This window comes from Kitasatospora sp. NPDC059462 (assembly GCF_042749955.1).
Taxonomy (GTDB): Bacteria; Actinomycetota; Actinomycetes; order Streptomycetales; family Streptomycetaceae; genus Kitasatospora.
In genome coordinates this window covers 57,672-110,891 of record NZ_JBHYUU010000005.1, presented here as the reverse complement: position 1 = coordinate 110,891, position 53,220 = coordinate 57,672, and the positions used below count along the sequence as shown (strand labels likewise).

General features: G+C 70.5%; 32 protein-coding genes (1 of these 32 cut by a window edge). 9 read left to right on the top strand and 23 right to left on the bottom strand.

Annotated features, from left to right (window positions below; genetic code table 11):
- Window positions 1-43: 43 nt before the first annotated feature.
- Both ACFXAM_RS02915 and ACFXAM_RS02910 read right to left on the bottom strand, forming a co-directional pair.
- A complete protein-coding gene (locus tag ACFXAM_RS02915; protein WP_380287217.1) occupies window positions 44-967 on the bottom strand; it encodes a DUF5655 domain-containing protein in 924 nt (307 codons plus the stop codon).
- Between the two features lie 171 nt (window positions 968-1,138).
- A complete protein-coding gene (locus ACFXAM_RS02910; protein WP_380287216.1) occupies window positions 1,139-2,347 on the bottom strand; it encodes a hypothetical protein in 1,209 nt (402 codons plus the stop codon).
- A 627-nt stretch (window positions 2,348-2,974) separates the two neighbouring features.
- Here ACFXAM_RS02910 and ACFXAM_RS02905 point away from each other — a divergent pair.
- Window positions 2,975-3,832 (top strand): methyltransferase domain-containing protein, encoded by an 858-nt coding sequence (locus ACFXAM_RS02905; RefSeq protein ID WP_380287215.1) that lies wholly within the window; start codon window positions 2,975-2,977, stop codon window positions 3,830-3,832.
- 8 nt (window positions 3,833-3,840) lie between these two features.
- Here the strand turns inward: ACFXAM_RS02905 and ACFXAM_RS02900 are convergent, their stop codons facing one another.
- From ACFXAM_RS02900 to ACFXAM_RS02865, 8 genes are read right to left on the bottom strand one after another with little or no spacing between them, the layout of a single operon-like run.
- Window positions 3,841-4,374 (bottom strand): adenylyl-sulfate kinase, encoded by a 534-nt coding sequence (locus ACFXAM_RS02900; protein WP_380287214.1) that lies wholly within the window; start codon window positions 4,372-4,374, stop codon window positions 3,841-3,843.
- Window positions 4,371-5,105: a sulfotransferase family protein gene (locus ACFXAM_RS02895; RefSeq protein WP_380287213.1), complete on the bottom strand. Its 735-nt coding sequence runs from the start codon at window positions 5,103-5,105 to the stop codon at window positions 4,371-4,373. Before ACFXAM_RS02895 ends, ACFXAM_RS02900 begins: the two co-directional genes overlap by 4 nt.
- Window positions 5,098-5,895: a hypothetical protein gene (locus ACFXAM_RS02890; protein ID WP_380287212.1), complete on the bottom strand. Its 798-nt coding sequence runs from the start codon at window positions 5,893-5,895 to the stop codon at window positions 5,098-5,100. The genes ACFXAM_RS02895 and ACFXAM_RS02890 overlap by 8 nt, the downstream gene beginning before the upstream one ends.
- A gap of 5 nt (window positions 5,896-5,900) precedes the next feature.
- Window positions 5,901-7,553, bottom strand: coding sequence for a pyridoxal phosphate-dependent decarboxylase family protein (locus ACFXAM_RS02885; RefSeq protein WP_380287211.1), 1,653 nt, complete (start codon window positions 7,551-7,553; stop codon window positions 5,901-5,903).
- Entirely contained in the window at window positions 7,546-8,589 is a 1,044-nt protein-coding gene (locus ACFXAM_RS02880) for a radical SAM/SPASM domain-containing protein (protein ID WP_380287210.1), read from the bottom strand. The genes ACFXAM_RS02885 and ACFXAM_RS02880 overlap by 8 nt, the downstream gene beginning before the upstream one ends.
- Window positions 8,589-9,788 (bottom strand): glycosyltransferase, encoded by a 1,200-nt coding sequence (locus ACFXAM_RS02875; RefSeq protein ID WP_380287209.1) that lies wholly within the window; start codon window positions 9,786-9,788, stop codon window positions 8,589-8,591. Before ACFXAM_RS02875 ends, ACFXAM_RS02880 begins: the two co-directional genes overlap by 1 nt.
- A gap of 11 nt (window positions 9,789-9,799) precedes the next feature.
- A complete protein-coding gene (locus ACFXAM_RS02870) occupies window positions 9,800-11,812 on the bottom strand; it encodes a radical SAM protein (protein WP_380287208.1) in 2,013 nt (670 codons plus the stop codon).
- A gap of 46 nt (window positions 11,813-11,858) precedes the next feature.
- Window positions 11,859-13,697, bottom strand: a complete 1,839-nt coding sequence (locus ACFXAM_RS02865) for a hypothetical protein (protein ID WP_380287207.1) — start codon at window positions 13,695-13,697, stop codon at window positions 11,859-11,861.
- 302 nt (window positions 13,698-13,999) lie between these two features.
- On the opposite strand from ACFXAM_RS02865, the gene argS reads away from it, so the two are divergent.
- Window positions 14,000-15,760 carry an arginine--tRNA ligase gene (gene argS, locus ACFXAM_RS02860; RefSeq protein ID WP_380287206.1) on the top strand — a complete coding sequence of 587 codons (1,761 nt, stop codon included), beginning with the start codon at window positions 14,000-14,002 and terminating at the stop codon, window positions 15,758-15,760.
- A 115-nt stretch (window positions 15,761-15,875) separates the two neighbouring features.
- Here the strand turns inward: argS and ACFXAM_RS02855 are convergent, their stop codons facing one another.
- Window positions 15,876-17,183, bottom strand: a complete 1,308-nt coding sequence (locus ACFXAM_RS02855; protein ID WP_380287205.1) for a PQQ-binding-like beta-propeller repeat protein — start codon at window positions 17,181-17,183, stop codon at window positions 15,876-15,878.
- 244 nt (window positions 17,184-17,427) lie between these two features.
- On the opposite strand from ACFXAM_RS02855, the gene pglW reads away from it, so the two are divergent.
- The 6 genes from pglW (at window position 17,428) to ACFXAM_RS02825 (ending at window position 35,990) form a co-directional block, all read left to right on the top strand.
- Window positions 17,428-21,855 carry a BREX system serine/threonine kinase PglW gene (gene pglW, locus ACFXAM_RS02850; protein WP_380287204.1) on the top strand — a complete coding sequence of 1,476 codons (4,428 nt, stop codon included), beginning with the start codon at window positions 17,428-17,430 and terminating at the stop codon, window positions 21,853-21,855.
- Between the two features lie 141 nt (window positions 21,856-21,996).
- Window positions 21,997-25,704, top strand: coding sequence for a BREX-2 system adenine-specific DNA-methyltransferase PglX (gene pglX / locus ACFXAM_RS02845; protein ID WP_380287203.1), 3,708 nt, complete (start codon window positions 21,997-21,999; stop codon window positions 25,702-25,704).
- Between the two features lie 62 nt (window positions 25,705-25,766).
- Window positions 25,767-29,705, top strand: coding sequence for a PglY protein (locus tag ACFXAM_RS02840; RefSeq protein WP_380287202.1), 3,939 nt, complete (start codon window positions 25,767-25,769; stop codon window positions 29,703-29,705).
- A complete protein-coding gene (pglZ, locus tag ACFXAM_RS02835; RefSeq protein WP_380287201.1) occupies window positions 29,705-32,479 on the top strand; it encodes a BREX-2 system phosphatase PglZ in 2,775 nt (924 codons plus the stop codon). The genes ACFXAM_RS02840 and pglZ overlap by 1 nt, the downstream gene beginning before the upstream one ends.
- Window positions 32,479-33,825 carry a BREX system ATP-binding protein BrxD gene (gene brxD / locus ACFXAM_RS02830; RefSeq protein ID WP_380287200.1) on the top strand — a complete coding sequence of 449 codons (1,347 nt, stop codon included), beginning with the start codon at window positions 32,479-32,481 and terminating at the stop codon, window positions 33,823-33,825. Before pglZ ends, brxD begins: the two co-directional genes overlap by 1 nt.
- Complete coding sequence (locus ACFXAM_RS02825; protein ID WP_380287199.1) at window positions 33,822-35,990, top strand: DEAD/DEAH box helicase; 2,169 nt, start codon at window positions 33,822-33,824, stop codon at window positions 35,988-35,990. The genes brxD and ACFXAM_RS02825 overlap by 4 nt, the downstream gene beginning before the upstream one ends.
- An 851-nt stretch (window positions 35,991-36,841) precedes the next feature.
- On the opposite strand, the gene ACFXAM_RS02820 is transcribed toward ACFXAM_RS02825, so the two are convergent.
- From ACFXAM_RS02820 to ACFXAM_RS02765, 12 genes are all read right to left on the bottom strand, one after another.
- Window positions 36,842-38,335, bottom strand: a complete 1,494-nt coding sequence (locus ACFXAM_RS02820) for a restriction endonuclease (RefSeq protein WP_380287198.1) — start codon at window positions 38,333-38,335, stop codon at window positions 36,842-36,844.
- Between the two features lie 372 nt (window positions 38,336-38,707).
- A complete protein-coding gene (locus ACFXAM_RS02815; protein ID WP_380287197.1) occupies window positions 38,708-40,150 on the bottom strand; it encodes a class II 3-deoxy-7-phosphoheptulonate synthase in 1,443 nt (480 codons plus the stop codon).
- Window positions 40,147-42,438, bottom strand: coding sequence for an anthranilate synthase component I (locus tag ACFXAM_RS02810; RefSeq protein ID WP_380287196.1), 2,292 nt, complete (start codon window positions 42,436-42,438; stop codon window positions 40,147-40,149). The genes ACFXAM_RS02815 and ACFXAM_RS02810 overlap by 4 nt, the downstream gene beginning before the upstream one ends.
- Before the next feature lie 194 nt (window positions 42,439-42,632).
- The gene (locus tag ACFXAM_RS02805; RefSeq protein ID WP_380287195.1) at window positions 42,633-44,618 is read right to left on the bottom strand and encodes an FAD/NAD(P)-binding protein; all 1,986 of its coding nucleotides are present in this window, start codon (window positions 44,616-44,618) and stop codon (window positions 42,633-42,635) included.
- A gap of 43 nt (window positions 44,619-44,661) precedes the next feature.
- Entirely contained in the window at window positions 44,662-45,144 is a 483-nt protein-coding gene (locus ACFXAM_RS02800) for a PaaI family thioesterase (protein WP_380287194.1), read from the bottom strand.
- Between the two features lie 70 nt (window positions 45,145-45,214).
- Window positions 45,215-46,327, bottom strand: coding sequence for a ferritin-like domain-containing protein (locus tag ACFXAM_RS02795; protein ID WP_380287193.1), 1,113 nt, complete (start codon window positions 46,325-46,327; stop codon window positions 45,215-45,217).
- Window positions 46,324-47,844, bottom strand: a complete 1,521-nt coding sequence (locus ACFXAM_RS02790) for a class I adenylate-forming enzyme family protein (protein WP_380287192.1) — start codon at window positions 47,842-47,844, stop codon at window positions 46,324-46,326. The genes ACFXAM_RS02795 and ACFXAM_RS02790 overlap by 4 nt, the downstream gene beginning before the upstream one ends.
- 1 nt (window position 47,845) lies before the next feature.
- Window positions 47,846-48,079: an acyl carrier protein gene (locus tag ACFXAM_RS02785; RefSeq protein WP_380287191.1), complete on the bottom strand. Its 234-nt coding sequence runs from the start codon at window positions 48,077-48,079 to the stop codon at window positions 47,846-47,848.
- Complete coding sequence (locus ACFXAM_RS02780; protein WP_380287190.1) at window positions 48,076-49,092, bottom strand: hypothetical protein; 1,017 nt, start codon at window positions 49,090-49,092, stop codon at window positions 48,076-48,078. The genes ACFXAM_RS02785 and ACFXAM_RS02780 overlap by 4 nt, the downstream gene beginning before the upstream one ends.
- The gene (locus tag ACFXAM_RS02775; protein WP_380287189.1) at window positions 49,089-49,376 is read right to left on the bottom strand and encodes an acyl carrier protein; all 288 of its coding nucleotides are present in this window, start codon (window positions 49,374-49,376) and stop codon (window positions 49,089-49,091) included. The genes ACFXAM_RS02780 and ACFXAM_RS02775 overlap by 4 nt, the downstream gene beginning before the upstream one ends.
- Window positions 49,373-51,058 carry an AMP-binding protein gene (locus tag ACFXAM_RS02770; RefSeq protein ID WP_380287188.1) on the bottom strand — a complete coding sequence of 562 codons (1,686 nt, stop codon included), beginning with the start codon at window positions 51,056-51,058 and terminating at the stop codon, window positions 49,373-49,375. The genes ACFXAM_RS02775 and ACFXAM_RS02770 overlap by 4 nt, the downstream gene beginning before the upstream one ends.
- Window positions 51,059-51,063: 5 nt before the next feature.
- Window positions 51,064-52,659 (bottom strand): class I adenylate-forming enzyme family protein, encoded by a 1,596-nt coding sequence (locus ACFXAM_RS02765; RefSeq protein WP_380287187.1) that lies wholly within the window; start codon window positions 52,657-52,659, stop codon window positions 51,064-51,066.
- Between the two features lie 241 nt (window positions 52,660-52,900).
- On the opposite strand from ACFXAM_RS02765, the gene ACFXAM_RS02760 reads away from it, so the two are divergent.
- Window positions 52,901-53,220 carry the 5' portion of an RNA polymerase sigma factor gene (locus tag ACFXAM_RS02760; RefSeq protein ID WP_380287186.1) on the top strand. The gene runs 229 nt beyond the window's last position, so only the first 320 of its 549 coding nucleotides appear in the window; it begins with the start codon at window positions 52,901-52,903; its stop codon lies off the right edge, out of view.

Here is a 53,220-nt window from a genome sequence, read left to right as displayed (position 1 = left end):
GCCGCGCACCCTTCAAGGGTGCGCGGCCCGTTGCCGTGCCTGATCAGGCTGCCGCGGCGTAACTCTTCCGGAGCAGCGGCATCGACCGGTCGAGATCCTCAACCGAAGCGATCCGGACCTCCAGCTCGCCGGTCCCGAGGTGCCCGATCTGCCGGACGTCCCGCGTAAAGCCCGGCAGGAGCCGCACCGTCGTCGGGTCGACGCGCAGGAAGACGACCAGCGCCTGCGCCTGCGCCAAGACGCGGACACAGGCGAAGTTCTGCCGGCGCCGGTAGGCGACGTAGTGCTGCAGCTCCACCGAGTGGCCCTCGCCGAGGTCGAGCAGACGGGCGTCCAACTCGCCGTACAGCTCCCGCACCTGATCGCTCGCCTGTGCCAGCACGTCGCTGACCGTCCGGCGCACCGGTGAAGCCGGCCGCGTCCGCTCCGACCGGCCACCCAATGATGAGCCGCAGCCGCTGGCGACCGACGCAGCAAGCTCCAGCGTCACCAGGTCGTCCTCGTAACGCCGGTAGACCACCATGTCGATGCGATGGTGGGACATGCCCGCCGCCACCAGGTCGTAGCGTGTGAAGTCGGCGGCGATGCACACCACTCGCGGGTTGCTCCAGTCCACCTGCCCGGCGGCACCAGTGCCGAGCCGCTGCTCGACTAGGGCCTCGAACTCACCGCGGTTCTCGATCAGCCATGAGAGGTAGAAGAGGCCCTGCGCGAGGACCGACTCGCTGCTCGTACGCTTGTACTCGACCAGCACCGGGCTGCCGTCCTCGTCCAAGCCGAGGCTGTCGATTCGGCCCCGGTGCACCGGGCCGGTGGAGTACTCGCTCGCCAGGAAGCGGACGCCGCCCAGCATCTCCTCCATGTTCGCCTCGACGAGAGTCTGGAGGTGACGCTCAAGCTCCACAGTGGCACCCTCGACACGACGAACATCCCCATCAGAAACGCGGAACACCTGCAGACCCGCCACGTACCCCCCCCAGCACACCATCCGCCAGACCTCCCGGCGATGGACGGGACACCATACATGCCGGAAACCAGACAATCTAGGGCGTGTTGCATTTATCGCACTTCGTGCCAGTGGGGAATAGAGGGAGAGCTGCAGGTGGGTTGCCGCTGTCGACGCGACGGTCGTCACCGCCTACCAGTTTGCCGCAGGGCCCAGCTGCGCGAGCAGATCGTCGACGGGCAGTCCTGTCTCTTCGGTATCGAGCACAGTGACCGGCATAGCGATATCGGTGCCAGAAGTGAGCCGCTCGGCGATCAGCTGCGGGACGAGTAGGGCCACCGTCCCAGCCGGCCAGTTCGCGGCCACCTGGTATGACGCGAGGACCCCAACTTCCCATTGGCTCAGCGGATCTCGGGAGCGACGGTGGTAGCTGTCGAACGACGTGGGCGGTACCGACACAGCGAGCAGTCGCCGCGGCGCCTCCCGGTGCCTGGCGACCACGGAGCGGGCTTGCCCGCACCAGGACGTGACTAGCTCATTTAGCGCGGCATATGCCTCGTCGCGGCCCTTTCGGCGTTGGCCGAAAGCGTCGTGCAGGACCAGCGACGCGGACGGGCGGTCCTCCTCGGGTGCCAGCCACGAGCGGGCCGTGTCCGCGGCCCAGTCGGCCCAGGCCCCGCGCAGCACCGACGCCGCTTGATCTCCTAGGCCGGTGAAGCCTTCCTCCGACGCGAGGTCGCGGGGTGGCTCAAGTTGGGTGACGGCAGCGGTATCGAGCAGGGCGGCAGGGCGAAGCAGCCCGGCGAAGGCGCGCCGCTCGGATTCGATCACGGCTGCGAGTGCGTCGAGGGTCGGCTCCGCCCATGTTGAGAGCCAAGGGCAGGCTGCTACGGCAGAGGTGCTCTCCAGCATGGAGTTGTGGAGGTGGCGCCAGTGTCCGTAATGACGCTCGCGGATGAAACGGGCGCGTGCGTACCGGTCTGACTCCGCCTCGTCACCCTCCTCGCTTGGGGGGCGGTCGCCGTGGGCGAGCGCGGCGGCGGCATCGGCTTCCTCAGACGGGGCGAAGTCCACGTCCGGCGAAGGATCCGGGCCGGTATACGACGCCGCGTTCAGTACGTCTCGGACCGCATTGGTGAACGTGACCAGCGGATCATCGGAAGACATCCGCCAAGAGCAGGTGCTGCACAGCCGCCCTGCTGCTTCTTCTAGTTTCACCGTCACTGCTTGGATGGTCCGGGAGGAACGGAGCGAGCCGCAGGTCTCCTCCCCGTGGAGCTTTCCGGTCCGGGAGGAAGCCGTGAAGCAGCTCAGCGTGGCGCGTGCCAAGGGGCCGAGCGGCACGTCGACGCTGAGGACCCGGCCGAGGTCCAGGCGGTAGTTGCGTGGATCGAGGGGCATGGCTGCAGGCTAGCGAACGGTGCCTGCCAGGGTGGCCTCGGACTTATGCGGGTTGCGCTCCTCGCGCACGCCTCGGTACTCGGCAGTCAGCCCCGGTCCATCTCCTTCGCGGCCTCCGCTCGTGTCGCGAAGCCGCCCTGCCACCGAGTCCTGCACTGGCCGTCCGCTTGCGCCAGGTTTGCAGCATCGGCCCGCGGTCGGCCGTTACCCGGGAGGGTGCAGGTTGTTGGATGCATCGGATTTCTGGCGAGCAGCAGTCATGCGGCCTGCCGGACCCTTGGGGTGCTTTTCGCGCCTACCGACCAGCCGGTGGGACGGGAATGCGCTGCGGCGGCCTTCGGCCGCGCCGGGGTGCCGGACTGGGAGCTGCCGGACGGCTGCACGGGATGGCTCTGGGGGCAGTGAAGCGCTTGCGGCGCGCGCCGGACGCGGCCCCCGGCGCAGCTGGAATGCTCGTTCCGGCCCCAGTGCTGGGGCCAGCGTGGACGGTGGCTCGAAGGGGCGGTCCACGGGTGGTGGGTTCCCTTCTCGGGATGAGACATCCCGGACTCTGTCATATGGTGCAAACCCGAACTATTGGTGCCGCCATCTCGGGCTCTGGCGCGGACAGGGGAGGAGGGCAGTGCCGTGTCCGACAGTGCTGAGCCGATCCACGCGCGCCTTGCGGAGCTTGCTGGCCCTCAGGATCCCGACCAGGTTGTTGTTGATCTCGGTTGTGGTACGGGACCGACGCTGCGGGCTGTCAGCCGGATAGCGCCGCAGGCTTCCCTCGTAGGGATCGACCGTTCGGCGGAGTCGCTGCACAAGGTCCACGCGGCTTTGGCAGGCCACAAGGGGTCGACGGCGACGATCGTCGCTGATCTGCGTGATCCTCTCCCGTGCTCCGACGCGAGCGTGGACACCGTCCTGTCGTACAACACCGTCGAGTGCCTGCCGAACCCGCAGGAGATGCTGGCCGAGGTGGCGCGAGTTCTTCGGCCTGGTGGGCGGGCGGTCATTGCGCACGTCGACTTCGACTCGATGGTCATCGCGGGCGCGGACGCCGATCTCGACCGGCGGGTGTGCCACGCGTTCGCGGACGATGCGCAGAGCTGGATGGATCACGCGGACGGCAGGATCGGCCGCAAGCTCGGGCTGCTCCTCGCCCGCAGCCCGCTGGACCTCGTCGGGGTCGAGCCGCTGCTGGCGTGGTCGACCGCGTTCACGGGGCACGCGAAGGATCGGGTTGACCAGGTCCGGAAGGCTCTGCTGTCCGCCGCAAGGCACGGTCGTGGTGCGGTCGCTCCTGAAGAGATCGAGGCTTGGTACACCTCGGTGCGCGAGGCGGACCAGCTGGGCGGTTTCTTCTTCTCCGAGCTGGCGTTCATCGCGGTGGCGGAGAAGGCGAGGAGCGATCGCAGCGGGCATGGGGCCGCCTCGCACCACGGCCGGCAGACGGCCCACGTGCGAGCCGGATCGATGCCGCATCTCCCGACTGCCGCTTGACCCGACGCCTACGGGGAAGCGGCGTTCGCGAGGGCGGTGACGGCGAAGGCGCACAGGGCGGTCACGGTGGTGCTGAGCGGGGCCGTGGTGTCTAGCGCCAGCGCGGCCTGTTCGGAATCGGACCAGGACAGCTCCGGCGCGTCCGGCGCCGGGTTGATCCGGTAGGCGCGGGCGGCGCGTAGGGCGTCGCGGGCGTGGCGCACCGGTTCTGGCGCGTGGACGTGGATCAGGTGGAGCCGTTCTCCGAGGAGGTCCGCGGCGAGCTGCCGCTCCGACTCGGTGGAGGTCACCAGGGTGACGATGCCGACCTGGTGCCGGCCGGCGGCGTGCGCGAGGGCGTGGATCGTGGCGATGCGATCGGAGGGTGACCAGCCGAGATCTCGCAGGACGCCGGTGGCGCGTTCGACATCCGCGTCGTAGAGCCCGCAGTCGGCGCCGTGCTCGGAGCGGAGGTGGTCGAGGAGGTGGCGGGCGAGGGTGCTCTTGCCGGAGGCCGGCAGCCCGAACAACCAGAAGACGGTTGATGATCGCGGCTGGTTCACGGGGCATAGCCCCACTTCTGGCACCAGAAGTTGAGCAGCGGCGGGACGTCTGCCTCCGCAGGCGGTGGGGTGGCGGCCTGGATGCGGCCGGAGGCGATCTGGGGCGACCAGTCGCCGATGCCGTAGACGAACGGTCCGTGGTTGTGGCGGCCGTAGTCGAGCATGCTCGGATCCCAGGGGATGCCGATGTGCCCGCACAGGGCCTTGCAGGTGGCTTCCGGGTCGGCGGTGAGCTGCTCGTACGTGACGTGGACGGCGCCCGGCAGGTTGGCGGCGGCTTCGTCGAGGGCGGCGGCGAACTTGTCGACGGTGACGGCCGCTTCGGCGAGGTCGTTGGCGTCGCCAGCGCGGCGGATGGAGTCGGCGATGGCGACCGGGTGCCGGCGCAGGACGATGTAGCGGGCCTGGGGCCAGCAAGCGGCGAGACGTTGCCAGATGAACACGTTGCCCGGGGACTTCTCGACGAGCACGCTCTTGCCGGCCTCGGTGAGCTGGTGGTGCAGCAGGCGGTCCCAGAGCAGGTGCTCGAGGTCGGTGCGGTCGAAGTTGAGGGTGCGCATGGACAGGTCGGTGAACTCGTCGTCGACGGCCACGGTGTAGCCGGCCAGGTGGAGTTCGTGCGGGGCGTGGACGTCGGGGTGGGATCCGAGCAGGCAGCGCAGCAGAGTCGATCCGGAGCGGATCGGGGAGAGGAGGAACACGGGCGAGGGGACAAGACGGTGGTCAGGCACCGAGTTCCTCCTTCACGGCGCGCTCGCGTTCGGCGAAGACACGCAGGCGGGTGGCGATGTCACGGCGGTAGTGGGCGGAACCGGGCTCGGTCTTCTCGTCGCAGTGGAAGACCCGGAGCGGGAGGCGGTGCAGGTAGCCGATGCCGGGGCCGGCAGGCTGGGCGAAGGTGTGGGAGAGCCAGTCCTCGTAGTTCATCCAGCGCCGGCCGTCGTCGTGGAACCGGTCGCCGGGGACGCCGCCGGCCGCGGCCATGACGGGGCGGGCCCGCTGGGTGTCGTAGATCAGGAAGTGGGAGGAGACGCGGTTGACCGAGCGGGCCCGGTCGCTCAGCGGCGGGCCGACCTCTTCGAGCTTCCACTGCCAGCAGTCATGGTCGTCGATGCGCTGGGCGAGCGCGAGCTGAGGGCACTGGTCGAACGTCTCGGCGATCTCGGCGAGGACATCGGTGGTGTTCGGGTCGCGGAAGGCGACGACATCGCCTTCGATCGTGATCAGGAAGCGGCTCTTGTCGCTGACGAAGTGGGTGTGGATGTTGTTCGCCTGGTCGCCGGAGGCCCGGTGGCGGGTGCGCCAGCGCAGCCGCACTTCGTCGAAGCCCCAGGTGCTGTGGGCGAGTTCGACGATCTCGTCGGCCGGGGCGCTTTCTGCCCCGTCTACGACGAGCACCAGGTCGTACGGGTGGCGGGTGCTGCGGGTCAGGGCGTCCAGGGTGCTGGGGATGGTGCGGCGCAGGAGTTCGACGTCGCTGTGGACGAGGTAGGCGATCGTGAACGCGGGTGGATAGGTCACGGCGGTCACCATCCCGCCGGTCCGGTCACGTCCGGCCCCGGGGTGCTGGCGATCGGGTCCGTGGACGTGAGCAGGGCGCCGAGGTCTTCCAGCATGCGGCCGGTGAGGTCGCGTGCCGCTTCGGTGATGTCCTGCTCGATTCCGTGCTCGATCTCGTCGGGGATGTGCGGGTGGCCCACGCACATCCCCATGACCTGGTACTTGGCACCGCTGCCGAGGCCGATGCGGTCGGCGAGGTCCTGCAGCGCGAAGAGATCGAAGACGACCGTGCCGGCGCGGTACAGGCGGTCGGCGAAGGCGGCGGTGTAGTGGGAGATGAGGTCGCGCACCGTACCGTGGTGCGCGGCTGGCAGGGTGGCCAGTTCGAGGGCTTCGGCGACCGGGGTGGGGAGGAAGACGAAGGCGCACCGGTAGAAGTCGGAGGTGCCGAGCATTCGGAAGCAGCCGGTGCGTTCGAGCAGGTCGACCATCTTCTGGAAGGTGGCCTGACGGTCTTCGACGAGTCGGCCGATGCCGTCGACGCCTTGATGCTTGATCAGTGCCCAGAGCTTGAGCGATTCGAAGCCGCGGGAGCCGTAGAACGGGGTGATCAGGCCGAGGTCGAGGCAGTCGGGGTCGTCGGCGCGGTCCGGGTAGCGGGCGAAGCGGCCGAGTGCGGCAGGGGCGCGGAAGAGGACGTAGCTGGAGGGGTAGCTGACGAACAGGCCCTTGTGCGGGTCGAGGGCGACCGAGTCGGCGTGCTCGATGCCGGCGAGCCGGACCTTGAGCTTCTCGGAGAACAGCAGGCTGCCGCCGTGGCAGGCGTCCACGTGGAACCACACGTTGTGCTGCTCACTCAGCTCGGCGAGGGCCTGCAGGTCGTCGATGCCGGTAGTGCGGCAGTTGCCGGCGACGCCGACGACCATGAAGATCCGCTTTCCCGGAGGCGACGAGGCCAGCAGGCGGGCGACGGAGGCGGGGTCGCTGGTGAACTCCGGGGTGGCGTCCGCCCAGAGCAGTCCGTCGGTGCCCAAGCCGAGGGCCTGTGCGGCGGCGAGGTAGGAGAAGTGCTCGACTCCGCCAGCCAGCAGGATCACTGGCTGCTCGGGCAGTGCCCGCAGGCCGGTGGTGCGGATCTCGGGGTAGGTGTGGGCGAGGGCGGCGGCGATGGCGATGTGGTTGCTCATGTTGCCGCCGGAGGTCCACATGCCGCCGAGCGATGCCAGTCCTTGGTAGTCGGCCAGAGCTGTGACCGGGTAGCCGATGAGTTCCCGGAGCCAGGTGATCAGCTGGGCCTCGATCACGCTGGCGGCGGGAGCGCTGCGGTCGTAGGCGATCAGGTTCTGGTTGAGGAAGGACGCGACGATGTCGGCCGCGAGCGCGGCGATGCTGTCGCCGGTGTCGGGGAACGCGAGGTAGCGCGGGTCCGCCTGGGAGATCGACCACCTGGCGATCTCGGTCAGGGCCTCGAAGAACTGCTCGGCGTTTCCGCCGTCCTGGGGGAGCGGGCTGGCGAAGCGGTCGATGAGCTCGCTGACGGTCGCGTGCCGCAGGACGAGGTCGTCGCGTAAGGCTCCGGAGGCGAAGTCGAGGCCGAGGTCGACCGCCCGGTGCAGCAGCCGCCGACTGTCCTCGGTCGGGCGGTTGCCCAGGAGGGCGGGCGGATGGGTATCAGACACGTCCGAACTCCATTCGGTAGACGCAGCCTTCGCACGAGGACCAGGCAGGGGCCTGGGAGACGAAGGAGTCCCGCAGAGCCCCGTACGGCTTCGAGGTCCAGATCTCGGCCATCGGCGACTGGTGGATGTTGCCGAGCACGTTGTGGGGTGAGGACTCCATGTGGATGCAGCACGGCGTGACGTCGCCGTCCTTGGTGATGTAGCTGGCGTCCCACGGCCAAGGGCACACGGCCCGCGCGGCGGCCGGGGAGGCCAGCCGGGAGTAGTCGAAGATCGACAGCTGCAGCCCCAGCTCGTCGGCGCGGGCGAGGCCGGCCTCCAGGTGCCGCACGACCTGCGAGGGCGCAGCGGCGAACAGGGACTCGGTATTGAGGGTCTTGTCCTCGCCCCAGTGATGCAGACTCTCCACACTGATCCGCGTGACGCCGTGGTCCGCGACGAAATCGACGATCGCGGGAAACTGGTCGATGTTGGAGGTGGAGAGCGTCACCGCGGCCGACAGCGCGGTGTCGCGGTGTCGCGTCATCTCCGCAGCTTCCCGCAGCGCGGTGGACAGCTGGGATCGGCGAAGGCCGGAGCGCATCCGCCCGAGCGTGGCATCGTCTGCGCCGTCGACGCTGATGGCGAGCAGGCCCAGTCCGGCGTCGAGGACCGGCTGGAGACGACGGCGCACGAGCAGGCCGTTGGTGTTCGTCGAGGCGAACACGGACCGGTCGGTGCACGCCTGGACGTAGGCGGCGAAGTCGCGGACGATCAGCGCCTCACCGGCTCCGACGAAGGAGACGTGGCCGAGATCGGGCAGCTGCTCGAGCAGCGCGACGAAGGCGGCCAGGGCCAGGTGCCCGCCGCTGCTGTTGTGTACCGCCCGCACGCACCCGGCGCAGGCGAGGTTGCACAGGTCGGTGAGTTCCACCTGCAGGTACTGGGGAGTTGGTGTCGGCCGGCCCGGTTCGAGCCCGTAGCGGTCGAAGTCGTCGGTGACGAGGAACTTCCGAAAGCGCTCCGGCACCTCAATCGGCCGCACCTGCTCGGGCATCACCTGGTCACCTCCTTCCTGTAGACGGAGACCATCTCGTCGACGAACGCCTCGAACGCCGACGTCCGGCGGCCGAACGACGGCATCCGCGGCTCCTGAGATCCGGTCGCGGCATCGATCGCCTGCCTCCACGAACCCGGGTCGGCGTACTGCTCGACGAGGTGGACGCCCTCGTCGTCCGCAAGGTGGCGCATGGACGGCACCGCCGAGGACCACACCGGCACGCCCAGGGCCCGGGCCTCGTGCGCCACGATCGGATGGTTCTCCCACCACTGCGAGGGCACCAGCAGCGCCCGCGCGCCGGCCAGCACCGGCCCGACGTCGGAGCGGGCGAGCGGAGGAAGCCAGCGCACCCGCGGATCGGCGGCGGCGACCAGGCGCATCCGCTCCTCGTACGCGGCGTCGTCCGGCACCGTTGCGACCAGCAGAGGCAGCGTGGTCGGGCTTTCCGCGAGGGCGTTAAGGAGGACGCGGAGGCCCTTCTCAGGTGAGCAACGGCCCAGGAACAGCAGGTACTCACCGCCTCCACTGCTCTCGACCAACGACTGCCAACTGCCGGGCAGCCCGTAGCAAGCTTGGTCCCGGACCATCATGTCCACCGCTACGCCGGCCTTCGCGAGCTCCACCGCCTGGTGCGGCGTCTGCGTCCACAGCGCCCGCACCCGCTCGTTCAGCCATGCGACATTGCGCGCTCGCCACGACTCCACGTCCCCAGCCGCCGCGGCCGGCGCACCCAGACATCCCACGCAGCCGGTCGAGGGCGCGGTGCTGGTGCACTGGCCACCGGTGGAGCGCACGAGGAGCTGGTGGTCGGGACAGACGGCGGTGTAGTCGGTCAGCGTCGCGACGACCGGCACGTTCCGCAGCGGCACGGTGTCGAGGAACGCCAGGCCGACGCGGCTGAAGTGCAGCACGTGGACGAGGTCGACGGCGGGTCGCGAGGCGAGCAACTGGTCGATGCGCGCCGCCTGCTGGGCTTCCTGCTCGCGCCAGCCGACCGGGTAGTCGCGTGCGAAGAGCGCGGGCACGCTGATGTACTCGGCCGCGGAGTGTCGCTGCGGCGACGGCGGGTCGCCGGCCGCCAGCCACACGACGTCCAAGCCTCGCGCCGTGAGGGCCCGGGCGAGGTCGTCGGCCAGGATCTCCGTCCCGCCGGCCTCCTCGCCAGCGAACCGGTGGGTGACCAGAAGAATGCGCATCTCGCCTCCCGTCAGCAGGTGTTGCCCTGGAGCCCGGCCCAGCGACCGAGCGGCGTGAGCTCAACGGGTATGCGGCCGTTGACTCCATCCGCGGTCGGTCGCCCGGGTGCTTCCGGGCCGGACAGGTGAAGCGGACCCTTCGCGTTCGGGTCCAGGACCGCGAACGGCTCGTGCAGCGTCAAGGCCGTCCACCCGCCGTCCGTGAAGTCCGCGAACACGTTCACACCAAGCCCCTCGCCGGAAGCAAGCGGTTCGGGAAGCGGCAGCAGCAGCTCCAGGTGATCGGCCTCCCAGGAGAGGCGGACGTCGTGGGCGTTCTCCCAGACGGGATCGGGATGCGGAACACGGCGGAATCGCGCGTCGGGTGTTGAGAGCCACCGGGCGCCGTCGCGGGTGCACCGCAGGTACCGCTCGCCGGGCCACTGCCCGGCAGCCAGATCATGAAGGGTGAACTCGCCTTCGCCCAACGGCTGCAGGCGGACGCGGACCGCTTGGACGGCGTCGGGCGAATCGCCCAACGCCAGTCGCACCGCGAGTCCTTCGGCACCTCGGGCGAGCGCGACGGCAAGTCCCGCAGGGCTGGCCAATCCGCCCCGCATCCTGCCCGGACCGGCGAGCGGGACAGGCGCCGGTCCGCGGTCGGCAGCGGCATCGAGGCGGGCCGCAGGCCAGTAGGCGGCTTCGGGGGACGAGGCGAGCGCCTCGGCGGTGAGCCCGTATGGCGAAGGCAGGGCGTCCAGCACCTCCGGGTGCTGCTCGCGCAGGGTGACGACGAGGCGGACCGACAGGTCGGTCAGGAACCGGATCAGGTCGCACTTCACGCCGTCGGGCTTGGTGATGTCACCGTTCGCGAGGACCGCCTGGTAGTAGCAGCCGCCGCCGCACACGTACCGCGACGGGCACGAGGAGCACTCGTCCCGCTGGTCGACGACCAGGTCGAGGTACTTGCGGCGCTCGGAGTCCTCGACACCGGTGGAGGCGTGGCCGATGTGCCAGCCGGACTTGCCGATGAAGTGCGCGCACGGGTACAGGTTGCCGTTGGTGTCCAGGTAGGTGCCGCTCTTGCCGGCGCCGCACCGGTAGACCTGTGCCGCGCGGTCCTTCACGCGGTAGAAGAACCGCATGAAGAAGTCCTCGGAGTTCAGCGCGAGTAGCCGGGCGAGGATGCCCTCCGGGGGCTGGGCGAGGATGTGCTCGACGAGGTCGGCGTAGCCCTGGCGGAAGGCCGGCAGGGTCTCGGCGTTGAGCGCGTATTCGTTGTCGTGGGTGGCGTTGACCGGCTTCATGTAGATGTTGCGGGCACCGACGTCCTCGAAGAGGTGGCGGAAGATCGCCACGAAGTCGGTGCAGTATGCGGTCAGGACGGCCGAGACCCCCATGTCGGGGTGGCGGGCCAGCACCTGGTCGAGCACGGAACGCACGTGATCGTACGTGCCGCCGCGGCCACCGGTGTAGAAGCGCACCCGGTCGTGGACGTCCCTGGGCCCGTCCAGGCTGATGTCCTGGGGCGGGCCGAGCTGCTCGGCGAGCTCCGTCGTCATCGACAGCGTCGCGTTGGTGACCATGGGCCCCGCCCAGACCACGGCGACAGGGGAATCGACGAGGTTCTCGGCGACCAAGTCCTGGACTGTGTCGTGCATGTGGCGCACGAGCATGGTCTCTCCCGCCAAGCCGAAGTCGATCCGGCTGTAGCGCGCGCCCTCCTCGACCAGCCGCTCGCGGTGGGCGCGAAGACCCTGCACCACAGTCTCCAGCGGGATCGTGACGGGCTTGCCATCGGCGTGCACCCGGTCCCGGAACGAGCAGTACGTGCAGCCCATGTTGCAGACGTCGGTCAACGACAACTGGGCCTGCGGGTACGCCTCACGGTAGGAGGTGATCTGATGGACCGGCTCCAGGCCGCCGCACGGACACGGCTGGCCCGGGGCGGTGATCTGGCCGCCGCGGACATGGAAGGTGTAGCCGTCCGCGAAGGAGACGTGCGAAGCATCGCTGGTGGACAGTGGAATCGCGTCGCTGATCACGGTTGACCTCTCGGGTTGAGATGGCGCGGATCGGGGCGGAACGGGATTACAGGTTGAGCGGGCCAGGCAGACCGAGGCGGCGACGCAGCACGTCCAGCCGGCCGGCCAACTGCTCCACCTCCGTGTCCGGGCCGGTGGCCGGCGGCGCGGGATCGGCCGTCTCCCGCAGGGCGAACGCCTGGCGCACCAGGGCTTCCACCTCGGCGGCTTTGTCAGCCGGAACGAGCTCGTGCAGGAGCGACAGCTGGGGGACCAGCTTCACCGGGGGCGGCGTAACTGCGGCACGGGTGAACACGAGCCGGGCCAGCAGCGCCCGGGACTCGAACCACAGGTACTTGGCGGTGAGTTCGCGGCCCTGCTGCTCGTACTCGCTTGGCCGGCTGATGACGGTGGTCGACGGGGCGGCGATGGCGGTGGCGACCCAGCCAGGGGAGTGATGGTCCGTGCCGGGCCGGCGCAGCTCGAACCACTCGTGGAGGTCGCGGCTGAACTTCCCGTTCGCGCTGACGACATCGCGCTCGGTCGGTCGGGCGGCGGAGCCCTCGGCGGCGAGGCCCAGGCAGGCGAGCGCCTCGATCACGAGGTCCTCAAGCGCCCGATGCCCGTTGGGGTGGTTGGGTGAGCTCAGTTCGAAGTCGACGTCGCTGCCGTGTCCGAGGACTCCCTGCGCGCACGAGCCGCGCAAGATGAGCTCCAACCCCTCCAGTCCCAGGATGGCTTGAGCAGTCCGGGCAATGCGGGTGGTGACTTCCTCGGCGACCTCGGCGCGCTGACATGCCGGATTCCACCCGCCGGTGCCACGGAGCTCCTTCAGACGTGCGGCCAGCTGTTCGAGCGATCGGAGGCCAGTGGCCAACGGGCGCTCGGCCGTGGAGAACATCGCGAGGACCCACGGTCGGCGTAACCGCTCCAGGCGACGGCTGCCACCGCTACCGGCGCATTCGGTGAGGGCATCCAGCCGGTGAAGGAGATCCGCATAGGCGTCCTCGCCCTGGTCTGCTCGCAGCCGCGAGGTCAGCACCGTGTGGAAGACACCGAGGCCGGGCGGTAGGACGTCCTCGGCGAGATGCCCCAGACGGGCAGCGCTTGCGGACTTCGGCCCCGCGGCGGGCAGTTCGCTCGCGAGCGTCAACTCGATGCCGCGACGACGCACCTCCTGCGCAGCCAGTCCGGCCGGCAGCCAGGCAGCGAGTACGGACTCGAAACCGTCCAGCGTCGGCTCGTCGACGCTCCCCGCCGTGATGCGCCTTCTGAGTCCCAGATCGCGGCCGAACAGGTCAGACCACGCGATGTCCCATTTCATCACGGTCAGCGCACCGGGGGCGTCGGTGCCCACCGGGACGAGCAGCGCGTCCTCCCAGTCGATCAGGACCGTTCGGCCGCTCTGTCGGAACATGTTCCGCGGAATGCACCCGGACGCCTCCACACCGCGCCCCAGTGCCGCCAGGAGGAGATTCTCGATCTCCTCCGTCGACAAGCCGGCCAGGCCGTCCGTTGAGGCGGAGAGCGGGATCCCGAGGTAGGGCGACACCAGAGCCGCCGTACGGTCATCCAGTGAAACCAGGTCGGGAACGCACACCTCGATATGCCCGAACCCGTCCACCGCGAGCGCACCCAGACGACGCGCCGCCTCCGCCGCGAGCGCGTGCTCCGTGTGCGCCGCCGCCCGTGACCGGAGCTTCGCCACAAGCTCCCGCCCTTCGTAGCGCAGCCGCCGCAACGCACCAGTGACGTCACCGAACCCCGGATCGTCGAGCACACGCTCCCCACCGTCATCGGCGAACACCGCCCGGATCGCCGCGGCGACGCCCGGCGAACCACCCGCACCCCCAGACAGCCTGCTCACCCCACACCCCTCCCGAGTGCCGCACAGCAGGCTTGCCACCGTAGCCGCTCCATCACGCTGTGTTCGATCGAATTTGCGGATTCGACTCAAGGGGGATGCGGAACGCGCGCCTCCCCGGAGGTGGAGGGCTCCACCGTTGGTGCTGATGATCACTCAGGATGATCTACGGTCAAGGGCCTTGGGTGTCTGGTGCCTCGCTCCGCGACGAGGTAATCGGGCCGTTAGCTGTGCGGGGCATGGGATACTCGGCAGACGGCGCCGACCGCTCGACGGGGTGGCGCTGTGCGACTCCCGCGGCCCGTCCGCGGATCCGCCCTCTCACAGAAGTGGTCCTTCGATCTATGCCTACGGTCCTCTCCATCGCCGACGCGCTGCGCGAGCGCTTCGCACAGGCGATCTCCACTGCGTTCCCCGACGCCGCGGACAGCGACCCCCAGCTGCGACGAAGCGACCGCGCCGACTTCCAGGCCAACGGCATCATGAGCCTGGCCAAGCCGCTTCGCGCCAACCCCCGCGAAGTGGCCGCGCGCGTGCTCGAGAACCTCGGCTCTGACCACGTGATCGCGAACCTGGAGGTCTCCGGGCCCGGCTTCATCAACGTCACCGTCACCGACGCCGCCATCCTCGAGCGCCTGGCCGCCCGCGCGGCCGACGCCCGCCTCGGCGTGGGCAGCAACGCCGAGGCCGGCGTCACGGTGATCGACTACAGCCAGCCGAACATCGCCAAGGAGATGCACGTCGGCCACCTGCGCTCCACGATCATCGGGGACGCGCTCGTGCGCGCCCTCGAGTTCACCGGCGAGAAGGTCATCCGGCGCAACCACCTCGGGGACTGGGGCACCCAGTTCGGCATGCTCATCCAGTACCTCATCGAGCACCCCGCCGAGCTCGACGAAGGCACCGAGCCGGACGACTCCGGGCCGTCGATGTCCCGCCTCAACCGCCTCTATAAGGCGTCGCGCGCCAAGTTCGACAGCGACGCCGACTTCGCCGATCGCGCCCGCCGGCGCGTCGTCGAGCTGCAGGCCGGCCACGCCGAGACCGTCGCGTCCTGGCAGGGCATGGTCGACGAGTCGAAGGTCTACTTCGAAGCCGTCTACGCCCGCCTCGGCGTCCTCCTCGAAGACGCCGACGCAGTCGGCGAGAGCTACTACAACCCGATGCTCGCCGACGTGTGCGCCGACCTCGAAGCCTCCGGCGTCGCAGTCCGCTCAGACGGAGCCCTGTGCGTCTTCTTCGACGACATCAAGGGCCCCAACGGAGAACCGACCCCGCTCATCGTCCAGAAGAGCGACGGCGGCTACGGCTACGCCACCACCGACCTCGCCGCCATCCGCGACCGCGTCGGCATGCTCGGCGCCAACCAGCTCCTCTACATCGTCGACAGCCGCCAGGCCCTGCACTTCCAGATGGTCTTCGAGACCGCCCGCCGCGCCGGCTGGCTCCCCGACAACGTCCGCGCCCTGCACCTCGGCTTCGGCACCGTCCTCGGCAAGGACGGCAAGCCCTTCAAAACCCGCTCCGGCGAGACCGTCCGCCTCATGGACCTCCTCGACGAAGCCGTCGACCGGGCCCGCACCGTCGTCGCCGAGAAGAGCCCCCAGCTCGCCACCGAGGAACTCGAAGACCGGGCCAAGCAGGTTGGCATCGGCGCGGTCAAGTACGCCGACCTGTCGACCTCCCGCACCCGCGACTACATCTTCGACGCCGACCGCATGGTCTCCCTCAACGGCGACACCGGCACCTACCTCCAGTACGCCTACGCCCGCATCCAGTCCATCCTGCGCAAAGCCCCCGACGACGTCACCCCGACCGCCCACCAGGACCTCGCCCTGGAAGCGGCCGAACGCGCCCTCGGCCTCCTCCTCGACGAGTTCGGCACCACCATCGACCTCGTCGCCGAGACCTTCGAGCCCCACCGCCTCTGCGCCTACCTGCACAGCCTCGCCGCGGCGTACACCACCTTCTACGAGCACTGCCCCGTCCTCAAGGCCCCCAGCCGCGAGGTCATGGAGACCCGGCTGCTGCTCTGCCAGCTCACCGGCCAGACCCTCCGCCAGGGAATGGACCTCCTCGGCATCGGAACGCCCGAGCGTCTGTAGCTGACGAAGAGCCTTCAAGTGGGCCTGCCATGATCGGCTCACTCGAAGGCTCTTCGTCCAGTGGCGGGCGCGGTCCAATTGCATGGAGTCGGCAGCCTGCCGGCACTGCGTACCGCTACCCCGTGGAGCGCATCAGACTCATGCTGTGGCCTCGGTCCTCGATGCCGACGTAGGCGTTGACGAGGAAGGGAGCCAGCTTCGGGGTTGCCCGGTCGGCACCGGTGCGGGCGTCGAGGATGACATTGCCGTTGGTCGTCCGGCCGTACACCGCTCCATGCCACACGGCGGTGACCACCGGCACGAGTCGTCCTCCCGGCGTCTCTGTGATCGACCAGAGCCATTTCATCGACGTCGTGTCCAAGGCCGCGATCGAGTGCGTCTGGCCGAACAGCTGGTCGTTGCAGAGGATGACGGACGTTCCGTCGAAGTCGCAGTGCCAGGGGTGCACATACGCTCCTGGCCCGGGGTGGGCGCGGATCGCTCCGGTGCGGGCGTCAACGATGACGAACCCATCGGAGGCCGACATCGCGAGCAGGCCGGGGCCAGCAGGGGAGGCGACGGCGTGGCTTTCCGTGTGGACCGCCGACCACCGGGGACTGCCGTCTGATGCGCTGTAGCCCGCGAGCTGACGCTCGCCGTATGTCGGAGCCTCGGCACCGGTCACGATGCCGTCGACAAGCTGCATCGCGTGGAAATCTGCCCTGGTCCATCGAAGCTGCCCGGATCCCGCGTCGACCACATAGGTCGTCTCGTCGTCGGACACGACCACGCTCTGGTCGTCCACGGCCACCACCTGGGCCGCCCTGATGCCGTCGGCGAGCAGCGAGTCGTCGCGGCTCAGAGCCTCCTTGTCCAGAGGCGTTATCACGAGGTCGACCTGAGCGGTCCAGACGGTCTTGCCCGTCGTGGAGTCGGCGGCCAGTACCTCGATCACGTTTCGGCCCCTGCCGGTCCCCGTGCCCGGGATGAAACGGGAGAACGCCACGAGCACGGCGTCAACGCCGTGGAAATGGGCGGGCAGTGGAGCGGCCCTCTCGGACCCGAAGCCGCTCTTCGTAGCGGGGATGGTGCTGCTCGCACTCCAGAGCGTGTTCCTGGTGACGGCGTCGACGGCTTTCACGCCGTCCTCGGTGGTCACGAAGGCGGTCGTGTCCTTCAGCGAGATTGCCGGCCGTTGCCGTGCAGGGCTTGATGTCGAGGGCTGGACGCCCTCGTCGAGTGCGTCCCCCGTGCCGTTGCCGTCGCCGAAGTCGAATGACGTCGGCGGGTCGAATGCCTGGAGATGCCGGGCCGCCGGAGGAACCCCGTCCGCAGACAGGGGGGTGGAACCGCTACAGCCCGACAGCGGGCCAGCCAACGCCACCACCAGGGCGACAGCACCAACCCATCGCCGATGCCGAAAGCGAGCCGCGAAGATCATCATTCCCCCTTTGCTTGATCACCGAAGCAGTGCAGACTGTACCTGACAGTGATCGACCGGTTTCGGAAACGCCGCCTTGGAAGGACCCACGGCACGGCGCAGCGAGAACCAAGGGACCGATTGATCACGGGAAGGACTACACACCCCCACCTGTCGGCCCCGACCGATAGGGTCAAGGCCGTGGAGGGAGGCCGTGGTTCGTCCGCGGCCGGGGTGTAAGGAACAGGGAGGCGCAGGGGTGTCGGCAGTGGGCAAGGACGGCAACTCGGGGGCGCGTCGGCCGAAGCCTGCACCGCCGCGCGTGCAGCGCTGGTTCCAGGAACGCCCCTCCCCGTTCCCGCACGAGCAGGAAGCGCTTGACCACGTCAAGGCACTGATGCCGCAGGCGGAGCCCTTCCGGTCCTGGGCAACCTTCTCGTTCACGGCCTCCTCGGGGCGCGTCAACGAGTGCGACCTGTTCATTCTCGTGCCGCGCGGCCTCTTCCTCGTGGAACTCAAAGCGCACCCGGGGCGTCTCGTCAACAACGGGAGTACCTGGAACTTCCACGGCCCCGACCGACTCCGCACGATCGACAACCCGCTGCACCTGACCGACCTCAAGTCCAAGGAACTGCGGAGCAAGCTCTCCTGGGCCGCCGGGAAGTTCCACACCAGCGTGCGCATCCCGTTCATCTCCCCGGCGGTGTTCCTGTCCGCCCCGAGCTTGCGATCCGAACTCGACGCCGGCCAGCAGACCAACGTCTACGGCCGTGACGACGGCGCCAGCGGCCTGCCCCGTATCTGGCAGGACTTCCTCGGCCTGCCGCCGCAGCGAGACTCAGAGGCCGCCCGGCGCGAGCGATTCGAGCTGGCGCGGGCCCTGCCCGATCTCATGAAGAGGATCGGCGTCAAGGCATCCACCGCCCACCTGAACTTCGGCGACGGCTGGAACCTCGCCGGGCGCCCCCTTGACGGAGGCCCCACCTGGGAGGACCGCCTTGCCATCCGCGAGCAGCCCATCCGCGAGGAAGGCCGCGTCCGCGTCTACCTGGTGAGCCTCCAGGCCACCGCGGAGACCCGAAACTCGGTCGAACGAGCCGCCCGGCGCGAGTACCAGGTCCTCCAGGGCATCAGCCACCGCGGCATCGCCCAGGCCCGGGAGTTCCGCGACCACCAGGGCGGCCCGGCCATCCTCTTCAACCACCGCGCCGCCGACCTGCGCCTGGACGCCTACCTGGCCACCTACAGCGCCTCGTTGACCCACGAGACCCGGCTGGAACTGGTACGCCAGATCGCCGACGCGCTGCGCTACGCCCACCAGCGCTCGCTCTACCACCGCGCGCTCGCGGCCCGATCGGTGTACGTATCCAGCAAGTCCGACGGTTCCAACCCGGTCGTGCGCATCATCGACTGGCAGGTCGCCGCCCGCGACTTCGACAGCACCTCGCACACCTCCCTCGGCACCCCCAGCGCCGGCGGCGATCACGTCGAGAACGCCGCACAGGTCTACCTGGCGCCGGAGTTCGAGATGGAGTTCGCCGACCCGGTCGACCTGGACATCTTCGGCCTCGGAGCCCTCGCCCACCTCATCCTGGCCGGTGAGCCGCCGGCCGAGCGGCGCAGCGCCATGATCGAGCGGCTGACGAACGACGGTGGATTGCGTCCGTCCGCCGTGTCGGACGCTGTGTCGGAAGAACTCGACGGCCTGGTGTTCCAGGCGACCCGGGCGGACGTGGCTGAACGGCTCGACTCGGTGGACCGGTTCCTGGACGAACTCGACCGAATCGAGCACGCAGCCGCCACGGAAGTGTCGGCGCAGGTCGGCGTCGACCCGCTCGCGGCGATGGCAGGGCAGAGCATCGATGCGGAGTGGACCGTCGAGAAGGTCCTCGGCACCGGTGCCACCGCCAGGGCCCTGCTCGTGCGGCGCGAGCTGGAGGATCTCGGGGGCGCGATCCGGGTCGATCGGCGCGTGCTCAAGGTCGCCCTGGACGAGACCCGCGACGACCGCCTGGAATCCGAGGCGGATGTGCTGGCCAAGGTCGGCGGTGGGGCCGTTGTGCGGCTGCTCGACGGTCCGCGCAAGATCCACAACCGGACGGTGCTGGACCTCGAGTACGCCGGCGAGCGCTCACTCGGTGCCCGACTGCGTGGGGACGGGCGCCTGACCTACCACGAGCTGGAGCGCTTCAGCAGCGACCTCTTCACCGCCCTCGACCAGTTGGCGGGCAAGGGCGTGTGGCACCGCGATCTCAAGCCGGACAACTTTGGCGTGCTCCAGCGGGCCGACCGGTCCTGGCAGCTGGTGCTCTTCGACTTCTCTCTCGCCGAGGCATCGGAACGGGACGTGAAAGCCGGCACCCGCGGCTACCTCGACCCGTTCCTCGACACACCGCGCCGGCCGGTCTTCGACAACCACGCCGAGTACTACGCCGCTGCCGTCACCCTGCACGAGATGGCGTCCGGCGAGCGCCCCCGCTGGGGCGACGAGATGACCGATCCCCGCACCACCGACGACGAGTACCCGGTGATCGCGGAGGACGTCTTCGAGCCCGCCCTGAAGGAAGGACTGAAGGCGTTCTTCCGGCGGGCACTCCACCGGGACGCCGATCGCCGCTTCGACACCCTGCGGCAGATGCACGAAGCCTGGCAGTCCGTGTTCGCCAAAGCCGATGCGGTAGCTCCGGACGACGAGGACGACGAGACGGAGGACCTGGAGGCCGCCCGCGACCGCGTCGCCGCGCAGGCCGAAGCGGACACCCTGCTCAAGGACGCCGGCCTTTCGCCGCGCGCGCAGTCGGTGGCCAACTCGTTCGATGCGACCACCGTCGGCGAACTCCTCAACGTACCGCTGCATCAGATCGCCCGGGCCCGGGGCGCCGGTGCGGTGATCCGCAAGGAACTCAACCGTCGGCACAAGCAGTGGACGGCGAAGCTCCGAAAGGCCTCCGCGCCCGCCCCGAAGCCGGCAGGAGGCTCGGGGACCGCGGCCGTGGCCCCGCAGGTGGACCTGGCAGAGCTGCCGGCGGACATTGCAGCCCGTGCCAGCATCGACGAGCTCGCCGCCCACCTCGACCCTGGCCCGGCCAGCAAGGGCTCGCGCAAGCGCGACATCATTCGGCTCACGCTCGGCCTGCCCGGCGCCGACCGGGCGCTCTCCACACCGCCGGGTTGGTGCTCGCAGACGGATATCGCCAAGGCGTTGGACGTCTCGCAGGCGACAGTCTCGCGGAGCCATGTGGCTGCGATCCAGTCCTGGGCGGCAGATCCTGTGCTGGCGACGCTGCGGGAGGAGATCGTCGCCTTCGTCACCGGGGCAGGGCGCGTTGTCACCGCGCAGGAAGCGGCGACCGACCTGCGGATCCGCAAGGGCGTACGGGAAGAGGACTCACAGCGTGCGGAGGCGCTCGCGCTCGCCGTGGTCCGCGCGGCTGTCGAGGCGGAAGCATGGCCGCGAGACAAGGACGATGACGGACAGCCGCGGCTTGCCGTGCTTCGACGCAGCGGCCGGGTCTTCATCGTGTGCGAGTCACTGGCGGGGACCAATGATCCCAGCGCGCCTGAGCTCGCCGACTACGCGCGGTCGCTCGGACAGCAGGCGGACCGGCTCGCGCAGACCGAGCCACTGCCGGACCGTGCCGTCGTGATCCGCGACCTGCGATCCGTGCCAGTGCCGTCGGGCATGACTCCTTTGTCGGACGGTCGGATGGTGGCACTGGCGTCGGCAGCCGCTCAGGACGCCCTGTACTCCCCGCGCCTGGAGCTGTACCCGAGGGGCCTCGGCCTCGCGCAGGCAATCCGAATCTCGCAGGCCGCCGCCGGCGTGCGACGCGATCGGGGCGCGACCGCGGAGGAACTCCTCGCCAAGGTGCGGTTGCGCTTCCCTGATCTGGATCTGGGCCAGCCGACTGCGGTCGAACTGGAGGAGGCCCTGAAGCAGGCGCTCCAGAACGCCGGATTCGTTCTCGAGTATGACTCGGAGACCAAGCGCTTCCGCGCCCCGGTGCCGGAGGGCGTTCGCTCAATGACCGCCTCGGCCACCACGACCACACTGTTCCCGAGCGCGGCAGGCGTGGCCGCAGCCTCGGCGGCAGCCGGCCGAGACCCGAAGGTACTCCTCGGGGCCAAGCTGGACGACGCCCTGCGCCGCGGAGGCTTCCTCGCCCTGACCCTTCGAGGCAAGCACCTTCCCGGAGCAGCAGACCTCATCGCCCAGGCATATGGCGTGGAGCCGGTCTCGCTGGGCGGGCTGTTCCTCCGGGAATTCCGTGCCCTCGCGGCCCAGCACGGCACCGAGTGGGAACGCGTCCTGACCATCGACACCAAGTTCACCGAGTCCGGCGAACTGCCGCGAGGGCTCGCGTCGTACGTCAAGGGCGCATGGTCCCGAGTGAGTGAGCACCTGCGTGAGCGAGTCGAGACAACTGGGTCCACGGACGTGCTCTTCCTCCACGACGCGGGTCTGGTTGCCCGATACCAGGACGCCGGCGGGCGGGAACTGCTGGTCACCCTGCAGAACGCGGCCCGCCGGGAGGCCGACGCCCCGCACGGGCTGTGGCTGCTCTGCCCACAGGAGGCGCCGCACGAGACCCCGCAACTGGACGGAATGATCGTCGAGGTGCTCGGCGAGGCCGAGCGGGCCGTGCTGATCAAGGACTTCCTAGACGAGCTCCGAGCGCGGAGTGCCGCCGCCTGACGATATGCGCCTCTGAGGCGGACCCGAGCTTCGGAACAGCCGATCGTTCGGGTGCACCGAACTGGCAAAATGGGGAACCGCACGGTCCGCCTGGACCGACGGATGAACGGACAAGGGACGGGCACTGTGACGGGTCGGGGAGTGGACCAGAACGAGCTGCTGAAGGACCTGCGCAAGCAGGTGGCGGCTCTGGAAGACGACCTGCGAGAGCGCAGCCAGGACGTATCCGAGTTTGCCCAGACGCTGAACGACGAGTACCAGCAGGCGTGGGAGGCGGGGCGTACAGCGGCACGGTACGAGACCTGGCGCGAGGAGCGGATCACCCAGTCTGCAGTCGCTTGGGTCCTCGGCACGGTGTTCGTCCGCTTCTGCGAGGACAACGGGCTGATCGAGTGGCCATGGATCGCCGGCCCCGGCGAACGGCTGGAGATCGCAGAGGAGCGCCACGAGGCGTACTTCCGCGAGAACCCCGAGCAGAATGACCGCGACTGGCTCGTCGCGGCATTCGATCACATCGCGGCGGCGAACGAGACGGCAGGCGGGCTCTTCGACCGCAACCACAACCCGCTGTGGGGGCTCACACCGAGCTACGAGGCGGCGCGGGCGCTGCTGGCGTTCTGGCGGCGCAGGGGCGAAGACGGGGAAGCAGTCCACCTCTTCGAGAGCGAGGACTGGGACACCCGGTTCCTCGGCGACCTGTACCAGAACCTCAGCGAGCATGCGCGGAAGACGTACGCGCTGCTGCAGACGCCCGAGTTCGTGGAGGAGTTCATCCTCGACCTCACGCTAGAGCCGGCAGTGGAGGAGTTCGGGCTCTGGCCCGAGCTGACCATCCGCGAGAGCGAGTCGCGTCTCGTTGAGCGGCGTGGGCTGCGGACAATCGACCCGGCATGCGGCAGCGGGCACTTCCTGCTGGGCATGTTCCAGCGACTGCTCGTGAAGTACCGGGACGAGGCTGGACCGCGCGTCGACGACTGGGCGAACGTGCGGGCCGCACTTGAGGCGGTGCATGGTTGCGACAAGAACCCGTTCGCGGTGAGCATCGCCCGCTTCCGGCTGCTCGTCGCGGCGCTGAAGGAGGCCGGGGTCGAGCGGCTGGACCAAGCACCGAAGTTCCCGATCAACGTCGCGGTCGGCGACTCACTGCTGCACGGACGGGGCGTGGGCAAGCGTAAGCAGAAGGGCAAGTCGGAGGACGACCTGTTCTCGGCCATGGGGCTGGACGAGGATGGGGACGAGGAGGAGTCGGAGGGGGCGTTCGCGTACTCAACGGAAGACGTGAACGAGTTCGTCCGCAGCTGTGACCTGCTGGGGCGGCACTCCTACCACGTAGTCGTCGGAAATCCGCCCTACATCACGGTCAAGGACAAGCAGGAGAACGAGAACTACCGAGACGCGTATTCGGCTTGCTCGGGGAAGTACGCGCTGTCGGTGCCGTTCGCGCAGCGGATCTTCGAGCTGGCGACGCGCGAGCAGCAGGGTTTCACTGGACAGATCACGTCGAACTCCTTCATGAAGCGGGAGTTCGGGAAGAAGCTCATCGAGGAGTTCTTCCGGACGGTGAAGCTGACGCACATCATCGACACCTCGGGCGCCTACATTCCCGGACACGGCACCCCAACGGTGATCCTCGTTGGGCGAAACACTGAGCGGGGATGGTCGGACCCGGTGCGTGCAATGCTGGGCGTTAAGGGCGAGCCCGGGCAACCAGAGGTGGCACCTGAGGGCAAGGTTTGGCGAGCCATTGTTGAGCAAGTTGTGAAGCCGGGGAGCGACTCGGAGTACATTAGTGCGGCGGAGATAGACCGCGAAGCCTACGCCAAGCATCCGTGGTCGCTGAGTGGTGGTGGTGCTGGCGATCTACTGGAAGCTGTGCAAAATTCTGGCGCGAGAAAGCTTGATGATGTTGCCGACTCTATCGGGATCACTTGCTTCACGCTGGAGGATGACCTATTCTTGCTGCCTCGTCGAAGTGCTGTACGGGCAGGAATAGCTGACGAGTGGCTGCGGGAAATGGTTACCGGCGACCTTCTGCGAGAGTGGGGAGAGGGTGACTTTGATGTGGCCCTGTTTCCGTATTCTGCGGATTTCGTAGCAATTGATGTCGAGCGTGAATCGCCCCTCGGGCGGCGCCTGTGGACGTGTCGGACCACTATCTCAAATAATCTGCTCTTCGGTCGCCAGACCAAGGTGGAGGGTGGATTGAAGTGGTCTGAGTACGGTCGATTGACCGTGAGTAAGCTTCGAACGCCGTTGTCGATTGCGTTCGCGTTTGTGGCTACACACAACCACTTCGTGCTGGACCGGGGCGGGAAGGTATTCAAGCAGTCCGCGCCGGTGATCAAGTTGCCGGAAGGTGCGTCGGAGGATGAGCATCTCGGACTGCTCGGCCTGCTGAACTCGTCGACGGCGTGCTTCTGGTTGAAGCAGGTAAGCCAGGCTAAGGGCGGGGCTGACAACTCTAGTGGTGGGGGCAATCGGTGGACCGCCGAGGCTTGGCTTGAGCGTTATGAGTTCACCGGTACCAAGCTCCAAGAGTTCCCTGTTCCTGCTGTTCTTCCCCGGTCCTTCGGTCGCATGCTCGATAAGCTCGGGCAGGCAGTCGCGGCTCTTGAACCCACGGCCGTGGTTGACCGTCCAGGCACGCCCACTCGTGCTGATCTCATTGCTGCCCGGGCCAGCCATGCCACCATTCGCCGCCAGATGATCGCGCTACAGGAGGAGCTGGACTGGCAGGTCTACGGCTCGTACGGCTTGCTCACAGATGCCGAGACGGCAGCTCTTACTGTTCCTAACCTTGATGACGTTCCCGAGCTTGCTCTTGGCGAGCGCGCCTTCGAGATCGTGCTTGCCCGGAAGGTGGCAGCTGGTGAGGCGCAGACCGTTTGGTTCGACCGGCACGGCTCCACTCCTGTTGCTGAGATCCCTTCACACTGGCCCGTGTGGTATCGCGAGATTGTCCAGCGTCGAATCGACATGATCGGCAGGCGCCGCGACCTCGCGCTCATCGAGCGTCCAGAGTGCAAGCGTCGCTGGTCGTCGCCCACTTGGGAGAGCAAGGAAGCCGAGGCCCTTCGTACCTGGCTGCTCGACCGGTGCGAGCACGAGGACCTCTGGTTCCACACCCGCGACGGCATGCGCCAGCCGCGTACGCTCACGCCTGCGCAGCTTGCGGACCTGTTCACCAACGATGTAGATGTTCACGCCGTTGCCGAGCTCTATGCAGCTGACCACCTCGGCAAGCGCGACCTCAGACTCGCCGACGTCTTGCGCGAGATCCTTGCGGACGAGCACGTCCCCTACCTTGCTTCCCTGCGCTACAAGGATCCCGGGCTCCGCAAGCGTGAGCAGTGGGAGAAGATGTGGGAACAGCAGCGCGAGGAGGACCGGACGGGCGAGCGGCTCGACATTGCGGTCCCGCCGAAATACTCCGGCGCGGACTTCCGGAAGCACTCGTACTGGTCGAACCGGGGCAAGCTCGATGTGCCGAAGGAGCGCTTCATCTCCTACCCGGATGCTGGGCCGGAGGCTGACCCCAAGTTGGTTCTCGGCTGGGCCGGTTGGGATCACCGTGACCAGGCGCAGGCCATCATCAACCTCGTGACCGACCGGGTGGAGCGGGACAACTGGCAGGGTGAACAGCTGACTCCGCTTCTCGCGGGGATGCTGGAGCTACTGCCCTGGCTGAAGCAGTGGCACGGCGGGTTCGATGCCGAGTGGGACGGCAATCCCGCGACCGACTGCCAGGAGTGGCTGGAGGCCCAGCAGCGCGACCACCACATCACCACGGATGCGCTGCTCTCCTGGCGTCCGTCCGCGCCCAAGCGCGGCAGGGTCGCGGCCAAGTAACGTGCAGCCACTGCACGATCGCACCGACATGAATTCCACGACGAAGGGAACCGCGACCCGCGATGTCCAGCACTGAGCTCTTCCTCCGGGACGTCCTGGACATCCCCGATGCGGTCCTCGCAGGCAAGTTCAAGGTCGAGTTGTCCGGCGGGTTCGAGAACACCCAGCGTCTGGTCGACGAGTACGTCGTCACCGATCAGCTGAAGAAAGCCTTCGGCAAGGCGCTCACCCTCGTCCGCAGCTCCGTCCGTGACGGCTCGTCGAACGCCGCGTACCTGCACGGATCGTTCGGCTCCGGTAAGAGCCACTTTATGTCCGTGCTCCACGCAGTGCTCAACAACGATCCGGCCGCCCGATCCAAGCCGCGGCTGCAGGAGGTCATCGCCGAGCACGACGACTGGCTGCGCGACCGCCGGTTCCTCATGGTCCCGTACCACCTCGTCGGCGCCGTCGACCTGGACTCCGCATTGCTCGGCGGCTACGTCCGCGCAATCCGCCGCATAGACCCGAACGCGCCGACGCCGCCGGTCTACCGGGCCGACGCAATGCTGGACGACGCCCGCTACAACCGCAGCATCGAGGGCGACGAGCTGTTCATCCGCAAGCTCGGGGACCGGGCCGTCGGCGGCAGCGCGGTGCACCCCGGCGACGCGGATGAGGACGACCTGGTGCCCCTGGAGGAAGCCGCGGCTCCCTCCACCGGCTGGACCAGCGCGGACCTGGATCGCGCGTTCGCGGCCCCACAGGGCGATCCGCTGCGTGAGGCGCTCGTCTCCGCGCTGCTCAGCGGTCCGATGAAGTCCTACGCTCGCGGCGCCAGCGGCGATGCGAACGCCTTCATCCCGCTCGAGGACGGTCTGTCCGTCATCAGTCGGCACGCCAAGTCGCTCGGCTACGACGGCATCGTGCTATTCCTCGACGAGCTAATCCTCTGGCTCCAGGCCAGGATGAGCGACCAGGACTTCGTGAAGACCGAGGTCGGCAAGCTCGTCAAGATCATCGAGTCGGGGGTGGCGGACCGGCCAGTGCCGATCGTCTCCTTCATCTCTCGGCAGAGGAACCTCTCCCAGCTCGTCGGCGAAGACGTCACGGGCGCCGAGGTCAAGAACCTGGAGTCCCAGGTCGGCTATCTCGCCGAGCGCTTCGACGTGATCAACCTGGAGGACCGGAACCTCCCGGCGATCATCAAGGAGCGCGTGCTCAAGCCCCGCTCCCCGGAGGCCCGGACCGCCCTGAATACGGCCTTCGCCGACTTCGAACAGGCGAACGCGCGGGTCAAGGACGCACTGCTCGACTCCCAGGGCGCGACTCAGGCGGACTGGTCGGACTTCCGCGACGTGTACCCACTGACGCCGGCCCTGCTAAACGTCCTGGTCGCGCTGTCGGGTGCGCTCCAGCGGGAGCGCACCGGTCTGAAGCTGCTCCAGGAGCTGCTGTGGCGGCGCCGGGGGGACATGAAGGTCGGCCAGATCATCCCGCTGGGCGACCTGTGGGACGTCCTCGCCGGAGGCATGGGCGACGCGTTCACGGAGAAGCTCCGCAAGGAGGGCGAGCAGGCCAACCGGTTCTACGAGAAGGTCCGCCTCTGGATGGTGGAGCGCTACCAGGGCGAGGAGAGCGCCGACTTCCAGGCCACCGACCGGCTAGTCAAGACACTCCTGCTGGCCTACCTGACCCCCGAGGTCCCGGCCCTGGCCCGGCTGACCGCGCGCCGACTTGCGGACCTCAACCACGGTTCCGTCAAGCGCACCCGGACGATCACCGACGACAAGGTGGCCCTGGCCCGCCTGGAGGAACTGCAGGGCGAGTTCGGCGGCGAGCTGCGTTCGGACGGCGGCAACGACCCGGTGTTCGCCCTGCACCTGTCCGATCTCGACGTCGAGCCGCTGCTGGACGCCGTCGGCGAGGTCGACCGGGTGAGCGCCCGGCGCGTCTGGATCAAGGAGACCCTCTGGAACGCGCTGGACATCAAGGACACTGAGGGGTTCGTCTGCGAGCACGAGATCGTGTGGCGCGGCACCAAGCGCACCGCCGAGTTCGTCTTCGGCAACGTCCGTGACGCCCAGGAGATCCCGGACGACCACTTCATCCCCTCGGTGGACGGGCGGGTGCGCTTCGTCATCGACTACCCGTTCGACGTTGCCGGCCAGTACCCGAGCAACGACGCCGCGCGGGTCCGTCAGCTGCTGCGGGACGAGCGGCACCACCAGCCCGCCGTGGTGTGGCTTCCGGCGCACCTCTCGCGTCAGCGTGCCGGCCAGCTCGGGCGGCTCCTGAAGATCAACTACGTGCTGGAGCGGGAGCGCCTCGACGACCTCGCGGTCAACTACTCCGCCGAGGACCGCATCCGCATGCGGCACCAGCTCCAGGCGCAGCGGGACAACCTCACCTCCCAGCTCACCGTCACGCTGGGCCAGCTGTACGGCATCAGTCGCCTGGACGAGGCCAACGCCGGTGCACCGGTGGGGGAGGACGGCCACCTGCTGTCGATGCTGCCCGGCCACAAGCCCCGGCTGGAGGCCGCCGCAGGCTTCAAGGGCAACATGCTCCGGATCGCCGACGGTGTCTTCCAGGAGCTGTACCCCAAGCACCCCAACTTCGACCCGTCCGGCAACCGCAAGGCAATCACCCCTGCCGAGCTGAAGACCGTGCTCGGCTGGATCACCAAGGCCATGGAGGACGGCTCCGGGCGCGTGGAACTCGACCGCGGGCAGATGGCCGTCGTCAAGAAGATCGTGCACCCGCTGGAACTTGGGGAGGTCCACGACGGGCCGCTGACCCTGAGCACCGAGTGGCGCCGGCGGATCGACCAGTACGCCGCCCAGCAGCAGATCACGGGCGAGTACAAGGTGGAGGACATCCGCCAGTGGATCGCCAAGCTCGGCTGGACCGGCCTGGACAAGCAGGTCAGCAGTCTGCTGATCGCCACCTACGCCCTGCTGGCAGACCGCTCCTGGGTCTACAACGGCAAGGCCGAGTCGGCGGCGCCGCCCCTGCAGTCGATCGGGGCCGGCCACGTCCTGCGGGCCCAGGAGAAGCCCAGCGAGGCCGAGTTCGCCACCGCGCGGGAGCGTGCGGCGGTGCTGTTCGGCGTCTCCGGAGTGCCGCCGGTGCTGTTCGCCCGCAACGTCGCGAAGCTCGCGGCAGCGGTGCGTGCGAAGGCCGAGGCAGTGGAGCCGGCCGTCGAAGGGGTGCGCAGCTCTCTCGGAAAGCCGCAGCACGCCATCGCGCTGGGCCTTGCCGATTCGCGTGCGCCCCGCCTGCTGGCGGCCCGGCATGCCGCGGACCTCGTCCAGCGGCTGACGCGGCACCAGGACGACACCCCGCTGGTCAAGGAACTCGCCGCAGTCGCGTACGACATCACCGATCAGGAGCTGGGTGCCGCAGTCGGCTCGGCGGAGACCGTCCTCAAGGCGCTCGACCGTACGCAGTGGGATCTGCTGGAGAGCGTGCGCGAGTACACCGGACGGACCGACGGGATCGGTGACCGCGCACAGCGACTGATCGCCGAGGTGGAACGTGCCGCTCACGAGGACGAGTTCGCTCGCCAGCTCGCACCCGTCCTGGACAAGATCCAGCCGCAGTCCCTGGCGCTGATCCGGGACGCGGCCCGGCTGGCCGCTGTCGCCGCACCGGCGGCACCCCCCGCAGCGCCGGTGTCGTCGCCCACGCCGGAGGAGCCGCCGACCGAGGCCGGCCAGGTCAGCCTGACCTTCCACGGCCAGCCGCCCCTGCCCACCTCCCCCACTGAGCCGAGCGCGCCCGCCGCTCCCGCTGGAACCACCACTGCAGCTGGTCCTGCGGCAGCCGCGCCGCGCCGCTCCACCCGCAGGGTGGCAGCCCGGGCCGGAGAAACCGCGTTCGAACGAGCCCTGGCGGATCTGCTGGGCGAGATCCGGGAGTTCGCCGCCACCAACCCCGATACCGAGATCGAGATCGGCTGGAAGCCCGCGGACGACCCCGGAGCGGGCGGTACCGTGAGCGAAGGGACGGCACAGTGATGTCGGCCCAGCCACCCCTGGTCAACCGCCGGGTCATCGAGGCACTTCTGCGTCTGGAGCTTCCCAACGAGCCGGACCGCCGACTCGTCCTGGTCCACGGCCGGTACGAGACTGGCGCGGCTGCAGAGTTCACCGCCTCGCTGGCTGAGGACAAGCGCCGGATCGAGGTCGTGGAGCAGCACTCCGTCCTCGGTATCTCCGACGCCTGGCATCGCCACCAGGAAGAAGCCACAGGCCCGGGTTCGGTCCTTGTGGTCACCACCACGGTCGAGGACGAGCAGCTCGGCTGGGACGTGCTCGGCCACGCCCTGCGCCGCCAGGTCCTCAGCGTCGACCGGGCGGAGATCGTCCGGCTGCGATTCGGAGCCACCGGTCTCGACCCGCGCATCCGCGCGGAATCCTGGCTAGTGAACGCCCTTCTCGAGGCAGAGCCCCACGGTGGCTGGCCGCGGCTGGGCTCCGTGCTCACGCTGGATGCGGCGATGCGCGCACTCGTCGAGGCCAGGCTGTCGATCAGCCAGGCATCCCCCGACGCGGCCGGCACTCGCGGAGACGGTCGTCGCGACACCCCGCTGGACGCCGACACCCTGCTGGCCTGGTCCCGCAGCCCCTTCGGGCCCGCCGCCTACGCGGCACTGGCCAAGGACGAGCAGCAGGGGATCCGAGACTGGCTGACCAAGGTCGCCGGCAGCGCGGCGGCGCTGCTGCTGGACCTGTGCGCCGCCGGCCGCGGCCAGGAAGCCATGGCCCTCGGGGTCGTCGGCTCCGTGGTGGCCGGTCCTGCCCCATCGGCAGAGACCGGCCTCGCGCTCGGCGGGCTGTTCGGCACCATCCGGCCCAAGCCCGCCGACCTGCGTCCCTTCGCCCTCGCGGTCGAGGGAACGCTGATCCGCTGGCTGCTGCAGGCCGAGCAGGCAGGGCCGGAGCAGCACGCGGCCCACAACCGGGCCCGGGAAGTCCTCGAGCAGGCGGACCGGCAGGCTCAGGAAGCCGGTCTGACCGCAGCCCTTGCGGGCAACGCGTACCTGCCCTCCGGGTTCCAGGCTCGCCTCAACGCACTCGCGGCTGTCCTCGACCCCTCCGGCCCCCGCACCCGCACCGTTGCCGCGGCCGAGGCCGCCCTTGAGGAACTGCGCCGCCACCACCTCGCGGGCCTGCTGCGCCCGCGTGTCCGCACCGCCGAAGCCGCGGTGCGCCTGGCCCGGTGGCTGGCCGGCCCGCAGCCGACCGTCACCTCCGTAACGGACGCGGTCGAGCAGCACCTCGCCGACTGGGGCTGGGTGGATGCCGCCCTGACCGTCCTGTGGGCCGGCGACGCCGATGCCCAGGAACCGGTCAGTGCCGCCTACCACAGCGTCTACCACGCTGCTCGTGGGCGGCGTGCGGTGATCGACGAGATCTTCGCCCGGTATCTGCGTGATTGGACACGCACCGCGACCGGCCAAACGCCGGCCGGGGCGCTCCTGGTCGAGAACGTGCTCGACACCATCGCCGTCAAGCTCGCCGGAAAGTCGGGCCGGGCACCGCTGATCCTGCTGGTCGACGGCATGAGCAGCGAAGTCGCGGTCGGCTTCGGCGAAGAACTCGCCCGCCGCGGCTGGCTGGAGACCGGCCCCGCTCGAGGCCGCCGCACGGCCGCAGTCGCCGCGATCCCCTCACTCACCCGCATCAGCCGAGCCTCCCTCCTCACCGGCAGCCTCACCCAGGGCGGCCAATCGGTGGAGAAGCCAGGCTTCGAGGCGTTCTGGTCCCGGCAGCGCCGTTCGGCCGCCTTGTTCCACAAAGCGGACATAGGAGGTGCGGCCGGCCAGCGGCTCTCCGACACGCTGCAGCGCGAACTGGCCGGCGAGGCGGTCGTCGGCGTCGTGCTGAACACGGTCGACGACTCACTCGATCACGCGGCCCAGGGCGACCGCACGCGGTGGCGCCTGGCCGACGTGACCTACCTGGACGAGCTCCTCGCCGCCGCCCGCCTCTACAGCCGACCCGTCGTCATCGTCGCCGACCACGGCCACGTCCTCGAGCGGGGCGAAGGACTCGACGCCCCGGCAGCCGCCGGGAGCGTAAGTGCCGCGCGCTGGCGCCTCGGCGAACCGGGACCCGGCGAAGTCCTGCTCAGCGGGCCGCGCGTGCTCGAGGGTGATGGACGCATCGTCGCGCCATGGCGCGAGGACATCCGCTACACACCCCGCAAGGCGGGCTACCACGGCGGCGCCTCCCTCGCCGAGATGACCGTTCCGATCCTGACGCTGCTGCCCGTGGACACCGACCCGCCCAAGGACTGGCACCTCCTCGCACCGGAGGACGTCACCCCACACTGGTGGAACGCAGGCAACCCCGCCCGCGATGCCGCACGTGCCGCCGAGCAGACCGACACGTCGTCGACCTCGGCCAAGCCCACGGACAGCCAGGAACCTGCGGAGGAGACGCGCGAATCCGCCGAGACGAACACCCCGGCACACGGCCCCTCCTTCGGGGCGAAACTGGTGGCGTCCGAGACATTCCGTTTCCAGCGGAGGTTCGTCCGCAAGCCGCCCGAGCCCGAGGTCATGGCTGCCGTCGTCGACGCCCTGGTGGCAGCGGACGGCGTCCTGTCCCTGACCGCGGTGGCAGCGGCAGCGGGCAAGGCCGGCCGCAACGCCGACGGCTTCGCCGCCACACTGCAACGACTCATGAACGTAGAGGGCTACCCCGTGCTGGAATTCAGCGACAACGGAACCCGCCTGCGGCTCAACGTGCCGCTCGCCCGTGAACAGTTCCAGGTGGACAGCTGATGAGCACTACCCAGCCCCCCTCCGGGGGACACGCGGCTTCCGTGAGCGCGGCCCGCCGCCGCGACGTGGTCGATGCCCTGCGCCGAGGCACGGTGCCCCAATTCGGGCTCGACCTCTTCGCCGTCGGCCTCGACCGCTTCGAGCGTGCCCTCGACGACGACCTGACCGTCGTCACCCGAGGCGGCGCCGCCTTCCACGCCGTCCGAGGCGACTACGGCTCCGGCAAGACCTTCTTCGCCCGCTGGCTGGCCGAGCGGGCCAAGCGCATGGGCCTGGCCACGGCCGAGATCCAGATCTCCGAGACCGAGACCCCGCTCCACCGGCTGGAGACGGTCTACCGGCGCCTTACCGAACGCCTGTCCACCGCGAGCCACGCCCCGAGCGCCCTGCGCGCCATCGTCGACTCCTGGTTCTACACGCTCGAAGAGGAAGTCCTCGACGCCGGAGACGTACCGGAGGACGACACCGAAGCCCTCGGCAAGGCCGTCGACGCGCTCATGGAGTCCCGCCTCGCCGACGTCGCCCGCACCACCCCCGCCTTCGCCGCGGCCCTGCGCGGCTACCGCCATGCCAAGGCCGCAGGCGACGCCGCAACAGCCGAGGCGCTCATCGCCTGGCTCGGAGGCCAGAAGTCCGTCGCGGCCGGTGCCCGCCGGACCGCCGGCGTCCGCGGAGACCTCGACCACTTCGCCGCCCTCGGCTTCCTCCAGGGCCTGCTGACCGTCCTGCGGGACTGCGGACACCCCGGTCTGCTGCTTGTCCTCGACGAGATCGAGACCCTCCAGCGTGTGCGAGGCGACGTCCGGGAGAAGGGCCTCAACGCCCTTCGACAGCTGTTGGACGAGATCGACGCCGGCCGTTTCCCCGGCCTGTTCCTGGTGATCACCGGCACGCCCGCGTTTTACGACGGACAGCAGGGCGTGCAGAGGCTTCCCCCGCTGGCCCAGCGCCTGGCCACCGACTTCACGACCGACCCGCGCTTCGACTCACCCCGCGCGGTCCAGCTGCGCCTTGCCGGCTTCGACCTGGAGCGGCTCGGTGAACTCGGCCGCAGCGTCCGGGACCTCTACGCCGGAGCCGCCCGCAACCCGGACCGGGTCGCCGAACTCGTCGACAACGCCTACATCGCCGAACTCGCCACCGCCGTCACCGGAGGACTCGGCGGCCAGGTCGGCATCGCACCGCGCATCTTCCTGCGCAAACTTGTCGCCGACGTCCTCGACCGGGTCGACGAGTTCGACGACTTCGACCCGCGCCAGCACTACGCCCTCACCCTCTCCTCGGCCGAGCTGAGCGAAGCCGAACGCAGCGCCGCCTCCGCGGGCGACATCGAGCTCGACCTATGAGCGACTCCCACACACCCTCCGGCCCTGGGGCCGGGACGGCCGCCCTGTCCCGGCTCCAACCCGCTCTCGTCCACCACATCGTCAACTCCCTCGGCTGGCGCGAACTCCGCCCCCTCCAGCAGGAGGCCATCGCCCCGCTGCTCGACGGCTCGGACGCGGTCCTGCTCGCCCCCACAGCCGGCGGCAAGACCGAAGCCGCGTCGTTCCCCCTGCTGTCCGCCATGGAACAGCAGCGATGGACCGGCCTGTCGGTGCTGTACGTGTGCCCGCTCAAAGCCCTGCTGAACAACCTCCTGCCACGCCTCGAAACGTACGCCGGATGGCTCGGACGGCGCGCGGCACTCTGGCACGGCGACATCCCCCAGACCGCACGCCGACGCATCCTCACCGACCCACCGGACATCCTGCTCACCACCCCCGAGTCGATCGAGGCCATGCTGGTGAGCACCAAGGTCGACCAGCGCCGCCTCTTCGCCGACCTTCGGACCATTGTCGTCGACGAGGTCCACGCCTTCGCCGGCGACGACCGCGGCTGGCACCTGCTCGCCGTCCTCGAACGCCTCCAACACCTGGCCGGACGGCCCATCCAGCGCGTCGGCCTGTCCGCCACGGTCGGCAACCCGGGCGACCTCCTCCACTGGCTGCAAGGCTCAGGCCGCGGCCAGCGCTCCGCCCAGGTCGTCGCCCCCGGTGTCGATCTCGCCCCACGAGCCGTCGCCGACGCCACGACGGTGACACCACCGGGAGACATCGAACTCGACTACGTCGGATCAACCGCCAATGCGGCCAAGGTCATCGCCGCCCTCCACCGAGGCGAGAAGCGGCTGGTCTTCTGCGACTCCCGGCAACTCGTCGAAGAACTCGGTGCCGCGCTCCGCGCCGCAGGCGTCACCACCTTCCTCTCCCACGCCTCCCTCTCGCTCGACGACCGGCGCCGTGCCGAAGCTGCCTTCGCCGAGGCCCGCGACTGCGTCATCGTCTCCACCAGCACCCTCGAACTCGGCATCGACGTCGGCGACTTGGATCGCGTCATCCAGATCGATGCCCCCACCACTGTCGCCTCCTTCCTCCAACGCATCGGCCGCACCGGACGCCGCGCAGGCTCCAACCGCAACTGCCTCTTCCTCGCCCGCAGCCACGAGGCACTGCTCAGCGCCTCGGCCCTCCTCGTCCTGTGGGGCCGCGGCTACATCGAGCCAGTCACCGCCCCGCCCGAGCCCCGGCACATCGTCGCCCAGCAACTCCTGGCCCTCAGCCTGCAAGAGCACAAGATCGCCCAAGGACTCTGGAACCAGAGCTGGAACGGCCTGCCCCCGTTCGACCGCAGCGCCGAACCCATCCTGCGGCATCTGGTGAACGACGGCTTCCTCGACCAGGACGGCGAGCTGCTGTTCATCGGCCCGGCCGCCGAGGAGAAGATCGGCCGCCGCCACTTCATGGGCATCACCGCCGTCTTCACCGCACCACCCGAATTCACCGTCCTCGCCGGCCGTCAGGAGATCGGCCGCACTGACCCCATGCTCCTCACCGAGAAGATCGACGGCCCCCGGGTCCTCCTGCTCGGCGGGCGAAGCTGGAAGGTCACCTGGATCGACTGGACCAGGCGCCGCTGCTACGTCGAACCCTCAGACCTCGCCGGCCGAGCCCGCTGGTTCGGCACCGGCTACAGCGGCACCTCCTTCGCCCTCAACCAGGCCGCCCGCGACGTCCTGCTTGGCACCGACCCGCCGGTCAAACTCACCCGCCGCGCCACCCAGCAGCTCGCCCACGTGCGCGAGCAGAACGTCGACACCGTCCACCCCGGCGGCACCGTCATCACCCGAGCCGGCGACGACATCCGCTGGTGGACCTGGGCGGGCTACCGGGCCAACGCCACCCTCACCGCCACCCTCGCTGGCCTCACCGACGAACGCCAGCGCTTCTCCGATGAATACCTACGCCTACGCACCGACCTCACGCCGCAGATGTGGAAGGCAGGCACGGCCGACGCAGCCTCACGCCTGTGCCTGCCTGATGTCGACGTGAAGGCCATGCGAGGGTTGAAGTTCCACGAGGCTCTCCCCGAACGGCTTGCGATGGCCACGCTCGCGACCAGGCTCGCAGACCTCGACTCAGCGACGACTGTCCTAGTCGAGCCGGTCAGGTTTTCAGTCCAAGCGAGGTGAGCACGTCGTGGCTGGTTCGCCGGCGCGAGCCGCCGCGGCACCGGCCCGTGCGGCTTCGATCGCGTCCATCCGGTAGGCAGGTGCGGCGGCGTGCCCCTGGTGGACGGCCCTCCTGACTGCAGTGGAACAGCAGCCACGGTGGCCGACGACTCCTTCAAGGCTGCCGCGCCGCAGGGGGCGATGATTGGCCCTGGCCCGCTGGTGCCTTTGTGGGCTTCCCTCAGTGGGACACCACGCTACTGAGGCGAAGAAGGATGATGCGGGTCCAGGAAATCGACAACGCGGAATTTGGCAAATCGGCAATTGTCGGCTTGTCGGAAAATGCTCGTTGAATTGGTTCTAACTTCGCGGACGAGGGCCGCGAGTTTGCCGGACCGCGAATTTTGCGAGGGTGTGACGCCTCTCGTCGGGAAGCTCTTCCGCCTCCGGCAGCACCGGTCTATCATGAAGCCATGGATGGCGTGAAGTCGCAGGTTGACCGGGGTCGCACGGCCCCGCTGCCTGGGGACCAGCTGGGGACCACACGTCCTGCGCGCCCGTGCGCGACGTGCCTGTCGTACGTCTTCCTGAACGCGCGAGACGCGCGTGAGCAGGCATTTCGGGGAGAATGACGAACCGAAACTAAACTGGGGGTCAAGGGGTCGCAGGTTCAAATCCTGTCGTCCCGACAGTGATGTCGGAAGGCCGTTGATCGGGAGAAATCCCAGATCAGCGGCCTTTTTGCTGATGGCCCGACAGGCGGTGGGCGGCTGCGATGCCACCGCTCCGTGATCTTGCCGGGGACCAGCTGGGGACCGCAGCCATGGGCCGAAGGCCCGCTGCAACCCTGGGCGGCGGGCGCGCGTTCGGCTTCACACGAGGTCGCCGGCCTGCCAGCCCGGGGGGACTTTGGGCAGTCCGATCAGGGCGTCGATGTGCAGGTGTTCGGCGAGCAGGGCTTTGAGGTTGCGGCCGTCGATGAGGCGGAGGCGGCCGTTGCGGTGGGCGAAGTCGTAGCTGTCCTTGCCGAACCACGAGGTGGTGACGACGATGCCGTAGCCGGCGTCCTTGTCGTGCATGACGCCCGACATGGCGCGGACGGTGTTCACCGGGACGACGTTCTTGGAGCGTTTGGCCTGGATGGCGAAGACGGTGGATCCGGTCGGGTCGGTGAGGGTCGCGACGGCGTCCACGCCGTCGTCGCGGGAGCCCTGGGTGCGCCAGGTCTCGTAGCCCATGGCCTCGAAGAGTTCGCGGACCAGGCGTTCGAAGTCGTAGGGGTTCATCTGGAGCAGGTCGGGCCGGCTGTCGAGGGTGGCCACCACGGCGGTTTCGGTGATGATGCGGTAGCGGGACAGGTCCGCTTCGACGACGGGTGTGACCGGTTCCAGGTCGTGGGGGTGTTCGGAGACGGTGGCGCCGAGGCGGTGGAGGCACTGTTGGGGGTCGAGTCTCGGTTCGTCCAGGACCAGTTCGGCGAAGTCCTTGCGTAGGGCGACGAGGCTGACGACGCAGGCCCGGATTGCCTGGCCGGTGGCGCGGTCGGTGGCGTTGACGCGTCCGTTGAGGATGATGCTCTCCACGAAGGCGGCCGGTGTGACGGAGAACGCCTCGTCCAGGGCCCGCAGGGCGAGGCGGGCCACCAGGCGGGCGTAGGCGTCGTGCACTTCGGCCTGCTTGAGTGGCTGGGGGACGATCTCGGAGCGCTGGGCGATGTAGCGGTAGGAGGCGACGGTGGGGACGATCTCGTGGTTCGGGAGGTCGACCTCGATGAGGAGTTGCTGGGCCTCCGGGACGTAGATGGCGTGGGCCGCGGTGCGGCAGCCGTCGGGGACGGGGGAGCGCCGCAGCAGGTCTTCGACGACGTTCGAGACGCCCTGAGGGCCGTCGTGGGTGAAGGCCTGTTCCACGTGCGGGTGCCACAGGTCGAGGCCGTCGGGCCGGAGGAGCAGGACCGTCTCCAGTTCCTCGCGGCGCCGTTGGCAGTCGGCGGTGTCCTGCTCCGCCCGGGACTTGAGGCGATCGGCCTCCGCCTGCCGGGCCTGCCGCTCGGCTGCCTTCTCGGCCTGCGCCTCCTCGCGCCTCCGTGTCTCCTCGGCGCGGCGGCGGGCCGTCTGGCGTTTGGCCAACTCGGCTTCCACGCGCGCGGCTTCCTTGGCGCGGGTGGCCTCCTCGCGTCGGAGGTGCTTCTCGCCGGCGGCCAGGAGGCGGGCGTGTTCGACGGCGGGGTCGACCTTCCGCTTCCGGGGGCGGGGCTTGGGCGGGGCCGGCGGGGCGGCGGCCTGCTGGGCTTCCACGGCTCGTGCCTGCTGCTTCAAGCGGTACGCCTCGGCGAGGATTTCCGCCACGGTCTTTCGGCGCGCCACCCGTCCACCCCCTGGTCCGTGGCAGTGCGGACCGTGCGGGAGTCCGTGCTGCCTGAGCGATACGTCGGCAGCCCTACCCGGTTGGGGCTGCCGGGAATCCGGCGGGCTGTGCTGAGGGCGCACCCGAGTGCGGGGGAGTGGGAGCATCGGGTTCCGGAGTTCTGGCAGGAGGGGTGCGGTGGTCGAGGACCCTTGTCGGCGGCACGGTGATCCCGGAGGCCTTGAGGCTCCTTACCCAGCCCCGCCCGTCAGTCGACAGCGGCTACTCCCGGTCACGGACCTCGACGTCGGCGCCGCCCGCCTGTTGGCGCGTCGGCCGCCGCCTGCCGGGGTGTCCGGCGGGCGGAGGCCGACGTCGGGGGGCGTTCGCGGTTACCGCCGGCTGCGGGCCGGAGACGTGCCTTGCGCAGGGCCGGTGCTGCGGTGGATCTCCGCGACCAGGAAGGCGAGATCCAGGGACTGGCTGCGGTTGAGCCGTGGGTCGCAGGCCGTCTCGTAGCGGTCGTGCAGATCGTGCGGCAGCACCTCGTGCGTCCCGCCGAGGCACTCGGTGACGTGGTCTCCGGTCAGTTCCAGGTGGAGGCCGCCGGGATGGGTGCCGAGCGTGCGGTGTACGTCGAAGAAGCCCTCCACCTCGGCGAGGATCGTGGAGAGGTGGCGGGTCTTGTGGCCGCTCGGTGCTTCGAAGGTGTTGCCGTGCATGGGGTCGCAGACCCAGACGACCTGCGCCCCGGAGTCGGTGACGCGCCGCACGAGATCGGGGAGCACCGCTCTGATCCGGTCCGCGCCCATCCTGGTGATGAAGGTCAGGCGGCCCGGCTCCCGTTCCGGGTCGAGGAGGTCGATCAGTGCCAGTGCCTCGTCCGCGGTGGCGGTCGGTCCCAGCTTCACCCCGATCGGGTTGCGGATCCCGGCCGCGAACGCGATGTGCGCGCCGTCCGGTTGGCGGGTCCGCTCGCCGATCCAGACCATGTGCGCGGAGGTGTCGTACCGGGTGCCGGTACGGGGGTCGGTGCGGACCAGGGCGCTCTCGTAGTCGAGCAGCAGCGCCTCGTGGCTGGTGAAGAACTCGGTGGTGGGCAGCAGTTCGGGGTCCGCGCCGCTGGCCGCGAGGAAGCGCAGGGCCCGGTCGATCTCGTCGACGAGCCGCCCGTAGGGTGCGCCGGCGGGTGACCGGCCGGCGAAGTCGCGGTTCCGTTCCTGGGCGGCGCGGAGGTCCGCGGCGCCACCGGAGACGCAGGACCGGATCACGTCGAGGGTCGCCGCCGAGGCGTGGTACATCCGCTTGAGCCGCTCGGGGTCGGGGATGCGTGCCGTGCGGCTGAACCCGGGGGCGTTGACCGCGTCGCCCCGGTAGACCGGCAGGGAGAGCGCGCCGCGCGTCTCGGTCGGGCGGGACCTCGGCTTGGCGTACTGACCGGCGAGGCGTCCCACCTTGACCACGGGGACGGACGCGGCGTAGCCGAGGACGGCGGCCATCTGGAGGATGACCTGCAGCTTGGCGCGGATCTGCTGCTCGGAGACGCCGTCGAAGGTCTCGGCGCAGTCCCCGCCCTGCAACAGGAACGCCTCGCCGCGCGCCGCGGCGGCCAGCCGCTCGCGCAGCAGGTCGCACTCGCCCGCGGCCACCAGGGCCGGGTAGCCGGCCAGTTCCCCGGTCACCGCGCGGAGCGCGGGCCGGTCGGGCCACGACGGCTGCTGGGCGGCCGGAAGGCTGCGCCAGGACTCCCACGGCAGGGGGCCGGCGGAGGGGTCGGGGTCGAGGTCGGGATCGAGTGCCGGGTCGAGCTGCGGGCTGAGATCGGTAGCAGTCATGATGTCCGGTTCGCGGTGGCGAGCAGGCCGCCGCACTCCTCTCGGTGGGTCGCGGTCAGCGGTTTCCGGAGAACCCGCTGGACGGGCGGGGCCGCCGCGGTCACCGGCCGGCGGGCGAGCGAGGCGACCGCGTTGTCGACGATCAGGTGGCCGGCCCGCCCGCCCGAGGTCATGATCGACTCCGGGTGGAACTGGACGGCGGCCAGCGGCTTCGTGCGGTGCTCCAGAGCCATCACGGTGCCGTCGTCGGCCACCGCCGTGACCATCAACTCCGGTGGTAGTGAATCGGGTTCGGCGTACAGCGAGTGGTAGCGGCCGATCTCGAACTCGGCCGGGAGGCCGGCCAGCAGGCGGGAGCCGGGGACGGTGATCCGGGCCAGGGAGCTCTTCCCGTGCACCGGGCGGTCGAGCGTGCCCAGCCGGCCGCCGAAGTACTCGGCGAGGCCCTGCAGGCCGAGGCACACGCCGAAGACGGGCAGCCGGAGGCGCTCCGCCTCCGCCAGGGTCGCGGCGAGGTCGAAGTCCTCCGGGCGGCCGGGGCCGGGCGAGAGGACCAGGAGGTCGGGTGATTCCCGTTCCAGCATCGGCAGATGGCGGCCGCTGCGATAGGTCACCACCTCTGCGCCGGTCTGCCGCAGGTAGTCGGCGAGGCAGTGCACGAAGGAGTCGCGGTGGTCGATCAGCAGGATGCGCCTGCCCGCGCCGGGGCCGCCGCTCGCCGCCGGGGACGGGGCAGGCGGGGCCGGCCGCTCCAGGACGCGAAGGAGTGCGCGGGCCTTGAGTTCCGTCTCGGCTTCCTCCGCCTCGGGCGAGGACTCCCAGAGCAGCGTGGCACCGGCCCTGACCGTGGCGATGCCCTCCCGGATCTGGATGGTGCGCAGCGTCAGGACGGTGTCGAGCCCGCCGTCGAAGCCGATCCGTCCGACGGCGCCGCCGTACCAGCGGCGCGGCGACCGCTCCGCGCGCTCGATGAACCGGATCGCGGGTACCTTGGGCGCGCCGGTGACGGTGACCGCCCACAGGTGGGTCAGGAAGGCGTCCAACGCGTCGCGGTCCGGCCGGAGTTCACCCTCGACGTGGTCCACGGTGTGGATCAGCGTGGAATACATCTCGATCTTCCGCCTGGCCGTCACCCGGACCGTGCCCGGGACGCACACGCGCGCCTTGTCGTTCCGGTCGACGTCGGTGCACATGGTCAGCTCGGACTCCTCCTTGAGCGAGCCGAGCAGGCCCCGGATCCGGGCGGCGTCCTCCAGCGCGTCGCGCCCCCGGGCGACGGTCCCGCTGATCGGTGCGCTCTCGACCAGCCTCCGCCCGGCGGGACGGGAGCGGTCGGTGCGGACCCGGACGAACATCTCCGGCGAGGCGCCGACCAGGTACTCCCCACCGCCGAGGTTCGCCAACAGGGCGTGCGGGGCGGGGTTCTGCTCCAAGAGGCGCCGGAACAGCACGGACGGGGGCCGGTCGCAGCCGCGGCGGAACACCTGTCCGGGGACCACCTCGAACAGGTCGCCGGACCGGAACAGCGGCATCGCCTGCCGGACCAGCTCCGCGTACTCGCCCGGCGCGTGGTCGCGCAACTGCGCCGGCACACCCGGGACGAAGGGGGCCGCACCGGTCGTACGGGCAAGCCCTGCCGTGGACCGGCCCGCGTACCCGAACTCGTAGCGGTGCCGGCGGACCACGTCGCGCTCCAGGTCGAACTCCAGGATCTCGTCCGGAAGGTGCAGCACCAGATCGCGGTCCCGGGGACGGCGCGACTGGTGCGGCTCGATCGGTTCCAGCTGGAACACGAGGTCGTACCCGAAGGCGCCGTAGAGGCCGAGCAGCCCGTCCCCGGCCGCGGCGAGTGCGGCGACCAGCGCGCGGACGGCGGTGAAGACGCCGGCGTGGCGGGTGCGGTCCTCCTCCGCGAAGTGCTCGGGCTGCGGGGCCACCCGGCCGCGGACCTCTCCGGCCTGCTCCACGGCGCCCTGGAGGACGCCGCGGAGCGCGCCTCCCAGCGGGGGCAGCAGAACCCGGCCGCGCGTGTTGAGTGCGCGCAGGACGACCTCGTCGCCGGTCAGCGTGAGTTCGAGCGGCGGGTCGAGGTAGCCGACGGCGCGGGTGGCGCCGTGGAAGCGCAGCAGGCCGCGCCGGCTGTCGAGCGCGCTCTGCAGGGCCGTGAGGGCGGCTCGGGCATCGGTGGCCTCCTCGGTGGTTCGGGCGACTGTCACCCCGACGGGGGTCGCCCACTCGTCCGAGGCGGGCCGGGCCGGTGGCGGGGCCACCGTCTCCAGCAATGGCATGGGGAACTCCATGGACTTGACGGGACTCTGCCCGGCGCCTGTGGCGGCGGGGCTTGGGCGGGCTCTGCGGCCGGGCGGCCGGGTGGTCGTGCGGCCGGGCGGCCGGGTGGTCGGGCTCGGTCGGTCGGGCGCAGGTCATCGGGCGAGGGTCATCGGCCGTGGACGGCCGGGTGTAGACGCTCGGCCGCGGGCGGTCAGGCGCGGGCGGAGGACCGTTCCCCGGAGGCGGCGACGGCCGCCCCCTGGCCGGGGACGGGCTGCGGCGCGTCGGGGGAGGCGAGGCCGAGCACGGCCAGGGCGATGGCGTCCGCGTCGCCGAGGGTCACGGAGTTCACGCAGGGCCGGGCGCCGGCCGCGGTGACCCAGTGCACGGACTCGGTGGGCACGCCGAAGGCGAAGCGGCGCGGGTGGGCCGTGCCGTGGGCGTCCACCAGGTGGTAGGGGCGGTGGGTCACCTCCAGCCCGCCCGTCCGGTGGCCACCGGGGCTGCCGTCCGCAACGGTGAAGGGGCGGCACCCGCCGGTGGCGAGCAGGCTGCGCAGCAACGGGTCCGTCGTGCGGCGCAGGTCGGGCTCGGGCAACCTGGCTTCGACCAGGACGGTCGCCCGGACCGGCGGGCCGGGCACCTCGGACTCGGCCAGGAAGACGCCGTTCTCCCGGTCGCAGCGGATCCGGGTGCCCGGGCCGAGCACCGTGAGCACGCCGGCCTCCAGCAGCGCCGCCATCTCCTCGATCCGGCTCGCGGGCGGGCCGATCGACAGGAAGGCGTTGAGCGGGGTGAACCAGCGTTCCAGGTCGTCCCGGTGCGAGCGGCCGGTGAGGCCGCCGTGCTCGACCAGGGACCGGATCTCGTTGCGCAGGTCGCGCAGGGCGTCCAGGGCCGACTTCACGGGGCCGTCGACGTTGCCTTCCCCGGCCAGCCGGCAGTCCTCGCGCAGGTGTCGGACCAGCCAGTCGCGGAACTCCGACGGATTCGCGAACGACCGCTCGCCGTAGGGGCGTTCGACGGTCCGCCAGTCCCACCGGAGGGTGGGCGGGAGGTGGAAGGCGTCGAGCAGTGCGGCTTCTGCGGCCGTGCCCCACGGGATGCGCAGCCAGCGCTCCCGGAAGGCGTCGGCCGCGCGTTCGGCCCCGCGCCGGGCCAGCAGCGCGGTGTAGTAGACGGTCTCGACCTCCTTCGCGATCAGGGGCCACAGATCGGCCCGGAAGTCGAGTCGGCCCTCGGCGGCCTCGGCGCGCAGCGCCTCGAACCTCTCGCCGGCCAGCAGCCGGGGCAGGTGGCGCCCGTGCGGGCCCTTCTGGTTCCGGCCCCGGGCCACGTGCGGGACGCCGCGCCGGGAGCCCGCGTACAGCGCGGGTTCCCGCCCCGACGGCCGGTAGACCAGCCGGCCGTCCAGCCGCTCGAAGATGCCGCCGCGGCCGCTGGTGAGCAGCGCCAGATGGTCGAAGAAGTTGAGGCCCAGGCCGCGCAGCAGCACCGGCCGGCCGGGGCGCAGGGCGGACAGGTCGAGGTCGGCGGGGTTGCCGGGCGGCAGGTAGTGCAGCCCGTGCTCGGCCGCGAACGCACTCAGTTCGCGTTCATCCTCGGTCGGTTCGGCGGGCAGGTGGCCCTGGCTGAGCACCACGGCGTCGAGCCCGGTCAGCCGGGTGCCGTTGGACAGGGAGACGGACTGCCGGCCGCCGGCCTCGTCGTCCAGGCGGGTCGCCAGCATCGGGTGGACGTGGACGGAGACCGAGGCGGGTGCGGTGCGCGTCACGCGGCGGAAGGCCCATTCGAGGTACTGGCCGTGGAGGGCCCTGGTCGGGTAGGAGTCCGGGGTGAGGTCGCGGACCTCGGCCAGCACCTGGTCGTCGTGGACCTCGCCGGAGGTTCCCGGGCCGCCGGTGGCGAGGTCGCGGGCCCACTGGTACAGGCTCGGCCCGGGCACCTTCACCCCCTCGGCGGCGACGCTCTCGTCGGTGAAGAGGGTCACCTGGGCGGCGACCGTGTTCATCAGCAGGTGCCGGGACTGGCCGGTGCGCCAGACACCGCCCGAGCCGGCCCGGTGCGGGTCGACCAGGTGCACGGCGATCGGCCGGCCGGCCGCGCGGTGGCCGGCGTTGGCGCAGATCCGCTCCAGCACCGACAGGCCCCGGGGCCCGAACCCGACGATGCACACCTTCAGTTGATCGGCAGTCATGCGGCACGCGTCTTCCAGTCGTGGTGGATGCGGAGCGGGCAGGTCAGCTGTCCGGGGCGCGGCCGATGATCTGCTCGACCGTGGCCGTCGCGGCGATGCGCCCGGCCTGGCTGAACCCGATCTCCACCAGGGCGTGCCGGGTGGAGCAGCTGGTCACCTCCGCCTCGACGTCGGCCGGTCCGGGCAGCAGCGGCGCCCGGTAGTCGACGGAGAGTGCGGCGGTCAGGAAGGTGGAGCCGTCCGGGAGGGCCGACAGCATCGCCAGCCCCGCGAAGTGGTCGGCCAGGCAGGCGATCCAGCCCCCGAAGACGACCCCGGGGGTGAGCGTGAGGTCGTCCGGGAAGACGGTCGCCGACGTGATCCGTCCCGGCGACCAGCCGGTGGCCCTGGGCAGGTCGAGCAGCCGGGCGCACGGCGGGTCGTCGGCCGTGCCGTCGAGCAGCCCGGCCAGCAGCCGCCGGCCCCGGGTGTCGTGGCCCGGCGGGGCGAGACCGCGGTGCCGGGAGTAGGTCGGTGTCGGTTGCATGCGTGGCTCCAGGAGGAAGGAGGCCCGGCGCTCCGGGGGTGTGGCGCCGGGCCTCGGCCGGGGGATGCGGTCAGCTCGCGGCCGACGTGCGGCCGAGCTCGATCATCCGCTTGATGTCCTGCTCGCGGTCGACGAGTTCGTGTGCGGCCATCGCGTCCACGGCGGCCTGGTCGTCGAGCGCGCGCAGTGCGGCCTCGTCCACCTCGCTGAACCCGAGTACGCCCATCTGCTGCAGCGCCGCCTGCACCCTCGGGCCGAAGAGGCCGATCTCCTTGAGCCCGGGAACGATCCGCATGAAGACCAGGCGGCGGAACTCCCTCTTGGCCGACGAGCGGCGGGCGGCGGCGACGGCCTCCTCGCCGTAGCCGAGGCGCTCCCAGATGTCGTCGTCCACGTAGCGGTCGCGCAGCGCCCAGCAGCCCTCGACGACGAAGTCCTCCCGCTCGCGCAGTTCGGCCTCGGTCAGCTGCGGGTAGTACTGGCGCAGCAGCAGCCGTCCGAAGGCGACGTGCCGGGCCTCGTCGCGGGCGACGTAGGCGGAGAACGCGCGGGCCAGCGGGTCCTTCAGGCGCTCGCGGTGGACTCCGAAGGTGGCCAGGCCCATGTTCTCCACCAGGATGTGCGCGGCCAGCACGCCGAAGTCCCAGCGGGGTTCGCGCATCGCGTGCTCGAACATGGCGTTGAGTGAGCCGGACAGGCCGTAGCGCAGGCCGATCTTGGTGCTGATGAACCGGTTGAACCCCTCGACGTGCCGGGCCTCGTCCATCAGCTGGGTCGCCGCGTACATCTTGGAGTCGAGGTCGGACACGGCCTGGCAGATCTTGCCGACGCCGATCAGCGCGAACTGCTCGGAGTGCAGGAACTGCGAGTACAGCCAGCCGCTGGTGTGCCGCCGGACGACGCGGCGCTCGGCGTCCGGGAGCCGGTCCCAGAGCGCGGAGCCGGCGATCGAGATGAAGTCGTCCGGGATGCCCAACGGGTCGTCCGGGTCGGTCTCGTGGCTCCAGTCCAGTCGGTCGTCCATGTCCCACTGGCGCTGCTTGCCCTGGACGTAGAGCCTCAGCATCTTCTCGTTGCGCTTGTCGTAGTCGAACTGGAAGACCGCGGTGCCGTTGACCGGGATCGCCTTGCCTCCGGCCAGTTCGGTCAGGACTGCCTGGTCGGTGTAGTCGATGTCGCTCATCGGGCCGTCTCCACTTCTCCGTCGGGCTGGGTGTCGGGCGCTTCGGCGGCCAGGGCCCGCAGGCGGGCGCGGAGCGCCTTTCCGGCGGGGCTGCGCGGCACCTGGTCGATCGGGACGAAGCGGCTGGGCCGCTTGTAGCCGGCCAGGCCCGCGACGCACAGGTCGAGCAGCTCGCCCTGGTCGAAGGCCTCGGGCGTGACCGGTTGGACGAAGGCGACCGGGGTCTGTCCCCAGACCGGGTCGGGGGCGGGGACGACCACGACGTCCGCCACCCGGGGCGACTGCCGCAGCACGTGCTCGATCTCGGCCGGGTAGACGTTCTGGCCGCCGCGCAGGATCAGGTCGTTGCGCCGGTCGACGATCCAGATCCGCCCCTCGGGGTCGGTGTAGCCGAGGTCCTTCGTCCGCAGCCAGCCGTGCCGCAGTGCCTCCGCGGTGGCCTCCGGGTTCTTCCAGTAGCCCTGCATCAGGCCGTCGCCGCGGACTTCCAGTTCGCCGACGGTGCCGGCGGGGACGACGTCCCCCCGCTCGTCGACGACGCGGGCCGCGGTGCCGAGCATCGCGAACCCGACGCAGACCGCGCCGGGCACCTGTGGCTCGCCGACCCGGGCGTCCGGGCTCAGCGACAGCACCGGGCCCCCGCCCTCGGTGATGCCGAAGACGGCCTGCAGTGCGACGCCGAGCCGGGACGCCGCTTCCTCGGCGAGCTCGGCCGGCATCGGAGCGGCCCCGTGCAGCAGCAGCCGGAACCGGGAGAGGTCGGTGCCGGCCAGCGCCCGCGCGCCGAGCAGCAGCCGGACCATGGAGGGCACCAGGAAGGCGTGCTCGACCCGCCACCGCTCCAGGGCGGCGAGGCAGCCCTGCGGGGTGAAGCGGTCCAGGACGCACACCGTGCCGCCGGCCGCCAGGTGGTCCAGGGCGATCACCACGCTGCCGTGGAACAGCGGCCCGGCGTTGAGGAAGACCGTGCCGGCCTCCGGTGCCACCTCGCCCAGCCAGGACAGCGCGTTGAGCTTGAGCGAGCGCTGGTCGACGACGACGCCCTTGGCCCTGCCGGTGGTCGCCGACGTGTGCAGGATCGCCACCGGGTCGGCCAGGTCGCCCGCCGCCGGCAGTGCGGAGCCGGCCGGGAGATCGCCGAGCGCGGTGATGTCGAGGACCGGCAGGCCGGGGTAGTGCTCCCGCAGCCGGTCCGCGTGGGCGGGTTCGGCGAGGAGCGCGGCGGGCTCCACCGCGTCCAGGATGTCCGCGATCTCACGGACCGTCAGCGCCGGGTTGACCGGCACGGCGACCACGCGGGCCACCGCGCAGGCCAGGTATGCCTCCAGGACCTCCGCGCGGTTGCCGCTGACCACCGCCAGCCGTCCGCCGGGTTCGATCCGGCCCGCCAGGTGGCCGGCCAGCGCGTGCACCTCGGCGTGGAGTTGCCGCCAGGTGACGTCACGGTCGGCGTCCCGCAGCGCGAGGGCGTCGGGGCGCCGCTCCAGGCCGCGTTGGACGATGTGCCCGAGCCACATCTCAACTCACCTCTGCCGGAGCCGAGATGAGCGCGGTAACGGCGTCGATCGAGGTGAGGCGGGCGAGTTCCTCGTCGTCCAGCGGACGGCCGAGGTGCTCCTCGCAGGCCAGGGCCAGCCTGATGAGCTCGCCGGAGTTGACGCCGGCCCCGCTGAAGTCCTCGTCGTCGGCGAGCCGGTCCAGGAACGCGGCGTTGTCGAGGCTGGCGCCGACCAGCTCGCGGGCGGTGCTCATGAGGTCCTCCTCGGCCGGGCGCCGACACCCGCCATCGCCCAGTACGGGGCGGGGGCATCGGCGAAGTACACCAGTGGGGCGGCGGTCTCGGTGCGGCACGGGAGCAGGCGGTTGAAGCGGCCGCCGAAGCACGCCTCCGCGAACTCCGGTGACCGCGCCACGCCGCGGGCCTTGTCCCCCAGCAGGGAGACGAAGGCGAAGACGGGGTCGAGGCTGCGGTACGCGCCGTCCTCCTCGACCTCGCACCAGGCGTGGTCGCTGCCGAACAGGCCCAGCAGGTAGCCCCGGCGGGCCCGGGCCCGGTATCCGCGTGCGGTCAGCCGGTCGGCGAGCAGCCTGGAGGCCACGACGCAGTCGGCCATGCCCAGTGCCCAGGCCCTCCGGTGGTCGGCCCGCAGGCGCTCGGGGACGGTCTGGTAGAGCACCTCGCGGGCCGCGAGGGTGCCGACCACCTCGTCCCAGACCTCGCGGACCGCCGGGTCGCGGACCTGCCGGTCGGCGCCGGTGAGCCTGACCGCGACCCGGTAGCCCCCGTCGGCCAGTTCGCCGTCGGGCAGTTCGGCGCCGTCCAGCAGCTCGACACCGGGGCCCAGGTGGTCGGGCAGGCGCACCCTGACGTTCGGCAGCGGGCCGGTGTCCTCGGCCGGCGCGCCGGCGGTGGTGCGTGCCGGGTGGACGCCGACCTCCCACGCGCGCGGGGCGAACCAGTCGGACCTGCCGGTGGCCGCGAAGCGCATCAGGAAGCGGAGGCCGAGTTCGGGCACGGTCTGGCCGGTGCCGCAGAACATCCCCACGTTCATCAGGTCGTCGTAGTCGAAGCGCAGTGCGCCCAGGGCGTCGTACGCGTGCGGGAGACCGGCCTGCGCCAGGTGGCCGATCTGCTCCTCGCCGACGCGCAGGGCCCGGGCCGCGGTGGCCACATCGGTGTCGTAGCTGGCGATGTCCCCGGGGGCGGTGCGGAACCGGCCGACCGCCCGGGCCAGCGTGTCGGAGTGGGCGGGCGCGGCCGTCATGCCCCGGCCCTCCGGGCCACCAACTTGGCGACGAACTCGGAGAGTTCGGCAACGGTCGCGGTCTCGAAGAGGAAGTCGTCCGGGATGACGACCTCGCACGCGTCCTCGATCTCGGTGATGGCTCGCAGGGCCTTCACCGACTCGATGCCGGGGACGGCCGACAGCGGCCGGGCGGGGTCGATCATGTCCACGGGGACTCCCGAGTGCGTGGCCAGGGCGGCGCGCACGACGCCCAGGACGCGGATGGTGTCGACGGTGTTCTGTTCGGTGCTGACGGTGCTCACTGCGCACGTCCTTTCGAGGAGTTGCGGTCGGCCGACGGGTCGGCGGTGACGAGGGTGCGGTGGAACAGGGCGGCGGCCGAGCGCTTGACCTTGCCCGAGCTGGTGAACGGGATGCTGGACGGCGCCACGGCACGGATCTCGACGGCGCCGAGGCCGAGCCGCTCGACCAGCCGGTCGCGGATCGCCCGGCCGACCTCCTCGGCCCGCTCGGTGCCGTGCGCGGTCTCCCAGAGGACGACCATCCGCTCCTCGCCGTCGGCGTCCCGGGCGAAGGCGGCGCAGTGCCGCCGGTCCACGCCGGGGGTGGTGCGAACGGTGTCCTCGACGTCCTCGGCGTAGTAGTTCCGGCCGTGCACCACGGCCATCGCCTTGATCCGGCCGATCACGAAGAGCTCGCCGCCGATCATGAAGCCGAGGTCACCGGTGCACAGCCAGCCGTCCGGTGCGAACGGCTGCCGTTGCGGGGCGAGGCCGAGGTACCCGGGGGTCACCGAGGGGCCGCCGATCCGGACCTCCCCGACGGTGCCCTCGGGCAGGAGCTCGCCCCGGCGGCCGGGGGCCGCGATCCGCACGCCGATCCCGTCCACCGCGGGCCCGCAGGAGATCACGGTCCGGGCGTGCTCGGCGTCCTCGGGCAGCGGAACGACGCTCTCGCCCGGTCCGAGCCTCGACCGGTCGACGGTGACGGCCCGGTACGGCGCGAACGGCGCACCGCTGGTGACGATCAGGGTCGCCTCGGCCAGCCCGTACTGCGGCTGCACCACGTTCTCGCGCAGCCCGTACGGGCCGAAGGCGGCCTGGAAGGCCCGCAGGCTGCGGAGCTGCACCGGCTCCGCGCCGTTGCCGGCGAACCGCCAGCGCGAGAGGTCGACGCCGTCCGGCACGCCCCGGTCCGCGGCGGCGGCCGTGAGGTGGTCGTAGAAGAAGTTCGGCGCGGGCAGCGCGGTGGCCCCGGCCGCGGCGAACTCGGTGAGCCAGCGCAGCGGGCGGCGGATGAAGTCGCCCGGCTGCCACAGATGCACCCGGCTGCCCCGCCGCAGTGCGTTCATCAGGCTGAACAGGCCCATGTCGTGGAAGAGCGGGAGCCACAGGCCGAGGTGGTCGTCGGGCGACCAGCCGGTACCGGCGGCGATGGCGTCGAGGCCCGCGGCGACGTTGGCGTGGCCGAGGACGACGCCCTTGGGGGCGGAGGTGCTGCCGGAGGTGTACTGGACGACCGCCGGGGTGGAGCCGCCCTCGCCGGTCGGCGGCAACGCGCTCCTCCGCGCGGGGGCCTCGGCGATGTCGATGAACCTGACGTGCGGGACGGCGGCCCGGACGCGGTCGAGGATGCGCGCGCCGAGCGAACCGTCCACCAGGACCGCGTCGAGGCCGCAGTCCTCCGCGATCCGCCGCAGGTGCTCGGCGTAGGCGTCCATCCCGCCGAAGGCCACCGGCAGGGCCAGCGGTACGGCGGCGGCGTCGAGGCGCAGCAGCGCCAGCAGACCGCGGACCCACGGCTCGCCGTTGGCCATCAGCAGGCCCACCCGGCGCACCGGGAGCTCGGCGTGGATCCGTCCGGCGGTGCGCTCGGCCCGGTCCAGCAGTTCCGGGCCGGTGACCGGCGCGGAGTCCCGGGAGGGCGTGGTCAGCACGGTGCCGTCGTGGACGGCCCCGGAGATCAGGTGCCAGAGGTGGGCCACCGGGCTCACCGGGCCCCGGCCGGCACCGCGGCGCGGTCGAGGCGGCTGCCCAGCCGCCGGCGCAGGACGGCGCGGCGGACCTTGTACGAGCCGGTGACCGGCATGGCCTCCCACTCCCAGAAGAAGACGGTGATCTCCGGCAGGCCGGCCTCGGCGGCGGCGGCGAGGAAGCGCTCACGATCGGGCGCGGAGCCGGCCCGCGGGCAGGCGACCGCGAAGACGCCGCCGTCCTCGGCCCGGATGAGGACCAGTTCGACCAGCTCGGGCAGGGACTCCAGCAGGTGGTCCTCCTTCTCCAGGAGGCTGTCCACGCCGTCGACGTGCTCGACGACCCGGTCGAGGAGTTCCAGCGAGCCGTCCGGCAGCTGCCGGCCGATGTCGCCCATCGGCCACCACGCGTCGTCGGCCGGCATGGTGCCGCCGCCGACATAGCCGCGCATCCGCCCGGTGGAGCGGGTCTCGATCCGGCCCGGGGTGCCCGCCGGGACGGGCGATCCGGCCTCGTCGACGATCCGGACCTCCATCCCGCCGCCGGAGTGACCGACGTTGCGGGGCGAGTAGTCGCCGGCCTCGTCGCGGGTGACGATCCGCAGGCAGATCGGGCCGGACTCGGTCTGCCCGTACGCCTGAAGGTAGTGCGCCCCGGGCTGGTCGGAGGCGGCGAGCAGGGTGCGCACGGTGCGCGGGTGCATCGCGTCGAAGGTGCTGATGAAGCGCTCCACGCCGGCGAACGGGCGGTCCGGGTCGGCGGCCAGCTGCTCCCACTGGATGAAGACGTTGGGGTGGGTCTCGACCGAGGTGGGGCGCTGGTCGAGGAACAGCCGCTTGACGTTCGCGGGGGAGGGGTCGGCGATCGACAGCGCGGGCATCGCGGTCTCCAGCGAGGCCAGGGTGCCGGCGCAGGTACGGGCGTGCACGAATGAGAGGTGCTTGGCGTTGAGGTCGTTCCGGTTGTACTGGTCCCGGAAAATCATGATCATCGGGGCGACCATGCCGAACAGCGAGCGCGTGGAGTGCGCCGCCAGCTTGGGCGCGCCCGTGGTGCCGGAGGAGTGCGTGACGACGAACCAGTCGTCCTCGTCGCGCGGCGCGGCCACGTGCGCGGCGCGTTCCTGCAGCGGCCGGACCCAGTCGGCCCCGGACGGTTCCAGCGCGAGCACGCCGCGGGTCAGCACCTTCACCGCGTGCCGGTGCGGGGCCAGCTCGGCCAGGCCGAGGGAGTCGACCACCACGTAGGGGTCGTCCAGCCGGGCGAAGCACTCCAGGAGCTCGCCGGCCTCCATGGCGCAGGACAGCAGCGCGGGCAGCGCCCCGATCCGGCCGAGCGCGCACATGACTCCCTCGACCTCGATGTGGTTGCGCTGCACCACGGCCACGGTGTCGCCGCGCCGGATCCCGGCCGCCCAGAAGCGGTCGGCGTAGTCCTCGACGGCCGTGGCGAACTCGGCGAAGGTGGTGACCGGGCCGTCGTACGTGCGCCACGGGAGGTCGGAGCGGAACGGCGTGTCGGGGTGCCCGGCCGCGGCGATCTCGGGCAGCACCCCCAGGGGGGCGGTCGGTTGCGGGACGGAGCCCAGATGGAGTGCGGAGACGTCAGGCATGCGTGGATCCCTCTGCTCGGCGTGACCGATCGCACGCCGGAGGCCGGCGTGTGCGAGTGCGGGGTGACGTCGTGGTCCCGTTCCGCGCCGCGGTGACGACCCGCCAGGCGCCGAAGGACTCGACGGTGGGTAAGAGCCGGGGGCGGCCCGGCGCACTCCATCCGGATTCGAAAATAAATCAGGAAGGATCCGGAGCGAGCCCCGAGGGAGTGTCCGGGATCCGCGGGCCCTCTACCCGGACATGAGTGGAACAGAGCTGGACCGGGCGGCCGCACCGCCCGCCCTCGCGCCGTGGGAGGTCGCGGCTCCGCTGGTCCGCGCAGCCCGGGCGGGCGACGCCATGGCACTCAACGACCTGATGGAGCTGCTGCTCCCGTACGTCGGACGGCTCTGCCGGCCGATCGCCCTGGCGGATTCCGCGGACGCCGTGCAGGAGTCGATGATCGTGATCTTCCGGAGTCTGGGGAAGCTCAAGGACCCGAGCGCCCTGTACGCCTGGGTGCGCACCATCACCGTGAGGGAGGCGATCCGGGTGTCCCGGCGGGCGGGCCGGGAGACCCC

Excerpts from the sequence above, each read along its gene's own strand:
- ACFXAM_RS02805 (WP_380287195.1), bottom strand. The coding sequence starts at position 44,618 with ATGACTGCCGATCAACTGAAGGTGTGCATCGTCGGGTTCGGGCCCCGG.
- brxD (WP_380287200.1), top strand. The coding sequence starts at position 32,479 with ATGAGCACTACCCAGCCCCCCTCCGGGGGACACGCGGCTTCCGTGAGC.
- pglZ (WP_380287201.1), top strand. The coding sequence starts at position 29,705 with ATGTCGGCCCAGCCACCCCTGGTCAACCGCCGGGTCATCGAGGCACTT.
- ACFXAM_RS02825 (WP_380287199.1), top strand. The coding sequence starts at position 33,822 with ATGAGCGACTCCCACACACCCTCCGGCCCTGGGGCCGGGACGGCCGCC.
- ACFXAM_RS02790 (WP_380287192.1), bottom strand. The coding sequence starts at position 47,844 with ATGTGGCTCGGGCACATCGTCCAACGCGGCCTGGAGCGGCGCCCCGAC.
- ACFXAM_RS02855 (WP_380287205.1), bottom strand. The coding sequence starts at position 17,183 with ATGATGATCTTCGCGGCTCGCTTTCGGCATCGGCGATGGGTTGGTGCT.
- ACFXAM_RS02800 (WP_380287194.1), bottom strand. The coding sequence starts at position 45,144 with ATGCAACCGACACCGACCTACTCCCGGCACCGCGGTCTCGCCCCGCCG.
- ACFXAM_RS02765 (WP_380287187.1), bottom strand. The coding sequence starts at position 52,659 with ATGCCTGACGTCTCCGCACTCCATCTGGGCTCCGTCCCGCAACCGACC.
- ACFXAM_RS02840 (WP_380287202.1), top strand. The coding sequence starts at position 25,767 with ATGTCCAGCACTGAGCTCTTCCTCCGGGACGTCCTGGACATCCCCGAT.
- ACFXAM_RS02815 (WP_380287197.1), bottom strand. The coding sequence starts at position 40,150 with ATGACTGCTACCGATCTCAGCCCGCAGCTCGACCCGGCACTCGATCCC.
- ACFXAM_RS02785 (WP_380287191.1), bottom strand. The coding sequence starts at position 48,079 with ATGAGCACCGCCCGCGAGCTGGTCGGCGCCAGCCTCGACAACGCCGCG.
- ACFXAM_RS02910 (WP_380287216.1), bottom strand. The coding sequence starts at position 2,347 with ATGCCCCTCGATCCACGCAACTACCGCCTGGACCTCGGCCGGGTCCTC.
- ACFXAM_RS02880 (WP_380287210.1), bottom strand. The coding sequence starts at position 8,589 with ATGCCCGAGCAGGTGCGGCCGATTGAGGTGCCGGAGCGCTTTCGGAAG.
- ACFXAM_RS02795 (WP_380287193.1), bottom strand. The coding sequence starts at position 46,327 with ATGAGCGACATCGACTACACCGACCAGGCAGTCCTGACCGAACTGGCC.
- argS (WP_380287206.1), top strand. The coding sequence starts at position 14,000 with ATGCCTACGGTCCTCTCCATCGCCGACGCGCTGCGCGAGCGCTTCGCA.
- ACFXAM_RS02875 (WP_380287209.1), bottom strand. The coding sequence starts at position 9,788 with ATGCGCATTCTTCTGGTCACCCACCGGTTCGCTGGCGAGGAGGCCGGC.
- ACFXAM_RS02780 (WP_380287190.1), bottom strand. The coding sequence starts at position 49,092 with ATGACGGCCGCGCCCGCCCACTCCGACACGCTGGCCCGGGCGGTCGGC.
- ACFXAM_RS02810 (WP_380287196.1), bottom strand. The coding sequence starts at position 42,438 with ATGCCATTGCTGGAGACGGTGGCCCCGCCACCGGCCCGGCCCGCCTCG.